The 57,671-nt window shown below is 48.9% G+C and carries 54 protein-coding genes, 2 tRNA genes and 1 pseudogene (2 of these 57 running past the window's edge); 20 read left to right on the top strand and 37 right to left on the bottom strand.

Features of this window, described 5'->3' with window-relative positions; translation table 11 throughout:
- Nucleotides 1–2,815, bottom strand: partial view of a 1,4-alpha-glucan branching protein GlgB gene (glgB, locus tag KCG55_RS07710; protein ID WP_254322657.1) — the 5' portion only. It extends 1,472 nt beyond the left edge of the window; only the first 2,815 of its 4,287 coding nucleotides appear in the window; its start codon is at nucleotides 2,813–2,815; its stop codon lies off the left edge, out of view.
- A 217-nt stretch (nucleotides 2,816–3,032) separates the two neighbouring features.
- A complete protein-coding gene (locus KCG55_RS07705) occupies nucleotides 3,033–3,515 on the bottom strand; it encodes an FKBP-type peptidyl-prolyl cis-trans isomerase (protein WP_254322656.1) in 483 nt (160 codons plus the stop codon).
- Between the two features lie 515 nt (nucleotides 3,516–4,030).
- Between KCG55_RS07705 and KCG55_RS07700 the strand changes: the two genes are divergently transcribed.
- Together KCG55_RS07700 and KCG55_RS07695 are read left to right on the top strand one after the other, a co-directional pair.
- Nucleotides 4,031–4,285: a hypothetical protein gene (locus KCG55_RS07700; RefSeq protein WP_049335545.1), complete on the top strand. Its 255-nt coding sequence runs from the start codon at nucleotides 4,031–4,033 to the stop codon at nucleotides 4,283–4,285.
- Nucleotides 4,286–4,380: 95 nt separating this feature from the next.
- Complete coding sequence (locus tag KCG55_RS07695) at nucleotides 4,381–5,754, top strand: FAD-binding oxidoreductase (RefSeq protein WP_254322655.1); 1,374 nt, start codon at nucleotides 4,381–4,383, stop codon at nucleotides 5,752–5,754.
- 53 nt (nucleotides 5,755–5,807) lie between these two features.
- On the opposite strand, the gene KCG55_RS07690 is transcribed toward KCG55_RS07695, so the two are convergent.
- Both KCG55_RS07690 and KCG55_RS07685 read right to left on the bottom strand, forming a co-directional pair.
- Entirely contained in the window at nucleotides 5,808–6,638 is an 831-nt protein-coding gene (locus KCG55_RS07690) for a symmetrical bis(5'-nucleosyl)-tetraphosphatase (RefSeq protein WP_254322654.1), read from the bottom strand.
- 70 nt (nucleotides 6,639–6,708) lie between these two features.
- On the bottom strand, nucleotides 6,709–7,098 hold the full coding sequence (locus KCG55_RS07685; protein ID WP_036472307.1) for a RidA family protein: 390 nt from the start codon (nucleotides 7,096–7,098) through the stop codon (nucleotides 6,709–6,711).
- A gap of 170 nt (nucleotides 7,099–7,268) precedes the next feature.
- On the opposite strand from KCG55_RS07685, the gene yaaA reads away from it, so the two are divergent.
- Complete coding sequence (yaaA, locus tag KCG55_RS07680; RefSeq protein WP_254321675.1) at nucleotides 7,269–8,048, top strand: peroxide stress protein YaaA; 780 nt, start codon at nucleotides 7,269–7,271, stop codon at nucleotides 8,046–8,048.
- 79 nt (nucleotides 8,049–8,127) lie between these two features.
- Nucleotides 8,128–8,218: transfer RNA gene (locus KCG55_RS07675), tRNA-Ser, on the top strand.
- A gap of 245 nt (nucleotides 8,219–8,463) precedes the next feature.
- On the opposite strand, the pseudogene KCG55_RS07670 reads toward KCG55_RS07675, so the two are convergent.
- A pseudogene (locus KCG55_RS07670) lies at nucleotides 8,464–8,673 on the bottom strand (IS30 family transposase); the annotation flags it as partial.
- Between the two features lie 194 nt (nucleotides 8,674–8,867).
- Between KCG55_RS07670 and KCG55_RS07665 the strand changes: the two are divergent.
- Nucleotides 8,868–10,145: an O-acetylhomoserine aminocarboxypropyltransferase/cysteine synthase family protein gene (locus KCG55_RS07665; protein ID WP_254322653.1), complete on the top strand. Its 1,278-nt coding sequence runs from the start codon at nucleotides 8,868–8,870 to the stop codon at nucleotides 10,143–10,145.
- A gap of 85 nt (nucleotides 10,146–10,230) precedes the next feature.
- On the opposite strand, the gene KCG55_RS07660 is transcribed toward KCG55_RS07665, so the two are convergent.
- The 5 genes from KCG55_RS07660 to KCG55_RS07640 all read right to left on the bottom strand — a co-directional run bounded on the left by KCG55_RS07660 (nucleotide 10,231) and on the right by KCG55_RS07640 (nucleotide 17,487).
- Entirely contained in the window at nucleotides 10,231–11,835 is a 1,605-nt protein-coding gene (locus tag KCG55_RS07660) for an ABC transporter ATP-binding protein (RefSeq protein WP_003680913.1), read from the bottom strand.
- Between the two features lie 24 nt (nucleotides 11,836–11,859).
- Nucleotides 11,860–12,768 (bottom strand): oligopeptide ABC transporter permease OppC, encoded by a 909-nt coding sequence (gene oppC / locus KCG55_RS07655; protein WP_003683112.1) that lies wholly within the window; start codon nucleotides 12,766–12,768, stop codon nucleotides 11,860–11,862.
- A gap of 72 nt (nucleotides 12,769–12,840) precedes the next feature.
- Nucleotides 12,841–13,761 carry an oligopeptide ABC transporter permease OppB gene (gene oppB / locus KCG55_RS07650; RefSeq protein ID WP_254323653.1) on the bottom strand — a complete coding sequence of 307 codons (921 nt, stop codon included), beginning with the start codon at nucleotides 13,759–13,761 and terminating at the stop codon, nucleotides 12,841–12,843.
- Nucleotides 13,762–13,995: 234 nt separating this feature from the next.
- Entirely contained in the window at nucleotides 13,996–15,792 is a 1,797-nt protein-coding gene (locus tag KCG55_RS07645; RefSeq protein WP_254322652.1) for an aminopeptidase P family protein, read from the bottom strand.
- Between the two features lie 75 nt (nucleotides 15,793–15,867).
- Nucleotides 15,868–17,487 (bottom strand): ABC transporter substrate-binding protein, encoded by a 1,620-nt coding sequence (locus KCG55_RS07640; RefSeq protein WP_254322651.1) that lies wholly within the window; start codon nucleotides 17,485–17,487, stop codon nucleotides 15,868–15,870.
- Nucleotides 17,488–17,816: 329 nt separating this feature from the next.
- Here KCG55_RS07640 and KCG55_RS07635 point away from each other — a divergent pair, with 329 nt between their 5' ends.
- From KCG55_RS07635 to KCG55_RS07610, 6 genes are all read left to right on the top strand, one after another.
- Entirely contained in the window at nucleotides 17,817–18,890 is a 1,074-nt protein-coding gene (locus tag KCG55_RS07635) for a porin (protein ID WP_254322650.1), read from the top strand.
- A gap of 124 nt (nucleotides 18,891–19,014) precedes the next feature.
- The gene (locus KCG55_RS07630; protein WP_349306505.1) at nucleotides 19,015–20,532 is read left to right on the top strand and encodes a polyamine aminopropyltransferase; all 1,518 of its coding nucleotides are present in this window, start codon (nucleotides 19,015–19,017) and stop codon (nucleotides 20,530–20,532) included.
- Nucleotides 20,533–20,699: 167 nt separating this feature from the next.
- Nucleotides 20,700–21,167 (top strand): FxsA family protein, encoded by a 468-nt coding sequence (locus tag KCG55_RS07625; protein WP_070814431.1) that lies wholly within the window; start codon nucleotides 20,700–20,702, stop codon nucleotides 21,165–21,167.
- A gap of 178 nt (nucleotides 21,168–21,345) precedes the next feature.
- Nucleotides 21,346–23,193: a lytic transglycosylase domain-containing protein gene (locus tag KCG55_RS07620; RefSeq protein WP_254322648.1), complete on the top strand. Its 1,848-nt coding sequence runs from the start codon at nucleotides 21,346–21,348 to the stop codon at nucleotides 23,191–23,193.
- A 277-nt stretch (nucleotides 23,194–23,470) separates the two neighbouring features.
- Nucleotides 23,471–23,683, top strand: a complete 213-nt coding sequence (gene rpsU, locus KCG55_RS07615) for a 30S ribosomal protein S21 (protein ID WP_003680926.1) — start codon at nucleotides 23,471–23,473, stop codon at nucleotides 23,681–23,683.
- Nucleotides 23,684–23,781: 98 nt separating this feature from the next.
- Nucleotides 23,782–24,228, top strand: coding sequence for a GatB/YqeY domain-containing protein (locus KCG55_RS07610; protein ID WP_254322647.1), 447 nt, complete (start codon nucleotides 23,782–23,784; stop codon nucleotides 24,226–24,228).
- 166 nt (nucleotides 24,229–24,394) lie between these two features.
- Here the strand turns inward: KCG55_RS07610 and KCG55_RS07605 are convergent, their stop codons facing one another.
- The 14 genes from KCG55_RS07605 to KCG55_RS07540 form a co-directional block, all read right to left on the bottom strand.
- On the bottom strand, nucleotides 24,395–25,402 hold the full coding sequence (locus tag KCG55_RS07605; RefSeq protein ID WP_254322646.1) for an IS5 family transposase: 1,008 nt from the start codon (nucleotides 25,400–25,402) through the stop codon (nucleotides 24,395–24,397).
- 110 nt (nucleotides 25,403–25,512) lie between these two features.
- Nucleotides 25,513–26,379 carry an acetyl-CoA carboxylase, carboxyltransferase subunit beta gene (gene accD / locus KCG55_RS07600; RefSeq protein WP_070461440.1) on the bottom strand — a complete coding sequence of 289 codons (867 nt, stop codon included), beginning with the start codon at nucleotides 26,377–26,379 and terminating at the stop codon, nucleotides 25,513–25,515.
- A 75-nt stretch (nucleotides 26,380–26,454) separates the two neighbouring features.
- Nucleotides 26,455–27,240 carry a tryptophan synthase subunit alpha gene (trpA, locus tag KCG55_RS07595; protein WP_254322645.1) on the bottom strand — a complete coding sequence of 262 codons (786 nt, stop codon included), beginning with the start codon at nucleotides 27,238–27,240 and terminating at the stop codon, nucleotides 26,455–26,457.
- Nucleotides 27,241–27,566: 326 nt separating this feature from the next.
- The gene (locus KCG55_RS07590; protein WP_254322644.1) at nucleotides 27,567–27,914 is read right to left on the bottom strand and encodes a hypothetical protein; all 348 of its coding nucleotides are present in this window, start codon (nucleotides 27,912–27,914) and stop codon (nucleotides 27,567–27,569) included.
- A complete protein-coding gene (locus KCG55_RS07585; RefSeq protein WP_003680933.1) occupies nucleotides 27,898–28,200 on the bottom strand; it encodes an integration host factor subunit alpha in 303 nt (100 codons plus the stop codon). The genes KCG55_RS07590 and KCG55_RS07585 overlap by 17 nt, the downstream gene beginning before the upstream one ends.
- A gap of 114 nt (nucleotides 28,201–28,314) precedes the next feature.
- Nucleotides 28,315–30,678 (bottom strand): phenylalanine--tRNA ligase subunit beta, encoded by a 2,364-nt coding sequence (pheT, locus tag KCG55_RS07580; protein WP_254322643.1) that lies wholly within the window; start codon nucleotides 30,676–30,678, stop codon nucleotides 28,315–28,317.
- Nucleotides 30,679–30,805: 127 nt separating this feature from the next.
- On the bottom strand, nucleotides 30,806–31,120 hold the full coding sequence (locus KCG55_RS07575; protein ID WP_254322642.1) for a hypothetical protein: 315 nt from the start codon (nucleotides 31,118–31,120) through the stop codon (nucleotides 30,806–30,808).
- Between the two features lie 102 nt (nucleotides 31,121–31,222).
- Entirely contained in the window at nucleotides 31,223–31,639 is a 417-nt protein-coding gene (locus tag KCG55_RS07570; RefSeq protein ID WP_254322641.1) for a hypothetical protein, read from the bottom strand.
- A gap of 38 nt (nucleotides 31,640–31,677) precedes the next feature.
- Nucleotides 31,678–32,667 (bottom strand): phenylalanine--tRNA ligase subunit alpha, encoded by a 990-nt coding sequence (pheS, locus tag KCG55_RS07565; RefSeq protein WP_254322640.1) that lies wholly within the window; start codon nucleotides 32,665–32,667, stop codon nucleotides 31,678–31,680.
- A gap of 248 nt (nucleotides 32,668–32,915) precedes the next feature.
- Nucleotides 32,916–33,275 carry a 50S ribosomal protein L20 gene (rplT, locus tag KCG55_RS07560; RefSeq protein ID WP_003675502.1) on the bottom strand — a complete coding sequence of 120 codons (360 nt, stop codon included), beginning with the start codon at nucleotides 33,273–33,275 and terminating at the stop codon, nucleotides 32,916–32,918.
- Nucleotides 33,276–33,287: 12 nt separating this feature from the next.
- Nucleotides 33,288–33,485: a 50S ribosomal protein L35 gene (gene rpmI / locus KCG55_RS07555; RefSeq protein WP_003675505.1), complete on the bottom strand. Its 198-nt coding sequence runs from the start codon at nucleotides 33,483–33,485 to the stop codon at nucleotides 33,288–33,290.
- Nucleotides 33,486–33,627: 142 nt separating this feature from the next.
- Nucleotides 33,628–34,149 carry a translation initiation factor IF-3 gene (gene infC / locus KCG55_RS07550; protein ID WP_079453677.1) on the bottom strand — a complete coding sequence of 174 codons (522 nt, stop codon included), beginning with the start codon at nucleotides 34,147–34,149 and terminating at the stop codon, nucleotides 33,628–33,630.
- Nucleotides 34,150–34,166: 17 nt separating this feature from the next.
- Nucleotides 34,167–36,080, bottom strand: coding sequence for a threonine--tRNA ligase (thrS, locus tag KCG55_RS07545; RefSeq protein ID WP_254322639.1), 1,914 nt, complete (start codon nucleotides 36,078–36,080; stop codon nucleotides 34,167–34,169).
- Nucleotides 36,081–36,132: 52 nt separating this feature from the next.
- Nucleotides 36,133–36,209, bottom strand: a tRNA-Val gene (locus KCG55_RS07540).
- A 237-nt stretch (nucleotides 36,210–36,446) separates the two neighbouring features.
- On the opposite strand from KCG55_RS07540, the gene tgt reads away from it, so the two are divergent.
- The 4 genes from tgt (at nucleotide 36,447) to KCG55_RS07520 (ending at nucleotide 39,876) form a co-directional block, all read left to right on the top strand.
- Nucleotides 36,447–37,562, top strand: a complete 1,116-nt coding sequence (gene tgt / locus KCG55_RS07535; RefSeq protein WP_254322638.1) for a tRNA guanosine(34) transglycosylase Tgt — start codon at nucleotides 36,447–36,449, stop codon at nucleotides 37,560–37,562.
- Between the two features lie 85 nt (nucleotides 37,563–37,647).
- Nucleotides 37,648–38,658: a ferrochelatase gene (gene hemH, locus KCG55_RS07530; protein ID WP_254322637.1), complete on the top strand. Its 1,011-nt coding sequence runs from the start codon at nucleotides 37,648–37,650 to the stop codon at nucleotides 38,656–38,658.
- Nucleotides 38,659–38,779: 121 nt separating this feature from the next.
- Nucleotides 38,780–39,178: a c-type cytochrome gene (locus KCG55_RS07525; protein ID WP_254322636.1), complete on the top strand. Its 399-nt coding sequence runs from the start codon at nucleotides 38,780–38,782 to the stop codon at nucleotides 39,176–39,178.
- 206 nt (nucleotides 39,179–39,384) lie between these two features.
- Nucleotides 39,385–39,876, top strand: coding sequence for a disulfide bond formation protein B (locus tag KCG55_RS07520; RefSeq protein WP_003683060.1), 492 nt, complete (start codon nucleotides 39,385–39,387; stop codon nucleotides 39,874–39,876).
- 60 nt (nucleotides 39,877–39,936) lie between these two features.
- On the opposite strand, the gene KCG55_RS07515 is transcribed toward KCG55_RS07520, so the two are convergent.
- A complete protein-coding gene (locus tag KCG55_RS07515; RefSeq protein WP_254322635.1) occupies nucleotides 39,937–40,665 on the bottom strand; it encodes a YebC/PmpR family DNA-binding transcriptional regulator in 729 nt (242 codons plus the stop codon).
- 364 nt (nucleotides 40,666–41,029) lie between these two features.
- On the opposite strand from KCG55_RS07515, the gene KCG55_RS07510 reads away from it, so the two are divergent.
- Nucleotides 41,030–42,460 carry an alanine/glycine:cation symporter family protein gene (locus KCG55_RS07510; RefSeq protein WP_254322634.1) on the top strand — a complete coding sequence of 477 codons (1,431 nt, stop codon included), beginning with the start codon at nucleotides 41,030–41,032 and terminating at the stop codon, nucleotides 42,458–42,460.
- 58 nt (nucleotides 42,461–42,518) lie between these two features.
- Here the strand turns inward: KCG55_RS07510 and trhA are convergent, their stop codons facing one another.
- Nucleotides 42,519–43,145 carry a PAQR family membrane homeostasis protein TrhA gene (gene trhA, locus KCG55_RS07505; protein ID WP_254322633.1) on the bottom strand — a complete coding sequence of 209 codons (627 nt, stop codon included), beginning with the start codon at nucleotides 43,143–43,145 and terminating at the stop codon, nucleotides 42,519–42,521.
- A gap of 132 nt (nucleotides 43,146–43,277) precedes the next feature.
- Here trhA and cysD point away from each other — a divergent pair, with 132 nt between their 5' ends.
- Both cysD and KCG55_RS07495 read left to right on the top strand, forming a co-directional pair.
- Nucleotides 43,278–44,276, top strand: coding sequence for a sulfate adenylyltransferase subunit CysD (cysD, locus tag KCG55_RS07500; protein ID WP_432761059.1), 999 nt, complete (start codon nucleotides 43,278–43,280; stop codon nucleotides 44,274–44,276).
- A gap of 232 nt (nucleotides 44,277–44,508) precedes the next feature.
- Complete coding sequence (locus KCG55_RS07495) at nucleotides 44,509–45,072, top strand: RBBP9/YdeN family alpha/beta hydrolase (protein ID WP_254322631.1); 564 nt, start codon at nucleotides 44,509–44,511, stop codon at nucleotides 45,070–45,072.
- A gap of 132 nt (nucleotides 45,073–45,204) precedes the next feature.
- On the opposite strand, the gene pyrC is transcribed toward KCG55_RS07495, so the two are convergent.
- From pyrC to KCG55_RS07480, 3 genes are all read right to left on the bottom strand, one after another.
- Entirely contained in the window at nucleotides 45,205–46,239 is a 1,035-nt protein-coding gene (gene pyrC / locus KCG55_RS07490; RefSeq protein ID WP_254322630.1) for a dihydroorotase, read from the bottom strand.
- A 97-nt stretch (nucleotides 46,240–46,336) separates the two neighbouring features.
- Entirely contained in the window at nucleotides 46,337–46,930 is a 594-nt protein-coding gene (locus KCG55_RS07485; RefSeq protein ID WP_254322629.1) for an NMCC_0638 family (lipo)protein, read from the bottom strand.
- A gap of 12 nt (nucleotides 46,931–46,942) precedes the next feature.
- The gene (locus tag KCG55_RS07480) at nucleotides 46,943–47,167 is read right to left on the bottom strand and encodes a sulfurtransferase TusA family protein (protein WP_003681929.1); all 225 of its coding nucleotides are present in this window, start codon (nucleotides 47,165–47,167) and stop codon (nucleotides 46,943–46,945) included.
- Nucleotides 47,168–47,276: 109 nt separating this feature from the next.
- Between KCG55_RS07480 and KCG55_RS07475 the strand changes: the two genes are divergently transcribed.
- On the top strand, nucleotides 47,277–47,888 hold the full coding sequence (locus KCG55_RS07475) for a CNP1-like family protein (protein ID WP_254323652.1): 612 nt from the start codon (nucleotides 47,277–47,279) through the stop codon (nucleotides 47,886–47,888).
- 62 nt (nucleotides 47,889–47,950) lie between these two features.
- Here the strand turns inward: KCG55_RS07475 and KCG55_RS07470 are convergent, their stop codons facing one another.
- On the bottom strand, nucleotides 47,951–49,066 hold the full coding sequence (locus tag KCG55_RS07470; RefSeq protein WP_254322628.1) for a porin: 1,116 nt from the start codon (nucleotides 49,064–49,066) through the stop codon (nucleotides 47,951–47,953).
- 388 nt (nucleotides 49,067–49,454) lie between these two features.
- Between KCG55_RS07470 and KCG55_RS07465 the strand changes: the two genes are divergently transcribed.
- Nucleotides 49,455–50,201: a carbonic anhydrase gene (locus KCG55_RS07465; RefSeq protein WP_254322627.1), complete on the top strand. Its 747-nt coding sequence runs from the start codon at nucleotides 49,455–49,457 to the stop codon at nucleotides 50,199–50,201.
- Nucleotides 50,202–50,264: 63 nt separating this feature from the next.
- Here KCG55_RS07465 and KCG55_RS07460 read toward each other — a convergent pair whose 3' ends face one another.
- The 7 genes from KCG55_RS07460 to recN form a co-directional block, all read right to left on the bottom strand.
- Nucleotides 50,265–51,899 (bottom strand): CTP synthase, encoded by a 1,635-nt coding sequence (locus KCG55_RS07460; RefSeq protein ID WP_254322626.1) that lies wholly within the window; start codon nucleotides 51,897–51,899, stop codon nucleotides 50,265–50,267.
- Between the two features lie 124 nt (nucleotides 51,900–52,023).
- Nucleotides 52,024–53,679, bottom strand: coding sequence for an AMP-binding protein (locus tag KCG55_RS07455; RefSeq protein WP_254322625.1), 1,656 nt, complete (start codon nucleotides 53,677–53,679; stop codon nucleotides 52,024–52,026).
- A 92-nt stretch (nucleotides 53,680–53,771) separates the two neighbouring features.
- Nucleotides 53,772–54,875, bottom strand: coding sequence for a tRNA 2-thiouridine(34) synthase MnmA (gene mnmA / locus KCG55_RS07450; protein WP_254322624.1), 1,104 nt, complete (start codon nucleotides 54,873–54,875; stop codon nucleotides 53,772–53,774).
- Nucleotides 54,876–55,001: 126 nt separating this feature from the next.
- Complete coding sequence (locus tag KCG55_RS07445; protein ID WP_004519448.1) at nucleotides 55,002–55,478, bottom strand: copper chaperone PCu(A)C; 477 nt, start codon at nucleotides 55,476–55,478, stop codon at nucleotides 55,002–55,004.
- 131 nt (nucleotides 55,479–55,609) lie between these two features.
- The gene (locus tag KCG55_RS07440; RefSeq protein ID WP_036491839.1) at nucleotides 55,610–55,993 is read right to left on the bottom strand and encodes a diacylglycerol kinase; all 384 of its coding nucleotides are present in this window, start codon (nucleotides 55,991–55,993) and stop codon (nucleotides 55,610–55,612) included.
- 68 nt (nucleotides 55,994–56,061) lie between these two features.
- Nucleotides 56,062–57,018, bottom strand: coding sequence for a glutathione synthase (gene gshB / locus KCG55_RS07435; RefSeq protein ID WP_254322623.1), 957 nt, complete (start codon nucleotides 57,016–57,018; stop codon nucleotides 56,062–56,064).
- Nucleotides 57,019–57,132: 114 nt separating this feature from the next.
- Nucleotides 57,133–57,671, bottom strand: partial view of a DNA repair protein RecN gene (recN, locus tag KCG55_RS07430; protein ID WP_254322622.1) — the final stretch only. Its footprint extends 1,123 nt past the window's final position; the window shows 539 of its 1,662 coding nt (coding positions 1,124–1,662); its start codon lies beyond the right edge, outside the window; it ends in the stop codon at nucleotides 57,133–57,135.

Below are 57,671 nucleotides of genomic sequence, written 5' to 3'. Positions count from 1 at the left end.
CAATGGCGTTGGCACGGGCGCGGAAAGCCGGTTCTTCCACTTCGTCAGGCAAGCCGCGCACGATAGATGCCGTAGTCGGGCGCAGTTCCGCACCGAAAGCATACGGGTCGGCTTTTTCGCGTACATCGCCGTTGGCATCGCGGATTTCAAATTTGTAGAGGGCATTGAGTTTGACTGCCGGAATAAAGATGTCCCAAATGCCGTTGTCGCGGTGGAAACGCATCACATGGCGGCGGCCGTCCCAGTTATTGAACTCGCCGATAACGGAAACGCGTTGCGCATTTGGCGCCCATACGGCAAAGCGTACTCCTTTCACGCCGTCCAACTCGGCAAAATGCGCACCTAAAATCTCATAAGGACGCAGGTGCTTGCCTTCGGCCAACAGCCAAGAATCCATGTCTTGCAACGCAGAGCCGAAATGATAAGGGTCTTCTTCAATCACAGGCTCGGAGTCTTCGGTATAACGGATACTCAAAGCGTAATCGGGTGCATCATCGGGCAAAACAGCCACAAAGAAACCACGTTCATCAATTTTTTCAGACGGCACGATGAGTTCGCCGCTACGGCGGTTCACAATATCCACACTTACTGCGCCGGGAATCAAAACGCGCACTACTTCATCGCCCTCTGCAAGGCGGTGTCGTCCCAGATAAGCGAACAAGTCGCTGTGAGTGGCAAGAAACAGGCTTTCGACCGTATCGCGCTCGATTTGGTCAAGTTCATGATAAGCCTTGATTTGGCTGTTTGTTTTCATGCGTACCTCGTCAATAATGGCAAGTTGGCCGCCCATGAGGCGGTGTTGTGGGAAATCTTCCAAAGAAACCGGCATTTTTTGCGCCCAGTTCGGATAGCCGTCCGTTACGCCGGGGACATTCAAATTGTCAATGACGCCCAGCAAGTTTTCCAGTTGTACGGCGTAAAGCTTGCTGCGGCTCAATGCGCCGTATTTGTGCAAAGCCGCCAGCAAGGTTTCATCGGCTTTTGCCGGCATTTGTACGTCCGCACCCAGACAGCCGGTATATTTCAATTTGTCCAGCAAATCGGCTTTATCGTGTTCGCGCTCGTCCAAGGCCGTCTGAAAAGCGGCTGCATCAGGCAAAGTACCGAGTTTGAACATCGTATCCAAATCTTTGCCTGTCCAATAACCTGCCAAGGGCGCGACATCATGGGTGCTGATAACTGTAATCGCCTGCTCGGGGTATTCTTCAGGTAATTGGAAACCGCTCCAGCCCTTGCTGAAATACATCACTTTATAGGAAAACACTTGATAACGGTTGAGCAGATAACGCGCTTGATCGGGTACCGTTCCCAAGTCCTCGCCGATGATGACGCAACGGTTGCGCTGGCTTTCCAAAGCCAAAATGGCAAAAGTCACTTCGGCATCGTAATGCACATATGCGCCGAAATCTGCTGTTTTATCGTTTAAAACCCACCACAAACGACACAATGCCATCACATGGTCAATCCGCAACACGCCATACAGGCGCATGTTTTCGCGCAACAAATGGGCAAACTTTTCATAGCCCGTATGTTTCAACATCGACGGATTAAGCGGCGGCAAATTCCAATTCTGCCCTGTCGGCCCCAAAGGATCGGGCGGCGCACCGACCGATACGTCCATACAATAATCTTGACGGTTTAACCAAGTATCCGCGCTGCCTCGCGCCACGCCGACTGCTAAATCGCCGTAAATACCAAGCTTGACACCGTATTCGGCAGCAGCTTGGTTAACTTCTTGCAACTGCTCCGCGCAAAGCCATTGCAGCCACATATAAAAACGGATTTCCCGCTCATGACTGCGCGCAAATTTTTCTACTGCTTCGCCATCAGGCTGATGAAATTCAGACGGCCATGACTGCCAGCCCACTTGTCCGGGACGGCTGTAATACTGATCCAAAGCCTCAAACAAACCGAAGCCCCGCAAAGCTTTGCCTTTTTCCGTAACAAATGCTTCAAATGCAGCGCGTTCATTTGCCGCAGCTTCGCAAGTATCTTGTTCAAACACGTTAAACGCCATATGCAGCGCATCACGCTTACATGCCCAAACCGCCGTATAAGTCACCGTTTCCGTAACACGCAAAGCGGCGATGCGCTGACGGATTTTCGGTTGTGCCAGCCAGTTTTTCAGTTGTTCGTTATAAGTAAACGCACCGACTTTCTCGATATCCAAGTAAATCGGATTAAGCCATTCGCGCGAAGAAGGGCTATACGGGCTGGCAAAGGCAGGCTTGCTGGTAAACAAGGCGTGCAAAGGGTTGATACCGACAAAATCCAGCTTTTTCTCCGCCGCATATTTCATCAGGTCCAGCAAATCGGTAAAGTCGCCTATGCCCCAGTTGCGCTTGGAACGCAGGCTATACAAATGCATGGTCAAACCATTCATCCGACCGCCATTGGCAAGCAGTTTGGGTTGGTAAACCGATTCAGGCGCAACAATCAGGCGTACAAGGCAACATTTGCCGCCGGTCTCGGCCGACAAAGTGTAATAACCGCAAGCCAATCGGGGCAGCTTAATCCAAAGCGTATTGTTGTCGCCCGGATATAAAGTCAAGCTCTGGCACTCATCCGCCTCATCAATCAATACGACCGCTTCCGCACCATGAAATTCAGACGGCATCTGTAAAGATTCTTCGCCGTTTTCATGCGCAACCATCGTATTCAGATAAAGACCGTCTGAATCCGGTTTGCTTTTGTCCAAAACAGCAACGATCAATTCCAAAACTTCAGGTTTGGTCGCATGATATGTACCGTTGATGTCGTGGTAGCCCAAATCAATACCGGCCTTTACAGCCTGCTGCTCCAATGTTTCACTCATTGCATTCTGCCTGTTTTACCAATATCTGAATCTTAATACAGATTTTGTCGCACCGTTATATGTAATTTATTGTAGTCTCTAACAAAATCCATATTTCCCTGTTTGATTTGACCTGCGCCAAAATTTCCTATTTATCTGTTTTGTAAAAACTTAAAGGCCGTCTGAAAAGGAAGGTTTCATTCCTTTTCAGACGGCCTTTACCATGCTTCAAGCCTGATTAGTGGTGGTGATGACCGTGCGGGCCATGTACGTGACCGTGGGCAATTTCTTCCTCAGTCGCATCGCGTACACCTTCAACGGTCGCCTTGAACAATACTTTCATACCGGCCAAAGGATGGTTGCCGTCCACTACGGCTTTACCGTCGGCAACATCGGTTACACGATAAATCAATACATCGCCGGTTTCCGGATCATCGGCTTCAAACATCATGCCGACTTCGACTTCAACAGGGAACACGCTTACATTTTCAATACGCACCAGCTCAGGATCTTGCTCGCCGAAAGCATCATCAGGCGACAAAGCCACTTCAACGGTATCGCCTACATTTTTGCCGTGCAACGCTTCTTCCACCAAAGGGAAAATACCGTCATAACCGCCATGCAGGTAAGCAATCGGCTCTTCAGTTTTGTCCAACAGCTGGTTGTTTGCATCGTACATTTCATAATGCAGGGAAACTACGGAATTTTTAACAATAGACATCATGTCGTCCTTAATCAATATTTAAAAGTCAAGTTCAGGCTATTCTATCACAGCTGTAGCTCAACAATCGGTTTACCTTAAACAAATACTTTTGGCAAACACAACAAAACCAAAAAAGCCCATATAAAAAACCAAATTGAATGATTCCAATCCATAAAAGTTGCTTTTTCACAACACAAAGTTGCTAAATTACAAAAATTTCCCCAAACGCAAAAACATTCTAAATCCTTAAAACCAACAACAGTTAAAAATAATCAAATTATTGAATATAAACAACTTTTTAAAAGTTCATTAATTATGAATATTTTTAGATGATTTTTTACCTGCCTCCCTGATTTACATTATTTTCGCTAATTTTGTATTGATTTTAGTCCGCAAACGGTTAAGCAACGTTGCATTGGCCCACCCCGTGGGGCATAATAACAAAAATTCAGCAATGAATTTCTACTGTACAGGCCGTTTGACGGCTATTTTTAGTTTAAATGTTTAAATCGATTTAAAAAAGGTCCTCAAAAATGAAAAAATCTCTGTTCGCTGCTGCTTTGTTGTCTTTAGCTTTGGCCGCTTGTGGCGGTGCTGATAAAGCTGCTGAAACTGCTGCTTCTGCTGCTTCTGAAGCCGCTGCTTCTGCTACTGAAGCTGCTGCATCTGCTACCGAAGCTACCGCTTCTGCTGCTACCGAAGCTACTGAAGCCGCTGCTTCTGCTACCGAAGCTGCTGCATCTGCTACTGAAGCTGCTGCTTCTGCTGCTTCTGAAGCTGCTAAATAATATTCTTTTGAATATAAGAAAAGCAGGATACCATTGCGTATCCTGCTTTTTTACATTCTTCACATCCTCCTTCCTGACTTTTCCGCCTGACTGCCATGCACCTTCACGACCGTTTTGCTGAGTTTCTTTCTGCCTCTGAAATCATCGAAGCCACTCCGACCTTGTTAAACGACCAACGCCGCCGTTTTGTTTCTTCGCCGGATATTGTCTTACAGCCAAACTCTGTCGAAAGCGTGCAGAAAATCATGCGTTTCTGTTTTGAAAACCGCATCCGCGTTACCCCGCAAGGCGGTAATACCGGATTATGCGGCGCAACGGTAACCAGCGAAGGTGTACTGCTTAATCTCTCCAAGCTCAACCGCATCCGCGATATCAATCTTGCCGACAACAGCATGACGATTGAAGCAGGCGTGATTTTGCAGAATGCTCAAAAGGCAGCAGCCGAAGCCGGACGACTGTTTCCGCTCAGCCTTGCCAGCGAAGGCTCTTGCCAAATCGGCGGCAATATCGCCTGTAATGCCGGCGGTTTGAATGTCTTGCGTTACGGCAGCATGCGTGATTTGGTATTGGGTTTGGAAGTCGTTTTACCAAACGGCGAACTGGTTTCCCACCTTCAGCCCCTGCACAAAAACACGACCGGCTACGACTTGCGCCATCTTTTTATCGGTAGCGAAGGAACATTAGGCATCATTACCGCCGCCACACTCAAACTCTTTGCCCAGCCCAAAACCAAAGCGACCGCATGGGTAGGTTTAGACGATATTGAATCCGCCGTCTCGCTTTTAACTGAGGTGCAAGGCCATTTTGCCGAGCGCTTGACCAGCTTCGAGCTGATCAGCCGCTTTGCCCTCGATTTATCTTCGGAATTCAGCCAACTCAAAAAGCCTGCTGATGCGGAATGGCATATTTTGATAGAACTTGCAGATTCCGTTCCTGATGCCGGACTGGATGAAAAGCTTGCCGAATTTCTCTATCAAAACGGATGGGAAAACAGCATCTTGGCGCAATCCGAGCAAGAGCGCTCCGACTTATGGACCTTGCGTGAAAATATTTCCGCCTCCCAACGCAAACTCGGCACCAGCATCAAACACGACATCGCCGTCCCTATCGCTCAAGTGGCCGCCTTTGTCCGCCAATGCGCCCCTGCCTTGGAAACCTGCTTTCCCGGCATACAAATTGTCTGTTTCGGACATTTAGGCGACGGCAGCCTGCATTACAATACATTCCTGCCCAACGTATTGAGCAACGAAGCCTACCAATACGAAGACACCGTCAATACCATTGTTTATGAAAACATCCTTGCCTGCCACGGTACGATTGCCGCCGAACACGGCGTAGGCATCATCAAAAAACATTGGCTGCCCCGTGTGCGTACACAGGCCGAACTCATTCTGATGCATGCCATCAAAAATCAGCTTGACCCTTATGGCATTATGAATCCGGATAAACTCCTGCCTTCTTTGGATTAACTAATACAAAAGGCCGTCTGAAACATTTCAGACGGCCTTTTATCTTATCCAAACTATTTCAATGCCGTTTTCCAATCCAATCCGCCCAAGGACGGTACCTGTATCACTTCATTGGTATCCAAATTGACCGCTGTCAGCTCTCCGCCCCACAATGCTCCGGTATCCAAAGCAATGACCTGATCGGTATTAACGTAGCCCAATGACGACCAATGTCCGAACACGGTAATATAATCCAAATTCTGCCTATCGGGCGCTTTAAACCAAGGGCGCAGGTAAAGCGGCATTTTTTTCAAAGTGGATTTATATTCGTAATCCAATTCGCCTTTGTATGTCAGCGCACGCATACGGGTAAAGACGTTGATAATCATGCGTAGGCGCTCATAGCCTGTCAAATCATCCGTCCACTCGGTCGGCTTGTTGCCGTACATTTTACCAAAAAATTTCCTGTATTTTTTACCTTGCAATTCATCCTCAGCTTCACGGGCAAGGCTTTCGGCCTTATCAACCGACCATTGCGGCAAAATACCGGCATGCACCATCACATGCCTGACGCCGCGCACCAAAAGCGGTTGATGACGCAGCCAGTCAAGCATGGCATAACTATCGGGATGGGTCAAAATCGGCTCAACCGTATCACTGCGCTTGAGCGTTCCTTCACCGCAACCGACTGCCAAAAGATGTAAATCATGATTGCCCAAAACCATTTGCACGCTGCTGTCATGCTCTTTGGCAAATTTCAAGGTTTCCAAGGACTTCGGGCCGCGATTAACAATATCGCCGACCAGCCAAAGGGTGTCCGTACCATGATTAAAGCCGATTTTGGCAAGCAACAAAGTCAGCTCGTCAAAACAGCCTTGAATATCTCCGATTGCGTAATGTGCCATTATTATTGTTTTCCGTTGTTATTATTTTCAGACGGCCTCAAGCCCAGCCCAGGCCGTCTGAAAACATCAATTATGCATTTAAAACCAATACTGCTTCTGCTTCAACCTGAACACCTTTAGGCAGGCTAGCCACGCCAACCGCCGCACGCGCAGGGAAAGGCTGTTCGATAAATTCAGCCATCACTTCATTGAATACGGCAAAGTTGGCCAAATCAGTCAAATAAGCATTGAGTTTGACGATATCGTTCAAAGAACCGCCTGCCGCTTCGGCTACGGCTTGCAGGTTTTTAAATACTTGCACTGCTTCGGCGCGGAAGTCGCCATCGCCGACCACAGTCATCGTAGCCGGATCCAAAGGAATCTGACCGCTCATATAAACCGTATCGCCTGCACGCACTGCTTGGCTGTATGCCCCAATCGCGGCAGGGGCTTTGTCGGTATGGATAATGGTTTTAGACATGATATTCTCCTCAAATAGAAATGTCAGAATCAGGTGGAAGCTTCGAATTTTACTTTCAACAGAAATACGTTTCAATAAAAGCATTCAATTAATGCGTTTATCCCGTCTTGTTCTTCCCCGATTTTAAACCTACAATCCCACATATTATTCATTTCAAAGCCGAAATTATTATGTTTTTTGTCTTATCCCCAGCCAAAAACCTCAACGAAAAAGACCCCTCCCCCGTCAGCAGCTTTACCCAGCCCGACCTTCTGCCCGAAGCAGAAATCCTGATGCAGGAGTTGCGCCAGCTTGCCCCTCAACAAATCGCCGAGCTGATGCATGTTTCCGACAAAATCGCCCTGCTCAACGCCGAACGCAATGCCGTATGGCACACGCCGTTTACGCCTGAAAACGCCAAACAGGCCGTATTTATGTTCAACGGCGACGTCTATGAAGGCATCGCCGCCGATACGCTCAAACCGGAACAAATCGACTACCTGCAACAACACGTCCGCCTGCTCTCCGGCCTATACGGCGTATTGCGCCCGCTCGACTTGATGCAGCCCTACCGCTTGGAAATGGGCACGGCCTTTGCCAACACGCGCGGCAAAAACCTCTACGAATTTTGGGGCGATAAAATTACCGACCTGCTCAACCAAACACTGAAGCAAGCCGGCAGCGACGTTTTAATCAACCTCGCCTCACAAGAATATTTCAAATCCGTCAACACCAAAAAACTCAACGCACGCCTGATTACGCCGATTTTTAAAGACGAGAAAAACGGCAAATACAAAATCATCAGCTTCTACGCCAAACGTGCACGCGGTTTGATGGTGCGCTACGCGGCAGAACACGGCATTACCGAGCCTGAAATGCTCAAAAATTTCGACTACGAGGGCTATTCATTCAATGAAGCAGCTTCAAACGAAGCCGAATGGGTATTCATGCGCGAAGAACAATCTAAATAAAAACAGAATCCTAGATATTTTTTCTAAAATACCTCTTGGCAAAGGCCGTAAGTTCCATTAATATTACGGCTTCAAGAATGGAAGCGTGGCAGAGCGGTTTAATGCAACGGTCTTGAAAACCGTCGAGGGTTGATAGCCCTCCGTGAGTTCGAATCTCACCGCTTCCGCCATTCTTGATATTTTTTATCTAGTGAAAATGAAATGCGAGACTTGACGATTCAAGTCTTTTTTATTTTCAAATCCAAAGAATACCCAAGGGCCGTCTGAAACTTTCTATAACGCGGTTTCAGACGGCCTAATACCTTTAAAATTCCCCCAAATTCCTAAAGTCCTACCCAGACATTTAGGAATTTGGGGGATTTTTGCAAAGGTCTCCGCTTTTCTAATCTTTGCCGTCAAGGGTATCGACCTACCCATCACCAATGCGGAATTTTTGCTCGACAATGGAGAGGCGTTTTCTATACCGACGCGATCGTGCATTTTGCCTCAGGTCCGTGTGCTTCCTTATCGTTTACGGTAGGATTTGCTACATATTCTGAGATGTTGCCACAAAGTACTGCCGTCGCTTTTATCTTTAGAGGAGGTCGCAGCAAATGGTAGCATGATGGGGTGTCATTCGATGATGGTGTGGTGGCAGGACAGGTCTTGAATGTGGTATCGTTCTTCTTGGATCAGTTGCGTGTCGCTCATGGTAATCTTTCTTATAGGAAAGGCCGTATGTTGCTGCATCCAAACTTTTCCGTTATGGAAAGTTTGCCCTTCAAATCCGAATCTGCTGGCCTCTATTTATCATTATTTAATCGCTACAAGGATATTTAAATGAAACGGGAAACCATTGCCCTGCATGCAGGCTATCAATCCGAACCGACTACAAAATCTGCTGCTGTCCCCATTTACCAAACCACTTCCTATACTTTCGACAACACGCAACACGGCGCAGACTTGTTCAACCTTGATGTTGCGGGCAATATCTACACCCGTATCATGAATCCAACCACTGCCGTTTTGGAAGAACGCGTTGCCCGTTTGGAAGGAGGTATCGCCGCACTGGCTGTTGCCAGCGGTATGGCGGCAATTACCTATGCCGTTCAAACTTTGGTTGAAGCAGGCGACAACATCATTGCAACCAAAACCCTCTACGGCGGCACATACAATTTCTTTGCCCACAGCCTGCCGCGCCAAGGCATAGAAGTACGCTTTATCGATCCGGCCAAACCCGAAGAAATCGCCGCCAATACCGACAGCCGCACCAAACTGGTGTATTGCGAATCTATCGGCAATCCCGCCATCAATGTCGTCGATATCCCAGCATTCGCCCAAGCCGCACACGCTCAAGGTCTGCCTTTAATGGTAGATAATACCGTCGCTACGCCCACATTATTCCGCCCGATTGAGCACGGCGCCGACATCGTTATCCAATCCCTGACCAAATACATCGGCGGCCACGGCACAACGATTGGCGGTGCCATTATCGACAGTGGCAAATTCCAATGGGCAGGCAATCCGCGTTTTGAAAAAAACTTCAATCAGCCTGATCCGTCTTACCACGGTGTAAACTACTGCGAACATTTTGGTGCGGCAGCCTACATTGCCCGCGCCCGCGTCGTCCCGCTGCGTAATACCGGTGCCGCCCTGTCTCCGCACAGCGCATTTTTACTGCTTCAAGGTTTGGAAACCCTCGCCCTGCGTATGGAACGTCATTGCGAAAACGCCCTAAAAGTAGCCGAATTCTTAAATAAACATCCGCAGGTCGAATGGGTAAACTATCCTGCCCTGCCCGACAGTCCGTATAAAGCCTTGATTGACCGCGACTACGGCGGCAAAGCCTCAGGTTTGCTGAGCTTCGGTATTAAAGGCGGTCGTGAAGCCGGTGCGAAGTTCATTGACGCACTACAACTCTTCCTGCGCTTGGTGAATATCGGCGATGCCAAATCGCTGGCTACCCATCCTGCTACAACAACCCACCGTCAGCTTGACGATGCAGAACTCGCCGCAGCAGGCGTCAGCCCCGACATGGTACGCCTGAGCGTGGGTATCGAGCATATCGACGATTTGCTTGCCGACTTGGCGCAGGCATTGGATGCCGCACAGGCATAGGCAATAGCAGCGCTAATTAGATGAAAAAAAGCCTCTGCTTAAAAAGGCCGTCTGAAAATCTCTTTTCAGACGGCCTTTTCCTTTTCTACAAATCAAATGCGGCGTTAATCAAACGTTTGGTGTAGTCGTTTTGCGGATGGTGGAAAATCTGATCCGCGCTGCCGTACTCAACCATTTCGCCCTGCTTCATCACAATCACGTTGTCGCTGACGGCGCGCACGACAGACAAATCATGACTGATGAACATATAAGTCAGGCCGTATTTCTTCTGCAAATCGCGCAAAAGTTCGACCACTTTGGATTGTACGGAGCGGTCAAGTGCAGAGGTCGGTTCGTCCAAAAGGATGAATTTCGGGCGCAGGATAACGGCGCGTGCAATAGCGATACGCTGACGCTGGCCGCCTGAGAATTCATGCGGATAACGGTTGAGCGCATCAAGCGGCAGGGACACTTCCTTCATGACTTCCAAAACGCGCTGGATACGTTCTTTTTTGGTCATTTCAGGATGATGAACCGTCAAACCTTCGCCAATAATTTCGCCAACAGTCAGGCGCGGTGAAAGCGAACCGAACGGATCTTGGAACACAATCTGCCGTTGCGATTTCAGACGGCGTGCTTCTTCGGCGGTATAGTTTTTCAGATCTTTGCCTTCAAAGGAGATATGGCCGGTATAAGGCAGCATCTGCATGACGGCTTTGCCCAGCGTGGATTTGCCGGAACCGGACTCGCCGACGACGCCCAATGTTTCGCCTTCTTTAATTTTGAGGCTGATGCCTTTGACAGCGTCAAAAGTTTTGAGTGGTTTGCCGAAAAAGTTTTGCTTCAATACGAAAGAAACATTGACATTGTCGGCATCGATCAACACACCGGCGTTGTTTTCTTCCGGCTCTTTCATACCTTTTGGAATGGCATTGATGAGTTCAGCGGTATATTCGTGTTTCGGATGGGCAAATACTTCTTTGATTTTGCCGCGCTCGACAATTTCGCCGTTACGCATGACGCAGACGGTTTTGGAATAGTGTTCCGCCAAACCCAAATCGTGGGTAATGAAGATAATCGCCATGCCCATTTGCTGTTGTAAATCGTGGAGCAAATCGAGAATCTCGGCTTGAATGGTCACATCCAAAGCCGTGGTCGGTTCGTCGGCAATCAGCAGGTCAGGTTCATTAATGAGTGCCATGGCAATCATAATGCGTTGCAGCTGACCGCCGGAAAACTCGTGCGGATATTGCTTCATGCGGCGCTCGGCTTCTTTGATGCCCACACGTTCCAACAATGCCAATGCCTTCTGCCCGGCTTCTTTTTTGCCGAGCTTTTTATTGTGCACACGCGCCGCTTCAATCAGCTGCGCACCAATACGCATAAACGGATTGAGCGAGGTCATGGGCTCTTGGAAAATCACGCTGATGCGGTTGCCGCGCAAATCACGCAGGGTTTTCTCGTCTGCATCCAAAATGGAAATACCGTCAAAAGTAATGCGTGAATCTTTGCTGTATCGGGCAAATTTCTCAGGCAGTAGGCGCATAACGGACATAGATGTTACAGACTTGCCCGAACCGGACTCGCCGACCAAAGCCAATGTTTCGCCCTCTGCCACTTTAAAGCTGACATTACGCACGGCGTGCACGTTTTTTTCATGCAATTCAAAATTGATGTCCAGATTTTCTACAACCAGTAACTGTTTTGTCATTTTGATTATCCTTTTGGTTGTGGTTTAGCGGTCTTTCGGGTCGAGCGCATCGCGCAGGCCGTCACCGATAAAGTTGAAACAGAACAAAGTGGTTACCAAGAAGAAACTCGGCACGAGCAGCTGCCATGGTGCGGCCTCCATCGAAATCGCACCTTCTTGCAACATCGAACCCCAACTGGTCATCGGCTCTTGCACACCCAAACCCAAGAAGCTCAAAAAGGATTCAAACATAATCATGCCCGGCACCAGCAAAGAGGCATACACCATCACCACGCCCAAAACATTCGGAATAATGTGGCGCGTTACGATTTTACGTTTCGCCACGCCGCTCACACGCGCCGCTTCGACAAACTCTTTATGCTTCAAGCTCAAGGTTTGACCGCGCACGATACGCGCCACGTCCAACCAAGACACCAAACCCACGGCGGCAAAAATCAAAAGCAAGTTGCGGCCAAAGAACGTAGTCAGCAGAATCACGAAAAACATAAACGGAAACGCGTTCAAAATTTCCAAAAAGCGCATCATCAGCGAATCGAGCTTACCGCCGATAAAGCCGGCAATCGCGCCATAAAGCGTACCGATGACAACGGCCACCAATGCGCCGGCCACACCGACCAGCAAGGAAATACGTCCGCCGGTTGCCGCGCGCGACAGCAAATCGCGGCCGAGCAAGTCCGTACCCAGATAGTGATGGGTAGAAAAGGACGGCGGAATCTGCATATTGTCCCAGTCGGTGAAGTCGTAGGTGTAGCGGACAATCCATGGCGCCACAATCACAAAAATGCTGATCAGCAACAGGATGATAATGCTGTACACCGCCGCTTTGTTCTGTTTAAAACGCCGCCATGCGTCGCTCCACAGGCTTTTGCCGTGTACTTGGGCGTATTCTGCTGCCTCTGCGAGGGCCTGAGTCTGCTTCTTTTTGAATAACATAATGTTCTCTCTCGCTTTTTATTCTTTCTTCAGGCCGTCTGAACGTTTCAGACGGCCTTTGCGCAAATGGGATTAATAACGGATTTTCGGGTCAATAATGGCATACAGAATATCGAGGATGGCGTTGAACAAAATGGTCATGATGCCGACCAAAATCGTCAAACCCAAAATCATGCCGTAGTCGCGGTTGAGCGCGCCATTGACAAACAATTGTCCGATGCCGGGAATACCGAACACGTTTTCAATCACAATGGAGCCGGTAATGATGCCGACGAATGCCGGGCCTAAGAAAGAAACAATCGGCAACATGGCGGGACGCAGAGCATGGCGCAGGATGATGCGGCTCATGGGCAGGCCTTTGGCGCGTGCCGTACGGATAAAGGGGCTGTTCAATACTTCAATCATCGCGCCGCGCGTAATCCGCGCGATACTGGACACATACCCAATGGACAAAGTAACGACAGGCAGAATCAAGTTCATCAGTGCGCCATCGTTCCAGCCGCCTGCAGGCAGCCATTGCAGTCTGACGGCAAACACCAGCACCAATACCGGCGCCATCACAAAACTGGGAACGACGATACCGGTCATCGCGCCGCTCATTAGCGAATAATCCAGCCAGCTGTTTTGTTTTAAGGCGGCGATAATGCCGATAAACATGCCGAAGATGGCGGCAATCAAAAAGGCGTAGAAGCCAAGTTCTGCCGATACCGGCAGGGATTGGGCAAGCAACTCATTAACGCTGAAATCTTTATATTTGAACGACGGCCCCAAATCCCCCTGCGCCAACTGCTTGAGGTAGTGGAAATATTGGAGGTACATCGGGTCATTGAGGTGGTATTTGGCTTCGATGTTGGCCATGACCGCAGGCGGCAAATTGCGTTCACCTGTGAACGGGCTACCCGGTGCAAGCCGCATCAGGAAAAAAGATACGGTAATCAACACCAGCATGGTCGGGATGGAAGCACATATCCGTTTGATGATGAATTTCAACATAATCAGGCTGTCCTGTCTGAACATACCGGACTCGTGAAAACAAGCTGACCTGAAGCGGAAATCGGATGAATGGCAGCAGGCATCTGTAACGTCGCCGCGCCGGTTTCTCTCTCTATTCCGACCGGGTTATTGTTTTTATTCGGAGTCGGGTAAGGTTTTTTTTTAGTTTTTAGATAATTGTTGTTATAAGGCCGTCTGAAACTTTGTATCCGCCGTTTCAGACGGCCTTTCACGTTAACGCGCCAAAGGTTCGGTGCGTTCAATCAGCCATGCTTTGGCCGCGCCTTCTGTCAAAGGCTCAAGACGGCGGCGCACTTCGGCGTGATATTGGTTCAGCCATTCGATTTCGCTGCCAGTCATCAGTTTGGTATCGATCAGGCGCGTATCGATTGGACAGAGGGTAACGGTTTCAAAATACAGGAATTTGCCGAACTCGGTTTCCTCGGGGTTTTCAACCGGACGGTTGATTACCAGGCTTTCGATACGGATACCCCATTTGCCCGGACGGTAAAGACCCGGCTCGTTGGAAGTCAGCATGCCTGACTTCATCGCGTGATGCGGTTGCGGCACGGCGGCAACGGCAATGCTTTGCGGACCTTCATGCACATTGAGGAAATAGCCCACGCCATGACCTGTACCGTGACCGTAATCGCATTGCGCCTGCCAGAGCGATTTGCGGCAGATGGCATCAATCATCGGGCCTTTGATGTTTTCAGGGAAAATGGTTTCCGCCAGAGAAATATGCGCTTTCAACACCAAAGTATAGTCACGCTTCATGGCCGCACTCGGATTACCGACAGGCACCACGCGCGTGATGTCGGTCGTACCGCCCCAGTATTGGCCGCCGGAGTCAATCAACAGCATACCGTCGCCTTTGATTTTGCTGTTGTTTTCCGGTGTCGCGCTGTAATGGGGCAAGGCGGCGTTGGCATTGTAGCCGGCGATGGTGTCGAAACTTGGCGAAATAAAACCGGGACGCTGGCTGCGGTGTTTGTAGAGCATGCCGTCGATGTCCAGTTCGCTCAATTCGCCGCCTTCTGCCAAGATTTGTTCAAACTCGGCAAAGAAGCCGCACAATGCCGCGCCGTCTTCCGCCATGGTATTGCGGATATGGGCGATGTCGGCATCGGATTTGACTGATTTGAAGAATGTGCTTGGGTGGATGGCTTCAATCAAACGGACGTCTTCAGGCAGGCGGCGCAAAGTGCCGACAGCAGTTTTGTTCGGATCAATCAGCAATGTGCCCTTAACGCCTGCCAAATAGTCCGCCGCTTGCGCATAAGGTAATACTTCAAAACCTGCCGTTTTCAAAGCTTCGGCAGATTCTGCTTTCAGACGGCCTGCATCGGTAAACAATACGGCTTTGTCTTGGCTGATAAACAGATGGGACAAGAACACAGGGTTGAACGGTACATCATCGCCACGCAGATTGGTAATCCAAGCGATGTCGTCCAAAGAAGAAACCAAATGCGCATCTGCGCCCTGCTCTTTCATGGCCGCACGGATACGGGCCAGTTTTTCGGCCGCCGTTTCGGAAACATAGTCGGGATGGTGAACGTAGATTTCCGGAGTCGGCAATGCAGGACGGTCGTCCCATACTTCGTCCAACAAGGTTTCAGGATATTCGAGGCGGATGTTTTTAGCGGCAAGTGCCTGTTTCAAACCGCGCTCGCCGCTGAGTGCGAACATATCGGCAGGCGCGCCGACCACTGCGTCCTCGGGCAGATTTTGTGCCAACCATTCGGTATAAGGCGCATCAACACCCATTTTTTGCAGCTCGATGCCGTTTGGCGCAAGCTGTTGGCCTGCCTGTTCCCAATAGCGGCTGTCCGTCCACACGCCTGCTTTATCGGCGGTCACCACCAAAGTGCCGGCCGAACCGGTAAAGCCGGAAAAATCGCGGCGTGCCTGCCAATGCTCGGGCAGGTATTCGGAAAGGTGCGGATCGGCGGAAGGAATGACAAACGCGTCCACGCCATGTTTTTTCATGGCTTCGCGTAAAGCGGACAAACGTTGTTGTACAGATTTCATGTGTTATGTCTCCTATTGTTTCAGACGGCCTCTGTCATCAAGGCCGTCTGAACACTTGTGCTGTCTATAATCAATCTATTTTTTCGGTGCGAACGACCAGCTCTTCACTGTGTAGTTCCGCAAAGGGTCTTTGTCGGAATAGCCGATGATATCAGGTTTAACCATACGCACTTCAACCTGATGATACAGCGGAATCAGTGCAGCGTCTTCTTGAAGCTGCTTCTCCGCATCGGCATAAAGCCGGCTGCGCGCTTCCTTGCTGACACCATCTTTCAGCGTATTGTTCATAAATGTGTCAAACGCCGCGCTTTTGTAGCGGAATGCATTGTTTGAGTTGTTGGATTTCAAGATATTGAGCATACCCGCCGGATCGTTGAAATCGGAACACCAGCCGCTGAACGAAACCTTAAAATTACCTTGCGCGCGCGTATCCAAATAAGTTTTCCATTCCTCGTTGGACAAAGTCGGACGGATAAACGGAATGGCGGCTTTCCACACCGACTGCACGGCAGTAATTTGTTTTTTGGACGCTTCGCTGGTGCTGTACAAAATATCGAACTCAAGCGGATGGTCATCGTTGTAGCCTGCTTCGTTCAACAGTTTGCGTGCGGTTTCGATGCGTTTTTCAGGCGTCCACTCTTTCCACTCCGGATAAACAGGAATCACGCCCTGCATTTGCGGCGGCGTCAACTGGAACGCAGGCGTATCGCCGCGGCCGCCCACTTTGACGACGATGTCGCGGCGCGTCAGCATATTGAGCGCCTTGCGGACGCGCGGATCGTTAAACGGCGCCGCTTCGTGGTTCGGCTCCAAATACCAGCTGCACAAAGAAGTTGTACGTTTCACTTGTCCCGGAAACTCAATATCCGCCACTTTGACCTGATCGCTGGGGATACCGTAAGTCACATCAATTTCATTGGCACGATAACGGTTGTACTCGCCGCTGCCTGATAAGAAAACCGCCTTCGGAATGGCCACTTTGTCTTTATCGTAATAATTGGGATTGCGTTCCATATTGATGTGGCTGTTGACTTTCCAATCCTTTAACAGATAAGCGCCACTGGAAACATAATGACCAGGCTGCGTCCACTTGTTGCCGTATTTTTCAACAGTAGCGCGGTGAACCGGAAAAGTGAATTGCTGAATCAGCATATCGGGGAAATAAGGCACGGGCGCAATCAGCGTAAATTGCAGGGTCTTCGCGTCCAACGCCTTGACGCCCAATGTCTCAGGCTTGGCTTTGCCGTTTAATATATCTTCCGCATTTTCCACTTGGGCATCGACCAAATAGCTGCCGAAAGGTGCGCCAGTGGCCGGATCGGCAAGACGGCGGAAGCTGTACACGAAATCTTCGGCAGTAATCGGATCGCCATTGCTCCATTTGGCATCACGCAGATGGAAGGTCCAAATACGCTCGCCCTCGCTCTCCCATTTTTCCGCCAAAGCAGGAATGGTTTTGCCTTCGGCATCCGTACCGACCAAACCATCCATCAACTGACGGATAATCGCACCGGCCGCCATATCGCCGCTCATCTGAGGGTCCAGCGTGCCCGGCTCGACGCCGTTGCTGACCACCACGCGCTCATAATCGGTACGTTTAAACTCAGGAGCAGGCTTGACATCGCGGCTGCACGCCGACAACGCGAATACGGCAGCCAATGATGCAGCCAACAGCGGATAGGTTTTTCCGGCCATATTTCATTCCTTCTTTTTGGGTATTCTTCTTTTTCAGACGGCCTGATTATTCAAACTACACTCGACTACATTTAGTTAGAATTTTGCCAATGCAGTTAAATCGTCTATTTCAAGTCATGAAAATAGTGTTTTAAACTACATATTCCATCAGAATAATAGTAAGCCATCCAAGATTGTCGGCAAATTAACACAAAAATACGTAACTGAAAACTATTTTTCAATTTATCCTACGATAAGTTACAAATGTATTGATTTTTTATAATTTGTCAAATAAGATTATCCAGACTCTTTCGCCGCAAGCAAGAAAAAAACACAAAAAGGAGAATTAAATGAAGAAGTTACCCTACCTTATTGCCACTGCACTCATCGGCTCTTCCATAAGCGCCGCCCACGCCGAACCTAAAATGAGCGGTACCATCTACCTCATGACCGAGGTCGAACACAACAATAAAACCGGCGTCACCAATACAACCATTTCCGATAAAAGTTCCAGTCTTTATCTCTCCGATGAAGTACGACTCAACAACGACTTATGGCTGAAATGGCAACTTGGCTCCTTTATTTACTTCGATTCTGACCGCTGGGGCGGCTGGGGCACTGCCGACTCATACGTCGCGCTCAACAGCTACAAAAACCTTGGTACCGTCAAAATGGGTTACATCAGTACACCCATGAACAGCATTTATCTGAACCCGTTCGACACCAACAGCTCGATTTTGGAATTCGGCAAAATTTCCCGCTTCGGCCAACGTCGTGTTTCCATGGCTTATGAGTCGCCTTGGAAAAACGGTTTCCAATTCAAATTCAACGTTTCCCCAGGTTCCAATGCCGCACGCAACAACAACAACTGGAATCCGGACAAAAAACGTGACGGCGACTGGGTCTTCGGCTGGGGTGTAGACTACTACCACCCCAACAACGGCTTTAACGCGCACTACGCCGCCGAATACGCACCCAACGACTCTCCGACCGAAACCAAAGACTTCCAAGCCCATGCATTCATGGCCGGATACAGCAAAGACAAAATCTCCGTCGATGCCGCGTTCCAATACGCCAAAAATACTTGCGACGGCTTCAGCTGCTGGGGGCCATGGGAGGAGGAAAAGAATGGTAAAAAAATAAAACACGAAGACAAAGAAATCAACAACACCAAAGAATTTATGGTATCGGGTTCATATAAAATCGGCAATTTCAAACCTCAAATCGGCTTCGCCTACGGTAAAAGTTCTATCGGCGAAGACTACAAACACGTCGCCGTCAGCACCGATTACAGCTTCTCCAAACGGACAACTGCCACACTCGGCGCCGGCTGGTTGAAAGAAAACGTCAATCCGAAATACGACGAAGATTTGCCGAAAAAATCTTCTTACGCAGTGGGCATGGTATTCAAACACCGCTATTAATGCCTGACAGATTAAAGGCCGTCTGAAACAATTTGTTCAGACGGCCTTTTCTACATCCTATAATTAAACTTGCAGCCCACCTTAAAAATCATTACATTGCCCACACTCAAGCAACAAAAACGTCATCATGAACGCCCACCGCACCCTCATCATCTCCGTTTTTATCGTCGCCAGCTGCGGCCTCGCTTACGAGCTCATCATCGCCGCGCTCGCAAGCTATCTTTTGGGCGACAGTATTTTGCAGTTTTCCTCCGTCATCGGGCTTTATCTGTTTTCAATGGGTATCGGCGCCCACCTGACCCAATACATCAAAGATAAAGACGTATTGCACCGCTTTATCGAAATCGAACTTCTGGTCGGCATCATCGGCGGCATTTCCGCGCTGGCATTATTCGTGGCCTTCGGTTTATCCGCCGCCCCATTCCGCACCCTACTCTACGCTTTTGTACTGATTGTCGGCATGGTTGTCGGTATGGAAATTCCTTTGGTCATGCGCGTGTTAAACCAAAAAGGGGCGGAATTTAAAGAACTCGTTTCCAAAGTATTGACCTTCGACTACTTGGGCGCACTCGCCGTCTCGTTATTATTTCCGCTTCTGCTCGCCCCCAAACTCGGCATGGCGCGTTCTGCCTTGTTGTTCGGCATTTTCAACGCCGCCGTCGCCTATCTGACCGCGCGCGTGTTCAAAGCCGAACTGCCCCGCTACCGCGCCATCCGCACGCGTGCGTTTATCGTATTGACCGCACTCATTACGCTCTTCGTCTACGCCGACCGTATTTCCTTTAAAGCCGAACAAAGCTATTTCGGCGATCCCGTTGTCTATCAAAGCCATTCACCCTACCAACGACTCGTCGTTACCCGCTGGAAAGACGACACCCGCCTCTATATCAACGGCAACCTACAATTCTCCTCACGCGATGAAGCCCGTTACCATGAAGCACTCGTCCTGCCTGCCATGCAGATGGTGCCAAACGCCGAACGCGTCCTGATTCTCGGCGGCGGCGACGGATTGGCGGCACGCGAAGTCTTGAAATATCCGCAGGTCAAAAATGTGACTTTGGTCGATCTCGACCCCGACATGACCGCTACTTTTAAAACCTCCGCCACCTTGAGCGCGCTCAACCAAGGTTCGCTGTCCCATCCCAAAATGCACGTCGTCAACGATGATGCCGCCAAATGGCTGGAAGGGTCGTCTGAAAAATTCGACGTTATCATCATCGACCTGCCCGACCCGTCCAATTTCTCGCTGGGCAAACTCTACTCCGTCCCCATGTACCGCCTCGTGGCCCGCCATCTTGAGCCGCAGGGTAAGATTGTTGTGCAATCGACTTCGCCTTATTTCGCACCCAATGCCTACTGGTCGGTCGTTGCCACCCTCGAAGCGGCCAAGTTGAATACCGCGCCCTATCACGTCTACGTCCCCTCCTTTGGCGAATGGGGATTTGTGTTGGCAGGGTTTGACCAAAACTTCCCTATTCCGCAAAAATTCGATGTACCCACCCGCTATCTTAATGCCCAGACTGTCGCCGAAATGTTCCGTTTTCCGCCCGATATGGCAAGGCGCAAGGTTGAAGCAAATTATTTGAACAACCAAATTCTCGTCAGTTATTTTGAAAGTGATTGGAACAATGTGATGCGATAGAATATCTAAAGGCCGTCTGAAACATTTGCCTTCTTTTTATCTCCGTTCAGACGGCCTCATCGCCCGTTTACCCTTTTTCACACAGCATTTGCTTGAAAAAATAAGGTTTATCTTTATCTAGATAGAACACAATCGACACTATCCGTTGAATGAAGGAACAAACACTTATGCAGTATTTTGGAATCGGTTTTTTGGTTTTAATCTTTTTGGAAATCATGTCCATCGTCTGGGTTGCCGACTGGCTTGGCGGCGGTTGGACGCTGTTTTTGATGGCTCTCAGCTTTATCAGCGGTATCTTTATGCTGCGCCATACCGGCATCTCCGGCCTATTGCTCGCAGGCGCAGCCGTCCGCAGCGGACAAAACATTTCCCTCTATCAGATGCTGTGGCCGATTCGCTATACTGCCGCCGCGGTTTTCCTACTCAGCCCTGGCTTTATTTCAACCGCCGTTGCCCTGCTCTTGCTGATTCCGTTTAAAGGCAATGCGGCCGTTTCTTCTACGCAGTCTTTCCAAAGCCGCCAGACTTACAGTTCCGCCAAAGATGATGAAGACATTATCGAAGGCGAATATACGGTTACGCGCACCAGCAAAGCCGACAAACCGCAAGACTATATCGAACACAAACCCGATTGACGACTTCCTTCATAACAGGCCGTCTGAATTAGGAATACCTCAAAAGTGTTTCATATTTCAGACGGCCTTAGTCCTTTCCGGGCTTTGAAAATGTAAATATCGGTTTGTAATTCGGTTATTCCGCATAAATCATTTAAAATAAGCAGCTATTTTGATTCTAAAAACGACACGGTATCCAATGAACGTTCAACGTCTTTTCCCTCTCTCCCTCAGCTTGATTACCGCCGCTGTTTTATCGGCGTGCTCCACCCAAAACACACCGACTGCTTCGAATACCGAAACCGTCGTTCAGCCTAAATCTACTTCTATTCCTTCACGCCGCGCCGACAGCGAATCCAAAATCCTGTCCGATTACAGCCAATACCAAAGCGCCATCGATGCCGCCAAACGCGGTGACGATGCTTGGGTACAACAATTTTTATCCCAAGCCAGCGACAGCGCAATGGCTGAAAACGTCCGCAACGAATGGCTGAAAACCTTGGGCGCGCGCGGCCAATGGGATTTGTTCCGTCAAGAATTCAGTAAATTGAACGCTGCCGGCGTCGCACAAGAAGTGCAATGTTATGCCGATTTGAGCAGCGGCAATTACAGCAAAGCCGCCGAGCTGGTTCGCGTGACTAGCAAACTGCCTGCCGGTTGTACCCGCTTGGTTGAAAGCGCGGCAGCCTCAGGCCGTCTGAACACCAACGACGCATGGCGTCGCGTGCGCGGCTTGTTGAGCAACAGTCAAACCACAGATGCACGCAACCTCGCCGCCGCATTGGGCAGCCCCTTTGAAGGTGGCGCACAAGGTGCGACCGAATACAGCCTGTTGAGCGTGATCGGCAAAGATGCACGCAAATCCGCTTCTGCCGCCGCCACCCTGTCTGACATGGAATCCGGCCTCAGCCGCGAACAACGCAGCTTCGCATGGGGCGTATTGGGCCACTACCATGCACAAAGCCAAAACATGCCGACTGCTTTAAGCTACTACGGCCGCGTTTCCGACCGCAAACAACTGACCGACGAACAATTAGAATGGTACGCACGCGCCGCTCTGCGCCTGCAACGTTGGGACGAATTGGCAAGCGTAATTCAGCATATGCCTGAAAAACTGCAAAAAGACCCGACATGGCAATATTGGCTGGGCCGCAGCTTTGCCGCACAAGGCAAAAGCAGCCAAGCCAAAGAAATGTACGAAAAAGCCGCCGCTTCCGGCCGCAATTTCTACGCCGTAATGGCAGGTGAAGAATTGGGCCGCCGCATCAATACGCGCAACAACGTTTCCGATGCCGATGCCAAAGACGTCCGCCGCATGAGCGAAGACGGCGCCATCAAACGCGCATTGGTTCTGTTTAAAAACAGCCAAAGCAACGGCGACTCCAAAATGCGCCGTCAGGCACAGGCAGAATGGCGTTTTGCCACCCGCGACTTCAACGAAGACAACCTGCTGACTGCCGCACAAGTCGCTTTTGACAACCAGTTCTACGACATGGCAATCAACAGCGCAGACCGTACCGACCACAAACTCAACTACAAACTGCGCTACCTCTCTCCGTTTAAAGACCTGACCGTCCACTATGCCGCACAGGCAGGCGTTGACCCTGCATGGGTTTACGGTTTGATTCGCCAAGAGAGCCGCTTTGTCATGGGCGCTCAATCCAGCGTCGGCGCACAAGGCCTGATGCAGGTCATGCCTGCAACCGCCCGCGAAATCGCCGGTAAAATCGGCATGAGCAGCAGCGAACTCTACACCATGGATGGCAACATCCGCATGGGTACTTGGTACATGGCAGATGCCAAACGCCGCCTGCAAAATAACGAAGTAATGGCCACCGCAGGCTACAATGCCGGCCCCGGTCGTGCCCGCAACTGGCAGGCCTCTTCGCCTTTGGAAGGTGCCATCTATGCCGAGACCATCCCATTCACCGAAACCCGCGACTATGTGAAAAAAGTCATGACCAACGCGACTTATTACGCATCATTGTTCAACGAACCGCAAACTTCGTTGAAACAACGTATGGGTACGGTTCCCGGCCGCTATTGATACCCAATAGGCCGTCTGAAAAGTGAGACAGAATCAAACGTTCAGACGGCCTGCAATCTTGACAGACTATCGGGTTTATAAGATAATCGCCCGATTGTTTCTGACCGAAAAGGTCACTTGCACGGCAAAAGCCGACTTGTTAGGAGGTGATGTTTACATCACGGCGCGTATCCTGCCCTGCCTTAGGCAAACCAGCGATACAACAACTACCCCATTATGACAAACCGTCCTCTATTTCTTAAAACGGTTTGATTGAACAAAATTTAAAGGAAATAAAATGCCTGCTATTCGTGTTAAAGAGAATGAACCATTTGAAGTTGCCATGCGTCGTTTCAAACGTGCCGTAGAAAAAACCGGTCTGTTGACCGAACTGCGCGCCCGTGAAGCGTACGAAAAACCAACTACCGAACGCAAACGCAAAAAAGCTGCTGCAGCCAAACGTCTGCAAAAACGTCTGCGCAGCCAACAACTGCCTCCTAAAATGTACTAATTACAGGCCTGCCCTGTGATAAACGACACACCGCAAGGGCAGCTTTGCGGTGTGTTTTGTTTTTCAGACGGCATCTTTTTATATAAAGTGAGAACATTATGAGCCTAAAAACACAATTAACCGAAGACATGAAAACCGCCATGCGTGCCAAAGACCAAGTGTCTTTAAGCACTATCCGCCTGATTAATGCCGCTATCAAACAATTTGAAGTAGATGAGCGCACTGAAGCCGATGACGCCAAAGTCATCTCTATCCTGACCAAAATGGTGAAACAACGCAAAGACAGTGCCAAAATCTATACCGAAGCCGGCCGTCAAGATTTGGCTGACAAAGAAAACGCGGAAATCGAAATCCTCAACCACTACCTGCCCCAAATGATGTCTGCAGAAGAAATCAAGACTGTCGTTGAAGCAGCCATTGCAGAAACCGGTGCATCAGGCATGGCCGATATGGGCAAAATCATGGGCGTATTGAAAACCCGTCTGGCCGGCAAAGCCGACATGGGCGAAGTCAACAAGGTTTTAAAAGCCGCATTAACTGCTTAATCATCAATAATCAAAAGGCCGAGACCTTTGCAAAATTCCTTTTCCCCAACGGCCGAAACCTAAACACAGGTTTTCGGCTGTTTTTTATTTCAAATATCCACTGATTCTAACCAAATACCCCCTTAATCCCTCTTGGATACCTGATAATCAGGCATCCGGCCGCCTTTTAGGCAGCTACAGGCGCACTTAGCCTGTTGGCGGCTTTCAAAAGGTTCAAACACATCGCCTTCAGATGGCTTTGCGCACTCACTTTGAGCAGACCAAAATAGGCTGCCCGGGCGTAGCGGAATTTACGGTGCAACGTACCAAAGCTTTGTTCGACCACATAACGGGTCTTCGACAAATATCGGTTGCGTTTGGTTTGCGCTTCCGTCAGCGGATGTTTACGGTGGGCTTTGCGCATAATGCCGTCCTGCAGTCGACGCTCTTCCAGATATTGACGGTTTTCCGCACTGTCATAGCCTTTATCGGCATAGATAGTCGTGCCTTCGGCTATCCCTTCTAGCAAAGGCGACAGATGTTTGCACTCATGGGCATTGGCGGGGGTAATGTGCAGTTTCTCGATATAGCCTTCCCCATCGGTACGGGTATGTTGTTTGTAACCGAGTTTGTAGAGGCCGTTTTTCTTTATCCAACGGGCATCGCTGTCTTTACTCGGTGTAGTTTGGCCTCTGACTTGTCCTTCCTCATCAACTTCTATGGCCTGGCGCTGTTTGCTGCCGGCGGTCTGGATAATGGTGGCGTCAATGACGGCGGCGGATGCTTTCTCTACTTTTAAGCCTTTTTCGGTCAGTTGGCGGTTGATCAGTTCCAATAATTTGGACAGGGTGTCGTCTTGCGCAAGCCAGTTGCGGTAGCGGCATAAGGTGCTGTAATCGGGGATGCTCAGTTCGTCAAAACGGCAAAACAGGTTGAAGTCGATGCGGGTGATGAGGCTGTGTTCGAGTTCGGGATCGGAGAGGCTGTGCCATTGGCCGAGCAGGACGGCTTTGAACATGGATAACAGGGGATAGGCGGGACGACCACGGTGGTCTCGAAGGTAACGGGTTCTTTGACGATTCAGGTATTGTTCGATCGGCTGCCAATCAATCACCTGATCCAACTTCAATAGTGGGAAACGGTCGATGTGTTTGGCGATCATGACTTGTGCGGTTTGCTGGAAGAAGGTGCTCATGAGAAATCCCCTAAATGTCTTGGTGGGAATTTAGGGGATTTTGGGGAATTTTGCAAAGGTCTCAGGCCGTCTGAAATATTATTTTCAGACGGCCTTTCTTATTATGCTAATCAAGCAGCGGTTACTTTACCTTCATGACGCAACAAGGTAATTAAATCGCTGATACGTTTTTTCATGGAACGGCGATCGACGATTTGGTCGATTGCGCCCTTCTCCAACAAGAATTCTGCACGCTGGAAACCTTCCGGCAGGGTTTCGCGTACAGTCTGCTCGATAACGCGCGGACCTGCAAAACCAATCAGAGCATTCGGCTCTGCCAAAACCACATCGCCCAAGAAGGCAAAGCTAGCAGATACGCCGCCCATGGTCGGGTCGGTCAATACGGAAATAAACGGCAGACGTTTTTCAGTCAGCAAATGCAAAGCCGCGCTGGTTTTCGTCATCTGCATCAAAGAGTTCAAACCCTCCTGCATACGCGCACCACCGGAAGCCGCCACGCAAATAAACGAACAATTATCTGCAACAGCACGACGCACACCCTGTACGAAACGCTCGCCCACTACCGAACCCATGGATCCGCCGATAAAGCGGAATTCAAAAGCAGCCACTACGACAGGCAGGCCGTTCATAGTGCCTTTCATAACGACCAAAGCATCGTCTTCACCGGTTGCTTTACGCGCAGCAGCAAGGCGGTCAGGATATTTTTTGCTGTCTTTAAATTTCAGAGGGTCTGTTGGCTTAATATTGGCTGCAATCTCTTCACGACCTTCTTCATCCAAAAGCAGGTCCAAACGTTCGCGCGCAGAAAGCGGATTGTGATGATTACATTTCGGGCAGACTTCGCTGTTTTGTTTCAACTCGGTTGAGTAAACCGTTGCCGAACAAGACGGACATTTGTGCCACAGACCTTCAGGGACGCTGGACGAACTGCTTCGGTTTTTAATTTTCGGAGGAAGAATTTTATCTAGCCAGCTCATGAATGACTCCTTAGGATTCAGAATTCAGACGGCCAGTCGAACATAAGGCCGTCTGAAATAATGGAATGGAAAAATTTAGCGAATCGCGTCTTTCAACTCTTTAACCAACGCGCCTACAGCTTCAGCCTCGCTACCCACGTGGCTTTCAATCTCTTTGACGATACGGCTGCCGACAATAACGGCATCCGCCACCGCACCAATCTTACGCGCACTCTCCGCATTATTAATGCCGAAGCCGACACCAATCGGAATATCGATGTATTTGCGCAAAAGCTCTATTTTACGCGAAACTTCTTCAGTATCCAAACTTGCCGCACCGGTCACGCCTTTGAGCGATACATAATACACAAAACCGCCGGCTACTTTGGCAATCGTTTGAATACGCTCCTCAGTTGTTGTTGGTGCAATAAGGAAAATGCAATCAATACCTTGTGCTTTCAACGACTCATGCAAAGGCGCAATGGTTTCTACCGGAGAATCCACAGTCAACACGCCATCAACGCCTGCTTCGGCAGCCGCTTGCGCAAACGCCTGATAGCCCATTTTATGTACAGGGTTCAAATAGCCCATTAACACAATCGGCGTTTTATCATTGGTTTGGCGGAACAAACGTACTGTTTCCAATACGTCGTGCAAAGAAACATGATTTGCCAACGCCCTTTCGGCCGCACGCTGAATGGTCGGACCATCCGCCATCGGGTCAGAAAACGGCACACCCAGTTCCAAAATATCAGCACCATTAGCTACCAGGCCATGCATCAATGCCAAGGTTGTCTCAAGGTTGGGATCACCCACCGTAATATAAGGAATCAGTGCTTTTGCGCCATTGAGCACTGAGAAAGTTTGTTGGATTCTGCTCATTTTCTGCTATCCATTTCATCGATTTGAATGTTGTCCGGCAGCCTATTTATTCTGCCGTTACATTTGTTTTAAAAACCTCAGTCTGCCATGAAAAGGCGGCATCTATCCGCATTATCTAATGACTGCTTCTTCCCAATCGGCAAACAAGAGGCTAAGTATAACATTTACAGCTATTTCATAGAATCATTTGCAATCAAGATTCTGATATTTTGAAAGCAATATAAAACAATAAAGGCCGCCTGAAAATCATTCAAACAGCCTTTATTAGAATCAATTATGCAAATCTTTGTATGCCTTCGCACTTTTGATCACAATTTTCTTATCGATTACAGCTCGACATGGTGGTTTTGTTGCTCAGAACCAAGATGACGCTCCAAATCGGACAAAACCTGCATCAGACCATGACGAACTTCTTCTGCATTGGCGGCAGGATTGCCGTTTGCATCTAAAGCACTACGGCTGAACGTATCGATATACGGTTCAAACGTATCTTTCAGTTTCAACAACTTAACTACATCTGAGCGCGTATATCGATCGCCACCGTATCCAATCACAACATTATTTTCATGTTGCCATTGGGCAAACTGAGCCGGACTGATTTGCACCAAGTGGCACATTTCATCCAACGTAAAATAACGCTTGGCAGGAATAACCGGATTATTGTTGTTTGTCATAGTAATGCTCCACCATGCCTTTGAGTTTTTGGCTGGCATGGAAAGTTACCACACGGCGTGCGGTAATCGGCACTTCTTCGCCTGTTTTAGGGTTACGACCAGGGCGTTGAGGTTTGTCGCGCAATTGGAAATTGCCGAAACCGGAAATTTTAATTTCTTCACCACGCGCCAAAGTGCTGCGGATTTCTTCAAAAAAGAGCTCGACGATTTCTTTGGCATCATTCTTGGTGACGTTGCTGACTTTGTCGACCAAAATATCAGCCAATTCTGCTTTAGTTAGTGTCATGTGTTTACCTTCATTCAAACTGGTGCAATTATTACCAAAATTCTTTTAAAAATCAAGTCCTCACCAAAAAATCAAATATTATTGGTGATTTTTGGCGACAACTTTTATCTTATTTTAAGTGCGAAGCTGTGCGTCTTTTTCGGCTGCCGCTTTAATCATTTTCGCAACCAAAGGCTCGATGACTTCATCTGTCAGCGTATTTTCCATATCTTGCAAAATGATTTTGACGGCAACGCTCTTCATGCCTTCAGGCACGCCCGTACCGCGGTAAACGTCAAACACGCTGATTTCTTGAACCAGCTTGTTCGCCGCCGCTTTCAGGGCATTTAACAAATCATCATGCGTTACAGCCTCAGGCATTACAAATGCCAAATCTCGGCGTGCAGGTTGGAATTTGGATACAGACTGATAACGGGTTTTCTCACGACCCAATACCGCATCCATATCGATTTCAAATACCAGCGGCGCTTGCGGCAAATCATATTTTTGCAGCCATTTCGGATGCAACTCGCCAACAAAACCAATTACTCGGCCGTCTGAAACGATATTGGCGGCACGACCAGGATGCAATGCCGGATGTTCGGTCTTAACAAAGGATACTTCCTTGTTTTTCAAAAGGCTCTCAACATCGGCTTTCATATCGTAGAAATCTACGTTACGTGTTTTCTCGCCCCATTGCTCAGGCAGCACAGAGCCATACCACAAACCGCCGATACGTTCGTTTTGAACAAATTGATCAGCCGAATCTTTGCTGAACACACGGGCAATCTCAAATACGCGTACACGGTTTTGCTTACGGTTCAAATTGTTTTGCAAAACTTCCACCAAACCGCCGATAAGCGTAGAACGCATGACTGCATACTGCGCCGCCAACGGATTTTGCAGGCGGATAGGATTGGTATTGGCAGCAAAGTCTTGCTCCCATTGCTCATCCACAAACGCATAGCTGACCACTTCACGGTAACCGCGTGCCGCCATTTCGTTATAAACTGCAAAACGCGGGCGTTTGGTTTCAGGCAAAGCCAACATTTTCAGACGGCCTGAAGTATAGTCGTCAGGAATATTTTCATAACCGTAAACACGGCCGATTTCTTCAATCAAATCGGCTTCGATTTCAATATCGAAACGGAAGCTAGGAGAAGTAACACGGAAGCCTTCTGCGGTTTTCTCAGGCTGCAAACCCAAGTGTTGCAAGATAATTTCGACTTGCTCGGCAGGGATTTCAACGCCCAATACCGTTTTCAGACGGCCTAAACGCAATTCAACCTGTTTTGCCTCAGGCAATTTGCCTTGTGCTTCAACCATTTCACCGGCTGTACCACCGCAAATCTGTACCACCAATTCAGTGGCACGCTCAATGGCATCAGCTTGCAAGCGGTAATCCACGCCACGCTCAAAACGGAAAGAAGAATCCGAGCCAAAACCGTATTGACGGGATTTACCGGCAATAATCTCCGGAGTAAACCAAGCCGCTTCCAGCACGATATTTTGCGTGTCGTCTGAAACCGCGCTTGCCTCGCCACCCATCAAGCCGGCCAAGCTCAACGCACCTTTTTCATCAGCGACCACCAGTGTATTGTCAGCCAAAGTAACCGTCTTCTCATTCAGGCACGCCAAAGTCTCGCCATTTTGAGCACGGCGGACAATCAAATTGCCTGACAGCTTATCCGCATCGAAAACATGCATAGGCTGACCGATTTCCAGCATGACATAGTTGCCGATGTCCACCAATGCAGAAATGCTGCGGATACCGCTGCGCTCCAAACGTTGCTTCATCCAATCGGGAGTAGCCGCTTTCGCATTAACATTTTCAATAATGCGACTGATAAAACGGCCGCAGTCAGCCGGTGCATCAATACGGACAGCCTGTTTTTTCTCACTGCCGATAGAGGCCGTCTGAATTTCAACAGGCGTAAACGCACATTGAGTCAACGCAGAAACCTCACGCGCAATGCCCTTAACACTCAAGCAATCAGCGCGGTTAGGCGTAATTTTCAACGTAAACAGCGTATCGTCCAAATCCAAGTATTCGCGGATATTGGCACCGACAGGCGCATCTTCAGGCAGAATATGCAGACCGTCTACACCATCATCAGGCAAACCCAGTTCATTGGTCGAACACAACATACCGTTTGATGGTACACCACGCATTTTAGTCGGCTTAATTTTGAAATTGCCCGGCAAAACTGCACCCGGCAACGAACACGGCACTTTAATACCCGGCTTGACATTCGGCGCACCACAAACAATCTGAACCAACTCACCCGTACCCGCATCAACTTGGGTAACGTTCAAACGATCGGCATCAGGATGTTTTTCAACGGATTTCACTTCGGCAATCACCACACCTGTAAACGCAGGCGCAGCAGTCTCGGCTTCTTCCACTTCCAAGCCAGACATGGTTAACAGATGTTCCAGCTTATCGGCGGAAAGTTCGGTATCGGCTTGGGTTTTCAGCCATGAGTAGGAGAATTGCATGTTATGTTCTCAATCAACTAATTAACTTTTTTATCAGATTTTGTTTTCAGACGACCTGTTTGTTTAGGGGCGCAGGCTGGTTTTTAACTTTGTTGGGGCTGTTGCTTTCAGGTAGCCTTTTCAAACCTTAAGCAATCAAAACAATAAATATTGTTACAAACCACGCTAGCAAGGCATAACCTAAGGTGACACTCACTATAAACGCTACACGCTCCCAGCTTTTGAACCACGGCATCAACCAACTACCGATCGCGGTGGCAAAACAGGATACGATAAACGAGGCAGATCCATAATTCGACCACCTTATTGCACCTTCTACATCGTCGCCGGTCAGGGTTTTCAAATCAGCCAACGACAAAGCATAGTTTTCGCAATATATGGACAGCAGCCACAATACAAAAGCAAGCGCATAGCAAATGGATGGGGCAACATAGCGTTTCATAATTTAGCGTTTTACTGTTCAGGCTGCTTTTTCATTTTAGACTACCTGAATACTTACTATTAAGCACGAAAATCGCCTGAAATTGAGTCAAGCCTTCCCTGTTTATTGTTTTAGAATTTTTTTAACAATCTTAACAAGCTCTTTTTGGCACTCATCATTATCCGAATCACTAGCAACCTGCTTTTCAATCCATCTAATTTCTTGGCCAAACAACTCAGCATAACTCTCTGCTGCTTGTACAGAACCTCCGCCAGTTCGTGTTGCACCAATAATAAAGTTACAATTCATATTTTGTAACGCACTAAAATTACGGAAAACTATTGACTTATTATCGCCACCTGAATAAATGCCTAGTCTTACTTTTTGATTATCCCAAACAGCCAAAAAATCAATTTCTCCAACTTGCTCAAAGTAAACCAATTCATTTGGAAATAATTGTAATAATTGGACGGCCAAATTTTTTAAAGTGGTACTTTTGCCCTTATTACTTGCACCATAAAGTAAATATATATGTTCCATCTTTACCATTCTCCATATCAATCAAGTTTTTCAATCATCTAGCCGAACTGCTTCAAAAAGTTCAAATCGTTATCAAAAAACAGTCGCAAATCATTCACGTTGTAACGCAACATAGCGAAACGATCGAGGCCAATGCCAAAGGCGAAACCGGTGTATTTTTCAGGATCGATATTCACGTTTTTCAACACGTTAGGATGCACCATACCGCAACCACCGACTTCCAGCCATTTGCCGTTTTCGCCCATGATGTCGATTTCAGCGGACGGTTCGGTGAACGGGAAGAAAGACGGACGGAAACGTACCTGCAAATCATCGCGTTCGAAAAAGCGGCGGATAAAATCGGTAAACACGGCTTTCAAATCGGCGAAAGTTACGCCTTCTTCTACCCACAGGCCTTCAGCTTGGTGGAACATGGGCGAGTGCGTAGCGTCGCTGTCCACGCGGTAAACGCGGCCGGGGGCGATAATGCGGATGGGTGGCTCTTTTTTGTCGAGCATATAGCGGATTTGAATCGGGGAAGTGTGCGTACGCAAAACGTCGCCGTTTTCAACGTAGAAAGTATCTTGCATCGCACGCGCTGGGTGATTTGCAGGAATATTCAAGGCTTGGAAATTATGGAAATCGTCTTCGATTTCAGGGCCGTCCGCTGCTTCAAAACCCATACCGTGAAACAGCTCGACCACACGTTGCAAAGTTAAAGTAACTGGATGCAAACCGCCATGTTCTTGCGCACGGCCCGGCAAAGTAATATCCAATGCTTCTGCAGCCAATTGAGCTTGCAGCTTGGCTTCATTTAGGGTATCGCGTTTGGCATTAAAGGCCGTCTGAAACTGATTTTTGCATTCGTTGATGTGCGCACCTATGGTTTTACGCTCTTCAGGAGACATTTGACCCAAAGTTTTCAAAAGTCCGGTCAATTCGCCGGTTTTACCAAGATAGCGTGCTTTAATTTGTTCTAAAGCATTGAAGTCTTGCGCGGCTTCAATAGCGGCAATACCTTCTGCAACGATACGGTTTACATTTTCCATAGTGGTTTATCGTCTGTTTGTTGATGGCAGGCCGTCTAAAACAACAAAGCCGTCTGTTGGATTTGATTTCAAACCCGTTCAGACGGCCTTTTGTCTTACTGCGGCCAATCCGTTTGATAAGAGAGGCCTATTTTATCGCAAATTAGTATAAAAAAATAGAGTTTAAAGAAAGAAAATCAACTACATAGGATTTCTTTAAGAAAAGAAAAAAGGAAGCATAAGCTTCCTTTTTAAATAATCTTATCGAATTAAGCAGCCAAAGCAGCTTTAGCTTTTTCAACCAATTGTGCAAATGCAGCTTTGTCGAATACAGCCAAATCAGCCAATACTTTGCGGTCGATTTCGATAGCAGCGCGTTTCAGGCCGTTCATGAATTTGCTGTAAGACAAACCATTTTCACGGGCACCTGCGTTGATACGAACGATCCACAGTTGACGGAATTGACGTTTGCGTTGGCGACGGTCACGGTATGCGTATTGACCGGCTTTCATTACCGCTTGTTTGGCAACACGGTAAACGTTTTTACGACGACCGCGGTAGCCTTTGGCTAACGCGAAGACTTTTTGGTGACGAGCACGAGCGGTAACACCGCGTTTTACGCGTGGCATATTCTAAACTCCTTAAGCGTAGGGCAACATTTTAGCAACAGAAGCCAAATCGCGTGAATCAACCATAGCGGTGCCGCGCAATTGACGTTTAGTTTTAGTGGTTTTTTTGGTCAGGATGTGACTTTTGAACGCATGACCGCGTTTTACACCACCGTTACCCAGTACTTTAAAGCGTTTTTTCGCGCTAGACTTGGTTTTCATTTTAGGCATTGGAAAACTCCATTCGTTATTAGATAAGGTATAAGGGGTTTTGAAATAAATTTCAAACACTTGGAACCCAAAATACCACGGTTTTTGCCGCTAATTAAACCTTATTTCGAGCGGCAATCGAAATAAGCCTTGCATTATAGCTTTATTTTTTCTTAGGCGCAATCATCATCACCATTTGGCGGCCTTCCATTTTAGGGAAGGACTCGATTTGTGCCACTTCAGCCAACTCTTCTTTTACGCGTTCAAGCAGTTGGGCGCCCAATTGTTGGTGTGCCATCTCACGACCGCGGAAACGCAATGTCACTTTAACTTTGTCACCATCGGCAAGGAAGCGGTTGATGTTGCGCATCTTGATTTGATAGTCGCCTTCATCAGTACCCGGACGGAATTTAATTTCCTTGATTTGTACCTGCTTTTGGTTTTTCTTGGCTTCGTCGCGCTTCTTGGCTTGTTGGTATTTGTATTTACCGTAATCCATCAGTTTGCATACGGGCGGTTTGGCAGTTGGGGAAATTTCTACCAAATCGACATCTTGCTCTTCGGCCATAGCCAAAGCTTCACGAACTGAAACGACACCAAGCTGATCGCCTGACTCACTGATTAATCGCACTTCTTTGGCGGTAATTTCACCATTGATTCGTGCTTCGCGTTCTTGAGCGATGATGAATACTCCTATAAAAATTAATGATTGACGAGGGCGTCAGTGATTTCTTGCTGCAATTGTGCAATAAAATCATCTACATTCAAAGAACCCAAGTCTTCTGCTTTGCGGCGTACCGCAACTTTGTTTTCTTGTTTCTCTTTATCGCCGACGACGATTTGATAAGGGAAACGGTATTGGCTGTTGTCACGGATTTTGTAACCGATTTTTTCGTTACGCAAATCCAATTCGACACGGAAGCCCGCTGCCTGTAATTTAGCAGCCACTTCGCGACAATAATCTGCTTGGTTCTCGGTGATATTCATAATCACCATTTGAACCGGTGCAAGCCACAATGGGAATGAGCCTGCATGGTTTTCAATCAAAATACCGATGAAGCGCTCCAATGAACCCAAAATAGCACGGTGCAACATCACAGGACGCACACGGTCGTTGTTTTCTGTTACATATTCTGCATTCAAACGCTCCGGCAATACAAAGTCTAACTGTAGGGTGCCGCACTGCCAAGAGCGACCCAAGGCATCTTTGACATGATATTCAATCTTAGGACCATAGAATGCGCCTTCGCCAGGCAACTCTTCCCACTCTACGCCACAAGCGGTCAATGCATCGCGCAGACCTTGTTCTGCCTTATCCCAAACTTCGTCAGAACCTGCACGTTGTTCTGGGCGGAGGGACAACTTCACGGCAACATCATGGAAGCCGAATTGTTTGTAAATGCGAACCAGCAATTCATTGAATGCACGTGCCTCATCAACGATTTGATCTTCAGTACAGAAGATGTGCGCATCATCCTGCACAAAACCGCGAACACGCATCAGACCATGCAATGCACCGCTTGGTTCATTGCGGTGGCAAGAACCGAACTCAGCCAAACGCATTGGCAAATCGCGATATGAGCGCAAGCCGTTATTGAAAATTTGCACATGACCCGGACAGTTCATCGGTTTAACCGCGTATTCGCGTTTTTCTGAACTGGTCACAAACATATTGTCTTTATAATTTTCCCAGTGGCCGGATTTTTCCCAGAAGGTTTTATCCATAATCTGAGGTGTTTTAACCTCTTTATAACCGGCAGCATTCAACTCTTTGCGCATATGCTGCTCAATCACTTGCCACAAAGCCCAGCCTTTAGGATGCCAGAACACCATACCCGGCGCTTCATCTTGCAGGTGGAACAAATCCAATTGTTTACCCAGCTTACGATGGTCGCGTTTTTCTGCTTCCTCGATACGTTGGATATAGGCTTTCAATTCATCTTTGCTTGCCCAAGCCGTACCGTAAATACGTTGCAACATTTCATTGTTGCTGTCGCCGCGCCAGTATGCGCCTGCCAGCTTGGTCAGCTTGAAGTTTTTCAAGAAACGGGTATTGGGAACGTGAGGACCGCGGCACATATCGACGTATTCTTGATGATGATACATGCCCATTGCTTCCACTTCAGGCATGTCTTCAATCAGACGCAATTTGTACTCTTCGCCGCGATCTTGGAAAATTTTGACGGCTTCTGCACGAGGCGTCATCACTTTAATAACGTCATAGTCTTGTGCAATCAACTCTTTCATGCGCGCTTCGATAGCGGCCACATCATCAGGCGTAAATGGTTTTTCAGTTGCGATATCGTAATAGAACCCGTCTTCAATCACCGGGCCGATAACCATTTTGGCATCAGGATAGAGCTGCTTGACTGCATGACCAACCAAGTGTGCGCAGGAGTGGCGGATAATTTCCACACCTTCTTTGTCTTTAGGCGTAATGATTTGAACGTGGGCATCTTCGGTAATCGGATCGCAAGCATCCACCAATTTACCGTTAACCTTGCCCGCTACCGTTGCCTTTGCCAAACCTGCACCGATAGACGCTGCGATTTGCGCCACGGTAACGGGTGATTCATATTGGCGGACCGAACCGTCCGGCAAGGTAATGTTCAACATCAGAAAGCTCCAAAACATTAAAAAATAACGGCATAAAGCCGTTATGGAAATTTGGTAGGCACAATTGGACTCGAACCAACGACCCCCACCATGTCAAGGTGGTGCTCTAACCAACTGAGCTATGTGCCTTCATCTAAGTCACTTATTGTAACGAAGCGTGTTCCCTTTTGCAAGCATCTGTAAATACTTTTCAGACGGCCTGAATATTTTTGTTTGATTTATACCTCATTTTTTATTTCCTCCATCATTCAGGCCGTCTGAAGCATTGTTTTGACAAAGATAAAATCCAGCCGTCACCCAACGAAAAATCCTTTATAATCTGCCCTTTCATTTCGCACACACGCGAACGTCCAATCTATTATTACTATGCTCAAATTTACCTTACACAAAAAAGACGGTCATGCCCGACGCGGCACTTTGGAACTGAACCACGGCAAAATCGAAACGCCGGTATTTATGCCGGTCGGCACTTACGGTTCGGTCAAAGCAATGAACCCGCAAAACCTGCATAACATTAAAGCGCAAATTATCTTAGGCAACACTTACCATCTGTGGCTGCGCCCCGGCTTGGAAGTCATCGAACAATTCGGCGGCCTGCACGAATTTATCGGCTGGGACAAGCCGATTTTGACCGACTCAGGCGGTTTCCAAGTATTCTCGTTATCCGACATGCGCAAGCTGACCGAAGAAGGCTGTACATTCCAAAGCCCGATCAACGGCGACAAACTGTTCCTCTCACCCGAAGTGTCGATGAAAATTCAAACCGTATTGAATTCCGACATCGTGATGCAGTTGGACGAGTGCACCCCTGGCGAAGCAACGCACAGCCAAGCGCAAAAATCGCTGCAAATGAGCCTGCGTTGGGCGGAACGAAGCAAAAAGGCTTTTGAAGACCTGAAAAACCCGAATGCGCTGTTTGGCATTGTACAAGGCGCGATGTATGAAGATTTGCGCGAAGAATCGCTGAAAGGTTTGGAAGAACTCGACTTCCCCGGCTTGGCCATCGGCGGCTTGTCCGTTGGCGAACCCAAGCCCGAAATGTACCGCATGTTGCGCGCCGTCGGCCCTATCTTGCCGGAACACAAACCTCATTATTTGATGGGCGTCGGCACGCCTGAAGACTTGGTGTACGGCGTGGCACACGGCGTGGATATGTTCGACTGCGTCATGCCTACCCGCAATGCGCGTAACGGCTGGCTGTTTACCCGTTTTGGCGATTTGAAAATCAAAAACGCCAAACACAAACTCGACAAGCGTCCGATTGATGAAAGCTGCACCTGCTACGCCTGTCAGAATTTCAGCCGCTCCTACCTACACCATCTGCACCGAGTCGGCGAAATCTTGGGCGCACAGCTCAACACCATCCACAATCTGCACTTCTACCAAATCATCATGGCAGAAATGCGCGAAGCCATCGAACAAGGCAAATTTGCCGATTGGCAGGCGCAATTCCATGAAAATCGCGCCCGCGGTGTGGATTAATCCTTTAAAAGGCCGTCTGAAATCAGGTTTTAATTCAAAATGCTTTTCAGACGGCCTCAATATTCTTAATTAATAAAGCACAATCATGTCCCGTTTCCATACCGAACCGCCCTTAGCCTACACCGCACAAAACCGTACCGCCGTCCTGCTGCTCAACCTCGGCACGCCTGACGCGCCCACTGCTGCCGCAGTCAAGCCTTACTTGAAAGAATTTCTTTCCGATCAACGCGTTGTCGAACTGCCCAAGCTCTTATGGCAACCGATATTGCGCGGCTTGGTATTGACTTTTCGCCCGAAAAAAAGCGCGCATGCCTATGAAAAAGTTTGGTTTAAAGAAGGTTCGCCGCTTGAGGTTTACACACACCGCCAAGCAGAAGCCCTGGCCAAACATTTGCCCGATGTCATCGTCCGTCATGCCATGACGTACGGCAATCCAAGCATTGCCGACGTTTTGGCGGAACTCAAAGCCCAAGGCGTGGGCAAATTGCTGGTCATTCCACTCTATCCGCAATATGCCGGTTCTTCTACCGGCGCGGCTTTGGACAAAGTGTTTCAAGAGTTATTGCTGCAACGCAACCAAATGAGTGTCCGCACCGTCTCCCGTTATTACGATGATGCCGCCTATATTCAAGCCATGAAGCAGCATATTGAAGCCTATTGGGCTCAAAATGGACGTAGCGAAAAACTGATGTTGAGTTTCCACGGCATTCCGCAAAAGCATCACGACGACGGCGACCCCTATCCTGACGAGTGCCACCATACCGCCAAGCTGTTGGCGCAGGCATTGGGCTTGTCCGAACAAGAATACATCGTTTCTTTCCAAAGCCAGTTTGGCAAATCCCAATGGATCAAGCCCAGCACGCAAGCCCTGTTTGATCAGCTGCCGAAACAAGGTACAACCAAACTCGACGTATTCTGCCCCGGCTTCCTGGCCGACTGCCTCGAAACCATGGAAGAAATCGCCATTATGGGACGCGAACAATTCCACGCTGCAGGCGGCAAAGAATACCGTTACATCCCTTGCCTCAACGATTCCGCCGACTGGATTGCCGCACTTGCACAATTAAGTCGGGCCAATCTGCAAGGTTGGATTTGACCTAAACCAAAGGCCGTCTGAAAAATCCACTTTCAGACGGCCTTTAGCGTTATCATCAAGCTATTAAAACGCAAACCAAGCGTGTGGCCATCAAAAAATACCACTCAAAAAGGAACACATCATGACTACACTCCGCCCTATCCTGCTCCTTCTAACCGCACTCAGCATCCCAACTGCTTTTGCCGCTGATGCCGCTCTGATGAGCAAAGGACAAAAAATTTACGAAACCAACTGCGCTGCCTGCCACGGTAAAAAAGGCGAAGGCCGGGGTGCCATGTTCCCGCCTTTATTCCAGTCCGACTATATCAACAAAAAACCGCAAGCCCTGTTGCAAAGCATGACCAAAGGCATCAACGGCCCGATTAAAGTAAACGGCAAATCCTACAACGGCTTCATGCCTGCTACCGCCATCAACGATGCCGATGTCGCCGCGGTTGCCACTTACATCATGAACGCCTTTAATAATGGCGGCGGTACGATTACTGAAGCAGATGTCAAAAAATCTCACGGGAAAAAATAAAACGTCTCTCCCCTAAGGGCCGTCTGAACATTTCAGACGGCCTTTTCGATATGGAACACATTTTTATTTCCATATTTATTGTTACGCAACATCAACAAACATACGCAAAAAACCGTCAAACCAAAAAAAAGCATATTCGTTTTGTGTTAAAGTAAACATTATTTATCGGCTGTTTTGCGTCCAGGCCGTCTGAAAGGTTTTATGTTATGAACTTTTTCCGCAAGACTGTTTTATTTCTAGTCGTCCTCTCCATATTTGCCGCCTGCGGCTCCTTTATTTCCCAATACGTTTTGGGCATGAACCCGTGCGTATTGTGCATCCTGCAACGCTTGTGCGTATTGGCTGTCGGACTGTTGGCCATTGTTACGGCATTTAGTTCTCAATCTTCCAAATTTGCCCGCTCGCTCTCGGCATTGTTGATTGCCGCCCCGGCCGTTTACGGCGCCGGTGTCGCCGCCTATCAAATTTGGCTGCAAAGCCTGCCGCCCGGCACCGCCCCTTCTTGCGGCGCACCTTGGACCTTCCGCCTGCGCGACTGGCCTTTGTTCGATTGGTTTGAACCCATCGTCCGTGGCTTTGGCAACTGCGCCGAGCCGGACTATCTATTCGGCGTCGCCCTGCCGGTGTGGAGTATTTTGTATTTCGGCTTTGTCGTATTGCTGCTGCTTTGGGCTTGGTTGAAAACCAGAAAAATCTGATTGGTTTCGATATAAAAAGGCCGTCTGAAATTTCAGACGGCCTTTTGTTCTTTAAACTGTTTAGTCCAGATTCAACACGGCAGAAGTGTAAACGTCTTGTACGTCGTCCAAATCTTCCAATGCGTCAATCAGTTTTTGCATCTTAATCGCATCTTCGCCGCTCAACTCGGTTTCGTTTTGGGCGCGCATGGTAACGTCGCCGTCAACAGATTTGTAGCCTGCGGCTTCTAATGCTGCTTTCACGCCCGCCCAGTCGTTCGGCGCGGTAATCACTTCGATGGAACCGTCGTCATTGGTGATGACATCTTCTGCACCGGCTTCCAAAGCCGCTTCCATCAGCGCATCTTCGTCAACGCCCGGTTCAAACACCAAATAGCCTTGATGAACGAAGTTGAACGCTACGCAACCGTCGGTACCCAAGTTACCGCCGTTTTTAGTGAACGCATGGCGCACATCGGCAACGGTACGGGTTTTGTTGTCGGTCAAACAGTCCACCATCAAAGCCGCGCCGCCGATGCCGTAGCCTTCGTAACGCAACTCGATGTATTCCACGCCTTCCAGATTGCCCGTACCTTTATCGATGGCACGTTGCACGTTGTCTTTAGGCATATTGTTTTCAGCGGCTTTTTCCAAAGCCAGGCGCAGACGCGGGTTTGCACCGGGGTCGCCGCCGCCCATGCGGGCAGCAACGGTAATTTCTTTAATCAGACGGGTGAAGATTTTGCCGCGTTTGGCATCTTGTCGGGCTTTTTTGTGTTGGATATTTGCCCACTTACTATGGCCTGCCATGTTGATTCCTTTCGTTTTTTCACGCGTTGAGGCGGAATTTGCTTCATTTGTAAGGCGTGCATTTTATCATAAGTTGCCTTTACCCAAAATATTCAGACGGCCCAAACATTTGCAAAAAAGGCCGTCTGAAAACAAAAAAACCTTTTTTAAATAAAGAAGCACATTTGCGGCAAACCTTTGTCAGTTTTTCGTTTTAATTCACGAAGGTTTACGGTATGATGACAAAATCGGTCAAAATTGTTAACAACTTAACCGGTATCGAATGGCAAAACGGTCTGCTCGCCGATATTGCCAAACGCGAAAAATGAGTGGGAGTAGTTACCCGTATCATTTTATTTTTATTGTTTTTATTAAAGGTTTTATTATGGAAGAAATATTGTCTGCTCTGGTGGGTGCAGTCAATCAGGTTCTTTGGGACTACCTGCTGATTTATGCCTTAATCGGTATCGGCCTGTTTTTTACCCTGTACTTGGGCGCGCCCCAAGTGACCAAATTGGGGACGGGTTTCAAATCCGTTTTCGGCGGCTTGTTCAGCAAAAAAGACAAAGACCACGAAGGCAAATCCCTGTCTCAATTTCAAGCGCTTGCCGTGGCGATTTCCGCGCAAATCGGTACCGGTAACGTTGCCGGTGTCGCTACTGCGATTACCGCCGGCGGCCCGGGTGCCATTTTTTGGATGTGGTTGTCTGCCATTTTGGGCATGTCTACCATTTTTGCAGAAGCCGTTTTGGCGCAAAAATACCGCGTAGTCAGCCACGGCAAATATATCGGTGGTCCTGCGTTTTACATTACGCACGGCCTGACCCCGAAAATCGGCCGTGGCGCGGCGCGTTTCCTGTCCGGCTTTTTCTCCATCGCCTTGATTATCGCACTGGGCTTCATCGGCAATGCGACTCAATCCAACTCCATCGCCTCTGCGATGAATTTGGCTTTCGATATTCCTCCGATGGTTGTCGGCATTGCTTTGGCGATATTCGCCGGCCTGATCATCATCGGCGGCATCAACCGCATTGCCGGTATCGCGCAATTTGTCGTGCCGTTTATGGCGGTGATTTACATCTTGTGTGCCGTGATTATTTTGTTCAAATTCTCCGACCACATCATCCCGATGTTCCACAATATTTTTGTCGCCGCTTTCAATCCTGAAGCGGTATTGGGCGGTGCGGCCGGTATCGGTATGCGCGAGGCAGTCCGCTTCGGTGTGGCACGCGGCCTGTTTTCCAATGAGGCCGGTATGGGTTCTACCCCGCACGCTCATGCGACCGCCAACGTCAAACACCCTGTGCAACAAGGTATGGCTGCATTTATCGGTATTTTTATCGATACGCTGATGGTCTGCACGGCAACCGCGCTGATTATCCTGCTGACCGACGCCAACTTGTCCGGCGAAACCGGCGCTGCGGTTACCCAACTGGCGTTTAACAAAGCTTTCCCGGGTTTCGGTTCGCAACTGCTCGCCGTCTGTCTGACCTTCTTCGCCTTTACCACCATCATCGGCTGGTACTACTTCGGCGAATCCAATATCCGCTTCCTGTTCCGCGGCAAACACTTGGGCATCTACCGCGCACTGGTTTTGGCGGCCATCGTATTGGGTACCTTAGGCAAAGTGGATTTGGTTTGGAGTATGTCCGATATGTTCAACGGCTTTATGGTCTTGCCAAACTTAATCGCCCTCTTCCTGCTGCGTAAGGAAATCCGTGCGGTTTACGACGATTATCTGGCGCAAACCAAAGCCGGAAAAGAGCTGACCTACAACTATGAATTCCACGAATTCCACGACAAAAACCCAGGTTGACGACAAATAAAAACCTCTCAGTCAAACTGAGAGGTTTTTTATTTCAGGCCGTCTGAAACTACAACACATAAAAATAAATGCTGATAAATTGCGTCAAACTGCCTGCCAAGACAAATAAGTGCCAGATACCGTGGCCGTGGCGGATTTTCGTATCGTTGATAAACCAATAAATCCCCGCGCTATACAATACGCCGCCCAACACCAGCCAAAATAATCCGCCGGCCGAAAGCGACTGTATCAGCGGCCATACCGCCACGACAATCAGCCAGCCCATCAACACATAAATCACCATTGACAGCAGCCGTTTCTCGCTTTTACGCCCGATCGTCAGCTCCTGAACAATACCCAGCAAAGCCAGTCCCCACGACACGCCGAAAAGCGACCAGCCCCAGCCGCCGTGCAGGGTAATCAGCGTAAACGGCGTATAACTGCCTGCAATCAAAAGATAAATCATGCAATGATCGACCTTTTGCAAAATCGCCTTGGCTTTCGGCTGCGGAATACTGTGGTATAAGGTTGAGCCCAAATACAGGAGCAGCAGGCAGACTCCGTAAGTCAGTGCACCGGCAATCCGATAGCTGTCCGCCGATTCCACCGCTTTCACCAGCATCAGCACCAAGGCCGCCACTGCCAACAAGAAACCGGCCAAATGGCTGTACGCATTAAATCTCTCGCCGTGATACATAAACCATTCTCATTTCTAAAAAACCAAAGTGTACGCTAAGACAGGCGCTTCGTCAGAGAAATCGGGTTAAAAATAAGTTAAAGCACAAAGGCCGTCTGAAAAACACGGCCTTGCAATATAACAAAAACATCTTTGCAACAAACAAACCATTCTTTCCCTTTTTCAGACGGCCTCACTAAAGTATCGACTGTTGCCAAGGTTGCAAAGAGAGAAAAAATGTCTATCCAAAACCACCACCTCGACTGGCTCGAAGCCGAGTCTATCTACATCATCCGCGAAGTCATTGCCAATGCCCAAAATCCGGCCTTGCTGTTTTCCGGCGGCAAAGACTCCGTCGTATTGCTGGCGCTTGCCGTCAAAGCCTTCCAAATCGAAGGCCGTCCGTTGAAGCTGCCGTTCAAACTCCTGCACGTCGATACCGGCCACAATTACCCCGAAGTAATTCAGTTCCGCGATGAAACGGTCGCGCGTACCGGCGTACAACTTGTGGTCGGCAGCGTAGAAGAATCCATCCGCAAAGGCAGCGTCGTCTTGCGCCGCGAAACCGATTCACGCAACGCTGCCCAAGCCGTTACGCTGGTTGAAACCATTGAAGAACAAGGCTTTGATGCGCTGATGGGCGGTGCACGCCGCGATGAAGAAAAAGCGCGCGCCAAAGAGCGCATCTTCTCTTTCCGCGACGAGTTCGGCCAATGGGATCCTAAAAACCAACGTCCCGAATTATGGTCGCTCTACAATACGCGCCTGTTTCAAGGCGAAAACATGCGCGTGTTCCCGATTTCCAACTGGACGGAATTGGACATCTGGCAATACATCGCACGCGAAAAACTCGCCCTGCCGCCGATTTATTACACCCACAAACGCGAAGTGGTCGAACGAAACGGCCTGCTCGTTCCCGTTACCCCGTTGACCCCAAAACGCGAAGGCGAAGTTGCCCAAATCCGCGATGTCCGCTTCCGCACCGTCGGCGATATTTCCTGCACCTGCCCTGTTGCCAGTACCGCCGCCACGCCCGAAGACATTATTGCTGAAACCGCAGCCGCAACCATTTCCGAACGCAGCGCCACGCGCATGGACGACCGCGTATCGGAAGCGGCAATGGAAGAGCGTAAAAAACAAGGCTATTTCTAAACCTGTTTTTCAGACGGCCCCTATATATTTCAAACCCGAACAACACGGCAAAGCCATCCGCCCCTGCCGTGTTGTTTGCTTTATTATTCTTGCAAATATTATTTAACAACAAAAGCTTAATCAATCATCCTAACAAAGCGACAAACAATAAAACATAAACAAACATGGTATAATAAACGCTTACAGGCAGAGATTTAGACAAAAGTCTCAGGCCGTCTGAAGGAGGAGAAACATGAATCGACGCGTTTATATCGTACATGGCTTTGAAGGCAATCCGCACGGCAACTGGTTTGACTGGCTTTGCACCCAAATCAAAAGCACCGGCGCACAAGCAATTTCCCTCGCCATGCCCAATCCCGACAAACCAAGCACGACCGCGTGGCAGTTTACCCTTGACCAGCACATCGGCAAGCCCGATGCCCATACCTTCCTAGTCGGCCACAGCCTCGGTTGCATTACCCTCCTTCACTTCCTCAGCCGCCAACAGCCGCAAAAAATCGGCGGCCTGCTGCTTGCCGCCGGTTTTACCGATACGCTGCCGCCTCTTCCTGCGCTCGATGCCTACATTAAAGCAGCGTCCCCCGATTTCGACATCCTGCGCAAAATCGACATGCCCAAACACTGCCTGGTTTCCGACAACGACACCCATGTTCCGCCCGAACTGACTTTGGACATGGCGGCCAAACTCAAAAGCCCTGTTACCCATATCCCCGAAGGCGGCCATTTGATGGCCTCGGACGGCTTTACCCAACTGCCGCAGGCTTGGGAAGCGCTGAAACCCATGTTGACCGAATAAACACGCAATATAATTTAGTTTTCAGACGGCCTAGTGTGCCTCCCCTCTCCATAACAGGCCGTCTGAACAACAATAAAAAACAACCTGCCTTTCAAGCAGGTTGTTTCTTTTTATGCCTTATTGACGGCAAATTTAATATTGCACCGTCCATCCAATCTCGCCGCCAGCCCTCATCGGTACAAGCTCTCCATCGCCGTAAGGCACGCTGGCAGGTACGGTTTGTGTTTGTTTGACCAATGTGATGGTATCGGAATTTTCAGGCAGACCGTAGAAACGCGGGCCGTTTTTAGAAGCAAAGGCTTCCAGTTTGTCCAACGCGCCTGCTTTCTCAAACACTTCGGCATAAAGCTCAATGGCAGTCATCGCGCTGAACATACCGGCGCAACCACAAGCATTTTCTTTGGCGGTTTTAGCATGTGGCGCAGAATCCGTACCGAGGAAGAATTTGTGCGCCTTATCGCCGGTAACGGCGGCAACCAAAGCCTGACGGTGGGTTTCGCGTTTGAGTACGGGCAGGCAGAAATGATGAGGACGCACACCGCCGACCAAAAGATCGTTGCGGTTGAGCAGCAAGTGTTGCGGCGTCACAGACGCAGCCACATTATCGCCTGCTTCCAATACCAGTCGGGCGGCTTCGGCAGTGGTGATGTGTTCAAACACGACTTTAAGGTTTGGCACTTGCGCCAAAACCGGCTTCATCACGCGTTCGATAAAGGCAGCTTCGCGGTCGAAAATATCGATTTCAGGATCGGTTACTTCGCCGTGAACCAAGAACAAAATGCCCTGTTTCGCCATTTCTTCCAACACGGGAATCAGCTTAAACAAGTCGGTCACGCCGGAATCGGAATTGGTGGTCGCACCTGCTGGATAAAGTTTGAAAGCCACAATACCGGCAGCCTTGGCTTCACGCACGAGTTCGGGAGTGGCATTGTCGGTCAAATAAAGCGTCATCAACGGCTGGAAGGTGCTGCCTTCGGGCAAGGCGGCCATAATGCGCTCTTTGTATGCTTGGGCATCGGCAACGCTGACGACAGGCGGCTTCAGGTTGGGCATGATAACCGCGCGGCCCATTTGTCGGGCGGTGTACGGAGCAACGGCTTTGAGCGCGTCGCCGTCGCGCAGGTGTAAGTGCATATCGTCGGGGCGGATGATGGTCAGGGTTTGCATAGCTTACTTTCGAGTGGTTTGGTTTGATAATGTTTCAGACGGCCTTTATTCGGCGGTAACGGTTTCTATTAATTTGGTGTTTCAATCGTCAACCGGCCTAAGGCAAAACGGGGGCCTTATTGTCGTAAGAATGATGGGTCAAATAAAAAACAGCCTGTACCGGAAAATGCTCGGACGACGTTGTTTTAACGGTCAGCAAGGTTTCTTTCGGACTGCCGGATGCGCGCCATGCGTAGGAAATCTGACGCATAGGCAACGGGGTTTCCGCCAAATTATCGGCACGCAATTCAGCGTTCAAACCTTGCGGCGGATTTTCTGCTAAAGCCAAAAATTGTTTAAAAATCAGATGGTCGTCGGCTTTAGCCGTGCGCACGCTGCAACTGTCTTCGGTCAGGCTCAAATAATAATCTGCGCCGTTTACCGTTTTCTTCCAAATGCTTAATGCCTCCAAATCCATCATTCCGGCAGGCAAATCGGCAATCTCTTTTTTCGACAATAAAACCAGTTTGTTGGCATTGGCAAACTCGCCGACAAGGGCGGCATCGCCGTCTGCGGCCACGCAGCTTTGGCGGAATAAGTCGGTTACATTTTGAGCATAATCGGCAACGTTCTGCGGTAAAACACCTTCATTGCCACATGCACTCAGGCAGACAGCCAATACAACGGCAGACAACGCGACAGCTTTAGACATTTCAGACGGCCTTTATTTGTGCTTCAACACCAGCTTGAACACGCCGTCGGCCTCGCTCGATTCCAACAAAACATGTCCGGTCTGACGGCAAAACGCTTCAAAATCGCCGGGCGCGCCGCCATCGGTGGCCAATACGGTCAGCACTTCGCCCTCCTGCATTTGCGCCAAAGCTTTTTTGGCACGCAAAATCGGCAGAGGGCATTTCAAACCGATGACATCCAGAGTTTGTGTATTCATGATGAAAACTCGTCATATTAATCAGAATTAACGTCAATTATACCGCACTTACTTGCACCCCACCCTGCAAGCCCATAAAATAAAGCCGTTTTTCACTTTGGAGCTGTCTATGCGCCGTTTTGCCCTTCTTGCTCTCAGCCTTGCCGCGACTCAAGCATTTGCTTTGGGTTTCAGCCAAAAAGATACGCTGACCAACACGCGTTATCAAGAAAGCCCTGAAGAAGTTGCCGCACGCGAATTTAAAGAACACAAAGCCGAGTTGCCGCCCCTGCCCGATACCCAATCGGGCGATTGGTTCGACCTCTATGTCAACGAAACCTACGGCAAGCAGCCCAGAATCCTGCTCAGCAGCCTGCAAATCATGCCTGCGCCGGACAACAGCATCCGCTACATCTTAAACGTGCGCTCCGACAAAGGCTACGACAACCTCTCCGTCGAAGACCTCTATTGCGCCCGCACATCCTTTACTTACAGCAACGACAAGCGTTCGTCTTACAAAGTATTCGCTTACGGCGATACAGTAAACCGCCGCTGGATTGAGCCGCGCAAAGGCGATTGGAAGCTGATCGGCAATGCGTTCAGCCGCAACGACGCCCTGCACACCGCCCTGTATCAGGCATTCTGTATCGACGGCATGCCGACAACGGTCGAAGGCTTGGTACAACGTTTGAAAGAACGTGGCGGCCGTCACGGCACAACGCTGAGCAACCACAACAAATAAACCTGTTCAATCAACAAAAAGGCCGTCTGAAATTTCAGACGGCCTTGTTTTTGTAAAACAGCTTAGAATTTGTGATACAGGCCTACAGAAGCGGCTTTTTGTTCAATGCCACCTTTGTTGGCCGCAGTCAGACGGGTTTTGTTGCCGACTTTCAGATACGCCAGTTGGGCGACTACGCCGGTGCGTTTGCTGAAGGTGTATTGACCGCCGACAACGACTTGGTCGAATTTATCCACCAATTTTTCGCCGCTGTTCACGCCCTTGGCAGGCCAGCCATGTGCGTAAGTAATGCGTGGGGTTACGTTGCCGAATTTGTAACCGACAGTTACCGCTGCATCAACCACTTTCACGGCTTCCTCTTTGCCTGTGTCGGTAGTGATGTCACTACCCTTGTACTGATTAAAATCATCGGTGAAATAGCCTAAATATTTGTTGGCTGTCTCATGGCCTTTGGCATAGTGTACGCCGCCGCCGACAAAGAGATTGTCTTTATCGTAATAAGTTTCGACTTTAGCGATTTGCGCCGCTTTGACTTTGCCTGATTTGTCGGTGTACGCGCCGTTGTAGTGGCCGTAAGCCGCATTGGCGGTAAAGCCGTTTTTAGAGAAGCTCACGCCGCCGGTGTATTGGTCTTTGGCCGGTTTGGAGTGCGTGTATTTGTCTGAAGGATTGCGGTTGTCGCGCGGTGCGTAAGACACGTTGAATTTGAATCCGCCGAAATCCGGGCTGTCGTAGCGTACGGCAGCGTTACGGTTGCCGGTACGGGTAAAGATGCCCAAGCCTGCGGCATTGGTTTTGTACATCCATGGATCGATGGTGTCCATTTCATTCAGCATATTGCTGAGTTTACCGGCGCGAATCTTACCGAAGTTACCTTGCAGGCCGATGAAGGAATCACGAGTGGCAAAACCTTGAGAACCGCCGGTAATGGCTGTTTTTTGTTCCACCTGCCAAATGGCTTTCAAATCGCCGCCCAAGTTCTCGCTGCCTTTGAAACCGATGCGGGAGGTATTGTCATTAATGCTGGTTGCGGTGGAGCTGGTTTCAGAACCTGCATCGCCTTTGATTTTGACCTGACCGACGGTCACGCTGCTTTTGATTTGACCATACAGAATCACTTCTGCAGAGGCAGCCAGCGGCAAACCGGCAATAACCAAAGCGATAATCGATTTTTTCATTATTCTCTCCAAAACAAAGTTAAAATCTCGTGAAAACACGTTTAGCAATATTAATGTTTTCCAACGCTACAAACAACTACTTTCATCTTGAGAAATACTTTTATTCATTAGAGTTTAGACTTTTTACAACATAATCAAATAAAACAGGCCGTCTGAAAGAAATTTCAGACGGCCCCCCTTATTCAAAGTGACGACAAAGACAATCAACCCTCTTATTGCAATCATTTAATCAAAAATGATTGCTTGATAAATGTTTGCCATATATCAACCCAACATTCCCAAATTGCCACTATCATTAACTTTCTTCTTATGAAGAAGTTTTTTCATATCAATAATTTATTTGGTATGAATTTTTCCTTTTACCTAATGTGAATAAATAGGAGCCTTTATGTTGAACAAACACCTCTTTTTATCTTTGCTCATGGCTGTCTCTACTGCAACGGTATCCGCCGAAACCCATCATGCACATTGGTCTTACACAGGTGAAAACGATGCTGCACACTGGGGCGACTTGAGTGAAGACTTTGCCGTCTGCAAAACAGGCAAACAGCAATCTCCAGTGGACTTCTCCGCAACAAAAGCAGTAAAAGGCAAACAACCGGCATACCGTTACAACGTTGCCGACTACAAAGTAGAAAATAACGGCCATACCCTTCAAGCCACGCCGCAAGGGAAGGCGCAAACCATCGTGATTAACGGTAAAACCTATACCTTCAAACAATTCCACTTCCATACACCGAGCGAACATACTTTCAAAGGCAAACATTTCCCGATGGAAGCGCATTTCGTCCATCAAGCCGAAGACGGCACTTTGGCGGTCATCGGCTCTGTATTTAAACCGGGCAAAAACAATCCTGCCTTGTCCACACTCACTGCCAAAAAACTGAAAGCGGGCGAATCCGTAGATTTGAAAAACTTGAATATCCAAGCCCTGCTGCCTAAAGATAGCAAGTCCTTCCAACTAAAAGGCTCGCTGACAACGCCGCCTTGCAGCGAAAACGTGACTTGGGTTGTCTTAAAAACTCCGGTTCAAGCAGATGCGGCGCAGTTTAAAGCCATGCGCGACATTATCGGCGGCGAAAACAACCGTCCCGTACAACCTTTGAACGACCGCGAAGTCAATGAAGACAAATAATTTCTAAGGCCGTCTGAAAACAAAAAAGCACCCGGATAACGGGTGCTTTTTCAATCACATCAATCAGGCTTTTTTGTTACCCAACGCGGCTTTCACAAACGCGGTAAACAAAGGGTGGCCTTTGCGCGGATTGGAAGTAAATTCCGGATGGAACTGACACGCGAAGAACCAAGGATGATTCGGCAATTCGATGGTTTCAACCAAACGCTCGCGGCCTGCGGATACGCCGCCGATGACCAAACCGGCTTTTTCCAACTGAGGAACATAATTGTTGTTGACCTCGTAGCGGTGGCGATGGCGTTCGCGGATGTGTTCGTTGCCGTAGATTTTTGCGGCAAGGCTGCCCGGTTTGAGGTCAACTTCTTGCGCACCCAAACGCATAGTGCCGCCCAAGTCGGCAGACTCATCACGGGTTTCGACGCTGCCGTCGGCAGTTTGCCATTCGTCAATGAGGGCAACGACAGGCGCGGCGCATTTCAAGTCAAACTCGGTAGAGTTCGCACCTTTCAAGCCTGCAACGTCGCGGGCGTATTCGATCAGGGCGATTTGCATGCCCAAGCAGATGCCCAAGTATGGTACCTTGTTTTCACGCGCATAGCGTACGGCGGCAATTTTGCCTTCTACGCCGCGTGAACCGAAACCGCCCGGCACCAAAATCGCGTCCATGCCTTTGAGCATGGAAACGTCGCCATTGCCCTTCTCGATGCTTTCGCTGTCAACAAAGGTAATTTGTACGTCGGTTTCAGTGTGAATACCGGCGTGTTTCAGGGCTTCGATCAATGATTTGTAGGACTCGGTCAAATCAACGTATTTGCCGACCATCGCGATTTTGACGATATGTTTCGGATTTCGAATCGCGTGAACGATTTTCTTCCATTCGGTCAAATCGGCTTGTTTGACATTCAGTTGGAGCTGCTCGGTAATAATGCTGTCGATGCCTTGGTTATGCAGCATTTCAGGACATTCGTAAATGCTGTCCACATCGTAGCTGCCCACGATGGCACGTTCTTCAACGTTACAGAACAAAGCAATCTTACGGCGCTCATCCGCAGGCATTTCTCTGTCCATACGGCAGATCAGGATGTCCGGTTGCAAACCGATGCTCAACATTTCTTTAACGGTATGCTGGGTCGGTTTGGTTTTGATTTCGCCGGCGGCGGCAATGTAAGGAACATAGCTCAGGTGGGCAAACAATGTATTGTTGCGGCCGAGCTGGCTGCGCATTTGGCGGATGGCTTCCAAGAAAGGCAAAGACTCGATATCGCCGACTGTACCGCCGATTTCGACAATCGCCACATCATAACCGGCTGCGCCTTCGTGGATACGGCGTTTGATTTCATCGGTAATGTGCGGAATCACTTGTACGGTACCGCCCAAATAGTCGCCACGACGCTCTTTGGCAATCACGTTTTCATAGACTTGGCCGGTACTGAAGCTGTTGCGGCGGGTCATGGTGGCGTTGATGAAACGCTCGTAGTGACCGAGGTCGAGGTCGGTTTCCGCGCCGTCATCGGTAACGAATACTTCGCCGTGTTGAAACGGGCTCATGGTACCCGGGTCAACGTTGATATACGGGTCAAGCTTAAGCATGGTCACGTTCAAGCCACGCGACTCGAGAATAGTAGCAATAGAAGCGGCGGCGATACCTTTACCCAAAGAAGATACAACGCCGCCGGTTACGAAAATAAATTTAGTCATGATGTGATACCCATGTTGGAATGTGTGATTTTAACTTGAAGCAGCATATTCTGGCAAACGGCAAAAGCTTCAGGCCGTCTGAAAATAGCGTTTTCAGACGGCCTTATCATACTGATTCTATATATCAGCGCAGCTCGCGGCGCAGGATTTTGCCAACGTTGGATTTTGGCAACTCGTCGCGGAATTCGATGTCTTTCGGCACTTTATAAGCAGTCAGTTCTTTACGGCAGAAATCAATCAGCTCTTCCTTGGTCAAAGACGGATCTTTGCGTACGACGAAGACCTTAATCGCTTCGCCGGTTTTCTCGCTTGCCACGCCGATACAGGCGACTTCCAAGACTTTGTCGTTGCCGGCCACTACTTCTTCAATTTCGTTCGGATACACATTGAAACCGGATACCACAATCAAATCTTTTTTGCGGTCCACCAGTTTCAACCAGCCTTTTTCATCCATCACGGCAATGTCGCCGGTCTCCAAAAAGCCGCGAGCATCGATTGCTTTGGCGGTTTCTTCCGGACGGTTCCAATAGCCTTTCATCACTTGCGGGCCGCGCACCCACAATTCGCCCGGTTGTCCGATAGGCACTTCTTTGCCGTCTGCATCGCGCAATTCTATCTCAGTTGAAGGAACAGGCAGGCCGATACCGCCACTGTAAGCTTCAATATTCAAAGGATTGCAACATACGCCCGGGCTGGCTTCGGTCAAGCCGTAAGCTTCCACAATCGGCGTACCGGTAATTTTTTTCCATTTTTCCGCCACGGCTCTTTGCGTTGCCATACCGCCGCCCAAAGTCAGCTTCAAACGGGAAAAATCGACTTCGGCAAAATCTGGACGGTTGACCATCGCATTAAACAGGGTATTTACACCGATGAACACGCTAATCGGCTCTTTTTTCAATTCACCGACAAATCCTTTCATGTCGCGCGGATTGGTAATCAGGATGATTTTAGAACCGGTATTCGCAAAGATCATCAGGTTTACCGTCAAGGCAAAGATATGATACAGCGGCAACGCGGCGATGACCGTTTCTTTGCCTTCGTGCAGGCTGTTTTTAATCCATTCTTTTGCCTGCAACATATTGGCGCAGATATTGCCGTGAGTGAGGACGGCGCCTTTCGCCAAACCGGTCGTGCCGCCTGTATATTGCAGCAAGGCAGTATCGTCGCGCGTCAACTCGACTGGTTTGAACGTATTTGCCGCACCTTGCTTTAAGGCCGTCTGAAAAATCACGGTATTGGGAATGCGGTATTCCGGCACCATTTTTTTCACTTTGCGGATGACGAAGTTCATCAACGCACCTTTAATCATGCCGAACATTTCGCCGACCGACGCGACAATCACATGTTTGATTTGCGTACGCGGCAACACCAGCTCCAACGTATTGGCAAAGTTCTCCAACACGACAATCGTTGTCGCGCCGCTGTCTTTCAACTGATGCTCCAACTCGCGCGGCGTATAAAGCGGATTAGTATTCACTGCCACTAAGCCTGCCTGCAGAATACCGAAAAGTGCAATCGGATATTGTAAAACGTTCGGCATCATAATCGCCACACGCTCACCGCGCGGCAGTTTCAATACGTTTTGCAGGTAAGACGCAAAATCGGTCGCCAACTTGCCCACTTCGGCATAAGTCAGCGTTTTGCCCATGTTTTGAAAAGCAGGTTTATCCGCAAATTTTTCAACACTTTGACGGAATACGTCGCTGATGGAGCTGTATTGAGAAATATCGATTTCAGGATTTACGCCTTGTTCGTAGCTTTTGAGCCAGAGTTTTTCCATATTGATCAGTCTTTTATTTAGTCGTTTTTTGGAATCGAGGCCGTCTGAAGGCTTTATTCAATCCGCCGCTTCGTTTTCAGACGGCCCTTTTATTAAGCAGTAATAATGACAGGCTTGTCGGTGGACATGATGATACCGCCGCCCAAGCACACATCGCCGTCGTATAGTACCGCTGATTGTCCGGGCGTTACCGCCCATTGCGGCTCGTCAAAGACAAGCTCGATGGTTTCATCATCCAAGTAGCGCAACGTACAAGGTGCGTCGGCCATGCGGTAGCGCGTTTTGCAGGTATAGCGTCCTTCTTTCGGACGTTCAAGCAATGTAAAACTCAAATCGTTCATCACCAGGCTTTGCGTATAAAGCAAAGGATGGTCATGACCTTGCACGACAATCAGTTCGTTTTTGGTCAAATCCTTGGCCGCGACAAACCATGGCTCGCCTGCGCCGCCGATACCCAAGCCTTTGCGTTGGCCCAGCGTGTAAAACATCAAGCCGACGTGTTCGCCGACTACTTTGCCTTCAGGGGTAACCATTTTGCCATTATTGGTCGGCAGGTATTTTTGCAGAAATTCGCGGAACGGGCGTTCGCCGATAAAGCAAATGCCGGTACTGTCTTTTTTGGTTGCAGTCGGTAATTTGAATTCTTCGGCAAGACGGCGGACTTCAGGCTTTTCCAATTCGCCCAATGGGAAAATCGCGCGCTCGAGTTGGAAAGGTTTGAGACGGTACAGGAAATAGCTTTGGTCTTTGTTTTGATCCAAGCCTTTGAGCAGGTAATGCACGCCGTTGCGAACTTCTTTGCGGGCATAGTGTCCGGTGGCAATGGTATCGGCGCCCTGCTCGATGGCGTAGTCCAAAAAGCATTTGAATTTGATTTCGGCATTGCACAAGACATCCGGATTTGGCGTGCGGCCTGCGCTGTATTCTTTGAGGAAATAGGCAAATACGTTGTCTTTGTATTGTGCGGCGAAATTGACGATGTCGATGTCGATGCCGATGATGTCGGCGACGGCAATGGCATCGAAGGAATCTTGTTTGATGCTGCAATATTCGTCGTTGTCGTCATCTTCCCAGTTCTGCATGAACACGCCGCTGATTTGATGGCCTTGCTGTTTGAGCAGGGCCGCAGTAACGGATGAATCGACGCCGCCGGAGAGGCCGACGATGATGTTTGCTGGTGTGTTGTGAGTATTCATGAGGGGAATGTGGGTTTCAAATACATTTTTTAAAGCGTGATTTTAGCACATTTTGATTTAACGACAGAAAAGGCCGTCTGAAAGCCCAATGACTTTCAGACGGCCTTTATATGAAAATTCAAGCAATTAGTGCTGATGCGCGCCACCGTGTGCGCCGTGGTCGTGCTGCATTTCGGCTTTAGGCGCAGTTTTCACTTCCAGCTCGACAGTTTGAGGTTTGGCGTTTTTGAATTTCAGGGTTACAGGCACTTTTTCGCCTTCTTTCAATTGTTTTTTCAGACCCATGAACATAACGTGGTAGCTGCCCGGTTTCAGCTCGGTTACGCCTTTTGCAGCTAAAGGCACGCCGCCTTTAACTTCGCGCATACGCATAACGCCGTTGTCGTTAATATGGGTATGTACTTCAACGCGTTCTGCAACAGGGCTGCTGCCGCCTACCAAGAAGTCTTGTTTGGCTTCATCGTTTTGGATTTTCATGAATGCGCCACCCATTTTCATACCTTCGACAGTGGCACGCGCCCAACCGTCTTCAATATGGATACCGGCTGCAGATACGGAAGTTGCCAAGCCTGCCAGAATCAGGGTTGCCATTAATTTTTTCATGTTTTGCTCCTTGTGTTTGCCAAATGGCTGGGATATACAGCCTTCATCTTACAACCAAAGGCCGTCTGAAAACTTTGATATAGATTAATTAATACTATCTAATCCTAACGAATTACCATATTACCACATTTTTAAGCAGTTAATGCAATAATCCAAACAATAAATAACATGAACAAAGCCATCAATTGCGCGGCCGAGCCGGCATCTTTGGCACGCTTGGCCAGCTCGTGTTTTTCAGTAGAGGTATGGTCAACGGCTGCTTCAACGGCGGTATTAAACAATTCGGTAATCAATGAAATAAACGATGCGGCAATGAGCACCATTTTGATGGCCGGCCCGAAATCAAGGAATAAGGCCAAGACAATTAAAATCAGGTTCAGCCAAAAAACTTGGCGAAATGCGCTTTCATAACGGTACGCGGCAGCCAGTCCGTCTTTGGAATAGCCGAACGCATTGATGATGCGTTTAATGCCGTTTTTACCTTTTTTTTCAGATGCGTAGGAAGATGGTTCCATCATATTCTCAACATAAAAAGGCCGTCTGAAAAGAAACGGTCGGGTCAATTTTCAGACGGCCTTGGAGTTTATTGTTTCGCCCAAGATGCCACGGCATCTGCAAACATGGCGGCAACGTCGAAATCTTTTTGCTTCATGATTTCTTGGAAACCGGTCGGGCTGGTTACGTTGACTTCGGTCAGGTTGCTGCCGATGACATCCAAACCTGCCAGCAAAATACCGCGGCGCTTCAATTCAGGCGCCAGGGTTTCTGCAATTTCACGGTCGCGCTCGCTCAATTCCTGCGCCACACCGCGACCGCCGGCAGCCAAGTTGCCGCGCGTTTCGCCGTTTTGCGGAATACGCGCCAAAGCATACGGAACAACTTCCCCACCAATAATCAGAATGCGCTTGTCGCCATGTACGATTTCAGGAATATAGCGTTGTGCCATGATGGTGCGTGAATCAAGCTGCATCAGGGTTTCAAGGATACTGCCGATATTAGGATCGGATTCGGTCAGGCGGAAAATGCCCATACCGCCCATGCCGTCCAACGGTTTGATGATGATGTCGCCGTGTTCTTTCAAAAAGGCACGAACATCGGCAGAACGCGTGGTTACCAAAGTGGGCGCGGTGAACTGGCTGAAGTTCAAAATAGCCAATTTCTCATTGAAATCGCGCATTGCCTGTCCGCTGTTAAATACTTTTGCGCCCTGCTGCTGTGCCAATGTCAAAAATTGGGTTGCGTACAAATATTGCATATCAAACGGCGGGTCAGTGCGCATAATGACCGCATCGAAATCTTTTAAGGCCGTCTGAACTTTTGCCTCTGCTTTAAACCATTCGTGATCGTCATCACTCTTCGCACCGACAAACTCAAATGCCGCTGCCTGAGCCACCACCCAGCCTTCACGGACGGACAATTCTCCGCTCAAGGTATGAAAAAGCTGCCAACCGCGCTTTGCCATTTCACGCATCATGGCGTAAGTAGTGTCTTTATAGGTTTTAAAACTTGCCATCGGATCGGCGATAAACAGGACTTTCATCAAAATTTCCTTGTAAACAGACGCTATAATCATACCTTGTATTCTGCTTGTCTGAAAGGGCGCAAAATACGGAAAAGGCCGTCTGAATTTCATTTTCAGACGGCCTTAAGGCTTTTAGGCGGCGGCCAGATGCAAGAGTTCGGCAGCATGGTTGCGTGTGGTATCGGTAATGATTTCGCCACCCAGCATACGCGCGATTTCCTCAATACGCTGATGATGGTTCAATACGCTGATTTCGCTGACGGTTTGCTCCCCTTCGCTATGCTTGCGGACCTGCCAATGGTTTTCACCGCAAGAGGCGACTTGAGGAAGATGGGTTACCGCCAAGACTTGATGTTTTTTACCTAAGGCACGCAAAGCTTTACCGACCATTTCAGCAACGCCGCCACCAATACCGGTATCCACTTCGTCGAAAATTAATGTCGGCACTTGTGTGTATTGGCTGGCAACCACTTGCAAAGCCAAGCTGATACGCGCCAATTCGCCGCCGGAAGCCACTTTGTTCAAAGGACGTGACGGATTGCCTTTATTCGCCGCCACTTGGAATTGCACCTGTTCCAGCCCATGCGCGGTCGGCGAAGATGGCAACAAGACGATGTCAAAACGTGCGCCTTTCATGGCCAAATGTTGCATATGCTCGGTGGTCTCTTCGC

Source organism: Neisseria subflava (genome assembly GCF_024205745.1).
GTDB lineage: Bacteria > Pseudomonadota > Gammaproteobacteria > Burkholderiales > Neisseriaceae > Neisseria > Neisseria flavescens_B.
This window is presented reverse-complemented; position numbering and strand designations above follow the sequence as displayed.

Bases quoted from the DNA above. Each gene is read 5' to 3' on its own strand.
- KCG55_RS07705 (WP_254322656.1), bottom strand. From the start codon at position 3,515: ATGTCTATTGTTAAAAATTCCGTAGTTTCCCTGCATTATGAAATGTAC.
- KCG55_RS07700 (WP_049335545.1), top strand. From the start codon at position 4,031: ATGAAAAAATCTCTGTTCGCTGCTGCTTTGTTGTCTTTAGCTTTGGCC.
- KCG55_RS07695 (WP_254322655.1), top strand. From the start codon at position 4,381: ATGCACCTTCACGACCGTTTTGCTGAGTTTCTTTCTGCCTCTGAAATC.
- KCG55_RS07690 (WP_254322654.1), bottom strand. From the start codon at position 6,638: ATGGCACATTACGCAATCGGAGATATTCAAGGCTGTTTTGACGAGCTG.
- KCG55_RS07685 (WP_036472307.1), bottom strand. From the start codon at position 7,098: ATGTCTAAAACCATTATCCATACCGACAAAGCCCCTGCCGCGATTGGG.
- yaaA (WP_254321675.1), top strand. From the start codon at position 7,269: ATGTTTTTTGTCTTATCCCCAGCCAAAAACCTCAACGAAAAAGACCCC.
- KCG55_RS07665 (WP_254322653.1), top strand. From the start codon at position 8,868: ATGAAACGGGAAACCATTGCCCTGCATGCAGGCTATCAATCCGAACCG.
- KCG55_RS07660 (WP_003680913.1), bottom strand. From the start codon at position 11,835: ATGACAAAACAGTTACTGGTTGTAGAAAATCTGGACATCAATTTTGAA.
- oppC (WP_003683112.1), bottom strand. From the start codon at position 12,768: ATGTTATTCAAAAAGAAGCAGACTCAGGCCCTCGCAGAGGCAGCAGAA.
- oppB (WP_254323653.1), bottom strand. From the start codon at position 13,761: ATGTTGAAATTCATCATCAAACGGATATGTGCTTCCATCCCGACCATG.
- KCG55_RS07645 (WP_254322652.1), bottom strand. From the start codon at position 15,792: ATGAAATCTGTACAACAACGTTTGTCCGCTTTACGCGAAGCCATGAAA.
- KCG55_RS07640 (WP_254322651.1), bottom strand. From the start codon at position 17,487: ATGGCCGGAAAAACCTATCCGCTGTTGGCTGCATCATTGGCTGCCGTA.
- KCG55_RS07635 (WP_254322650.1), top strand. From the start codon at position 17,817: ATGAAGAAGTTACCCTACCTTATTGCCACTGCACTCATCGGCTCTTCC.
- KCG55_RS07625 (WP_070814431.1), top strand. From the start codon at position 20,700: ATGCAGTATTTTGGAATCGGTTTTTTGGTTTTAATCTTTTTGGAAATC.
- KCG55_RS07620 (WP_254322648.1), top strand. From the start codon at position 21,346: ATGAACGTTCAACGTCTTTTCCCTCTCTCCCTCAGCTTGATTACCGCC.
- rpsU (WP_003680926.1), top strand. From the start codon at position 23,471: ATGCCTGCTATTCGTGTTAAAGAGAATGAACCATTTGAAGTTGCCATG.
- KCG55_RS07610 (WP_254322647.1), top strand. From the start codon at position 23,782: ATGAGCCTAAAAACACAATTAACCGAAGACATGAAAACCGCCATGCGT.
- KCG55_RS07605 (WP_254322646.1), bottom strand. From the start codon at position 25,402: ATGAGCACCTTCTTCCAGCAAACCGCACAAGTCATGATCGCCAAACAC.
- accD (WP_070461440.1), bottom strand. From the start codon at position 26,379: ATGAGCTGGCTAGATAAAATTCTTCCTCCGAAAATTAAAAACCGAAGC.
- trpA (WP_254322645.1), bottom strand. From the start codon at position 27,240: ATGAGCAGAATCCAACAAACTTTCTCAGTGCTCAATGGCGCAAAAGCA.
- KCG55_RS07590 (WP_254322644.1), bottom strand. From the start codon at position 27,914: ATGACAAACAACAATAATCCGGTTATTCCTGCCAAGCGTTATTTTACG.
- KCG55_RS07585 (WP_003680933.1), bottom strand. From the start codon at position 28,200: ATGACACTAACTAAAGCAGAATTGGCTGATATTTTGGTCGACAAAGTC.
- pheT (WP_254322643.1), bottom strand. From the start codon at position 30,678: ATGCAATTCTCCTACTCATGGCTGAAAACCCAAGCCGATACCGAACTT.
- KCG55_RS07575 (WP_254322642.1), bottom strand. From the start codon at position 31,120: ATGAAACGCTATGTTGCCCCATCCATTTGCTATGCGCTTGCTTTTGTA.
- KCG55_RS07570 (WP_254322641.1), bottom strand. From the start codon at position 31,639: ATGGAACATATATATTTACTTTATGGTGCAAGTAATAAGGGCAAAAGT.
- pheS (WP_254322640.1), bottom strand. From the start codon at position 32,667: ATGGAAAATGTAAACCGTATCGTTGCAGAAGGTATTGCCGCTATTGAA.
- rplT (WP_003675502.1), bottom strand. From the start codon at position 33,275: ATGCCACGCGTAAAACGCGGTGTTACCGCTCGTGCTCGTCACCAAAAA.
- rpmI (WP_003675505.1), bottom strand. From the start codon at position 33,485: ATGCCTAAAATGAAAACCAAGTCTAGCGCGAAAAAACGCTTTAAAGTA.
- thrS (WP_254322639.1), bottom strand. From the start codon at position 36,080: ATGTTGAACATTACCTTGCCGGACGGTTCGGTCCGCCAATATGAATCA.
- tgt (WP_254322638.1), top strand. From the start codon at position 36,447: ATGCTCAAATTTACCTTACACAAAAAAGACGGTCATGCCCGACGCGGC.
- hemH (WP_254322637.1), top strand. From the start codon at position 37,648: ATGTCCCGTTTCCATACCGAACCGCCCTTAGCCTACACCGCACAAAAC.
- KCG55_RS07525 (WP_254322636.1), top strand. From the start codon at position 38,780: ATGACTACACTCCGCCCTATCCTGCTCCTTCTAACCGCACTCAGCATC.
- KCG55_RS07520 (WP_003683060.1), top strand. From the start codon at position 39,385: ATGAACTTTTTCCGCAAGACTGTTTTATTTCTAGTCGTCCTCTCCATA.
- KCG55_RS07515 (WP_254322635.1), bottom strand. From the start codon at position 40,665: ATGGCAGGCCATAGTAAGTGGGCAAATATCCAACACAAAAAAGCCCGA.
- KCG55_RS07510 (WP_254322634.1), top strand. From the start codon at position 41,030: ATGGAAGAAATATTGTCTGCTCTGGTGGGTGCAGTCAATCAGGTTCTT.
- trhA (WP_254322633.1), bottom strand. From the start codon at position 43,145: ATGTATCACGGCGAGAGATTTAATGCGTACAGCCATTTGGCCGGTTTC.
- KCG55_RS07495 (WP_254322631.1), top strand. From the start codon at position 44,509: ATGAATCGACGCGTTTATATCGTACATGGCTTTGAAGGCAATCCGCAC.
- pyrC (WP_254322630.1), bottom strand. From the start codon at position 46,239: ATGCAAACCCTGACCATCATCCGCCCCGACGATATGCACTTACACCTG.
- KCG55_RS07485 (WP_254322629.1), bottom strand. From the start codon at position 46,930: ATGTCTAAAGCTGTCGCGTTGTCTGCCGTTGTATTGGCTGTCTGCCTG.
- KCG55_RS07480 (WP_003681929.1), bottom strand. From the start codon at position 47,167: ATGAATACACAAACTCTGGATGTCATCGGTTTGAAATGCCCTCTGCCG.
- KCG55_RS07475 (WP_254323652.1), top strand. From the start codon at position 47,277: ATGCGCCGTTTTGCCCTTCTTGCTCTCAGCCTTGCCGCGACTCAAGCA.
- KCG55_RS07470 (WP_254322628.1), bottom strand. From the start codon at position 49,066: ATGAAAAAATCGATTATCGCTTTGGTTATTGCCGGTTTGCCGCTGGCT.
- KCG55_RS07465 (WP_254322627.1), top strand. From the start codon at position 49,455: ATGTTGAACAAACACCTCTTTTTATCTTTGCTCATGGCTGTCTCTACT.
- KCG55_RS07460 (WP_254322626.1), bottom strand. From the start codon at position 51,899: ATGACTAAATTTATTTTCGTAACCGGCGGCGTTGTATCTTCTTTGGGT.
- KCG55_RS07455 (WP_254322625.1), bottom strand. From the start codon at position 53,679: ATGGAAAAACTCTGGCTCAAAAGCTACGAACAAGGCGTAAATCCTGAA.
- mnmA (WP_254322624.1), bottom strand. From the start codon at position 54,875: ATGAATACTCACAACACACCAGCAAACATCATCGTCGGCCTCTCCGGC.
- KCG55_RS07445 (WP_004519448.1), bottom strand. From the start codon at position 55,478: ATGAAAAAATTAATGGCAACCCTGATTCTGGCAGGCTTGGCAACTTCC.
- KCG55_RS07440 (WP_036491839.1), bottom strand. From the start codon at position 55,993: ATGGAACCATCTTCCTACGCATCTGAAAAAAAAGGTAAAAACGGCATT.
- gshB (WP_254322623.1), bottom strand. From the start codon at position 57,018: ATGAAAGTCCTGTTTATCGCCGATCCGATGGCAAGTTTTAAAACCTAT.